The organism is Nonomuraea purpurea (genome assembly GCF_042650645.1).
GTDB classification, from domain to species: Bacteria; Actinomycetota; Actinomycetes; order Streptosporangiales; family Streptosporangiaceae; genus Nonomuraea; species Nonomuraea purpurea.
On the sequence record NZ_JBHSBI010000004.1, the window covers coordinates 1 to 56086 of the forward strand.

Below are 56086 nucleotides of genomic sequence, written 5' to 3' on the forward strand. Positions count from 1 at the left end.
TCGAAGGATTACGGAGTGGCCGTCTCTTGTCACATGGATCTCTCCCGCATCACAGCATGGGCTAGATCACCCGCACACCATCTCCCTGGACGTGAACCAGGGGATGCGATGGACTTCGAGATCCGGGAGGGCCGTGCCCCTCAAGGACGCAGAAAGCTGATCAGAGAGCGGGAGCACTACCTTACCCAGCCGTGCCACCGAAGATTGAGCGATCCCGCGCAGACGAATGCAGTAAACTTTTTGTCCCGACGATGAAGAGCGGCAACGTTTTCAGTCGGTCAATGTCTCGTGACTGGGTTATAGACAAGGTGACGGATGAAAGACATACGGGAGTTGTGGACGCGCGTAGAGCATTGGGTCGACAATCAACCGGCGCTGCCGCCACCCGAAGCAGTGTTCCGTCCTCCCGCCTGCGCCGCCCAGATAGAAGCAACCGAGCAGGCGCTGGATCATTCATTCTCGGAGTCGTTCCGGGCCTCACTGCTCGTGCATGACGGCCAACTCATCCCCAGGGTGGATCGTTGGTTCGATGACGGGATTGAGTGCTTACAGTGGCTGCCCAATCAGATGGTTCTGCTTCCCCTTCAGGACATCCTCACGTGCTGGCGAGACGAGCGGGCCTTCGAAGTCGAAAACGCATCCGACGTCGAAGGGATGGAGGAAGAAACTTCCGGCAGCGACCGCATCCGTGGCTTCCCGACGGTGACCCATGCTGGGCGACTGCCGATTGCTGAGCAAGAGGGGTCCACCTACATGTACCTCGACTTTGTGCCCGGTCCGGCCGGAGTCCTCGGCCAGGTGATCTTCAGCAAGAATGAGTGCGAATTTTTAGTGGCCGGCAACGACTTCGGGAACTTTCTGGCCAGGTATGTCGACTTACTCGAGCGGGATGTGCTGCGCTACGACGCTGATGCGCACCACAGCGTCATACCAGCAGATCCGCACGTTAGCTTTGAAGACTTGCTCGAGCTCTGAGGCTACGTCACGGCTTCACTTCCTGCTCTGCTGGGCGCACGGAGAAGCACTCAGGATCGGTTCTGCTCTGTGAACGGTGGAGCCCGCGGAGGCTGCAGCTGGATCCCCCACTCGACGCCCGGGTCATAGTGGTCACGGGTCCTATCTCCTTATTGACAACATCCTCTGCCTTGTCGAAGTCCCACTGCGTCTTTGCGGCCCATGGCTAGGGTTCTCAACCCAAGCAGCGGAAGACGCTCGGCCGGATGCCCCGAGCCGAGGCTCTCGCCACCGTATCTGATCACCGTGTTGCGACGACCCCTGGAATGCGCCCCCGGGGACAGGAAGGGGTTCAGCCCTTGCCGGCGGCGTTGACGATGCGGGTTGTGGAACGGTCGGGAAGGGCGGACAGTTCCCAGCATTCCGCCCCCAGGATCGCCGCCGCGGCGGCGCGGGCCCCCGCGTGCGGGTCGCCTGCCGTGTGTGCCAGCGCCCCCGGGTGCATGGGCGCGAGCAGGTCGATGTAGTCCTCGGGCCCGTGCGCCTCGGGCGGCCCTGTGACGATGAACACACCGGCGACGAAGCGGAGCGCGGCCAGCACTTCGGCCCGCTCGGCCGACGGGTTGAACGGCCGGCTCGGCCCCTTCCATGCGCGTACGCGTGGATCGTCCTCGACGCCCACGACCAGCGGCAGGCCGCGCGCGGCCACCTCGCCCAGGTAGCGCACGTGGCCGACGTGCAGGATGTCGAAGACGCCGGTCACGACCGCGGCCCCCGGCCGCTCGTACGGCTGCACCCAGACGGCCTCCAGGCTGCTCACGCGACCTCCTTGCACGGCCGGGCGAGTAGGCTGCTGTGCACGCTTCGCTCCCCCATGGGTCTAGACGACTCCGATCGCAGCGTACTCGGTCGCGGTCGGACCCCGCGCAGGCGACCTTGGGAAAGCTCATTCCTACCTTTTCGCGATAATCTCTGGACCCTCCCTCGTGCGTCTCATTACGCCACCGTCATTCGGGACCGAATTCAGGGGGAGGTCGCCGTGGCAGCGCCGCTTTTTGACCGAATCGATGGGGATGGTGATGCGCCCGGCTCCCATGATCTGGAGCTCCGGCTGCCGGGGGACCCCTGCGAGGTGTCCAGGGCCAGGGGTTTGGTGAGGACCGCGCTCGGCCGCGATCATCCGCTGTATGACGACGTGGTCCTGCTGACCAGCGAGCTGGCCACGAACGCGATCCTGCACTCCAGGTCGGGGGCGGGCGGCTCGTTCACGGTGACGGTCAGCAGCTCCGATCACCGGGTTCGGGTGTGCGTGGCGGACTCGGGCTCGGACGGGGCGCCGTGCGTGGCCCGTGCCGGGGCTCAGTCCACCAGCGGGCGCGGCCTGCCGCTGATCGAGGCGCTCAGCCACCGCTGGGGGTTCGTCCGCGAGGACGGCGCGACGACGGTCTGGTTCGAGCTCCTGCACGCCCGCGTCCCGGCCGGAGCGGCCGTTTAGAAGAGGGTCAGCGGCTCGTTCGGCATCGGCTCGGGGAGCGGGTCGAGTTCCGGCACGCGGGCCCTGACCTCGTCGTGGAAACGCCGGGCGAGCGTGAGCGCGTCGGCGTTGTCGGGCGTGTGGATGAAGACGGTCGGCGTACGGCCTTCGCGCAGCCACCCGGCGACCGTGTCGAGCCACGGCTGCCAGCCCTCGACGGTGCGCTCGGTGGCGTCGCGGCCGAGGTAGCGCAGGATCGGGCGGCCGGTCAGGGCGCGGGAGCGGCGCGGCAGCCGGGGTTTCTTGGTCCAGGCGTCGCGCTCGGCGTCGCTGGTCGGCGGCGACTGGAACAGGGTGACGGTGTCGAAGGGCACCCATTCGGCGTCGAAGGCGGCCAGGGCGCGTTCGAGGAGGCGTTGCGAACGTTCGTCGGAGAAGAAGGCGCGGTGGCGGACCTCGACGGCGTACTTCCAGGTGCGCGGCAGCCGCTGCAGGAAGCCCCCGAGCACGCCGAGGTCGGACGGACCGAACGAGGCCGGGAGCTGCACCCAGAGGGCGTGCGTGCGCGGGCCGAGAGGCTCGATGGCCTCCAGGAAGGCGCGCAGGGGTTCGTCGGCGCCCTTGAGCCGGTGCTCGTGGGTGATCGTCTTGGGGAGTTTGACGATGAAGCGGAAGTCGGGGTCGGTCTGGGCGGCCCAGGTCTCGACCGTGCTCCTGGACGGGGTGGCGTAGAAGGTGGTGTTGCCCTCGACGGCGTTGCACCACGTGGCGTAGGCGCGCAGGCGTTCGGCGGGCGGCAGCGGGTGGGGCAGCAGGCGGCCTTGCCATGACGCGAGTGACCACATCGCGCATCCCACGTGAAGCCGCATGGAAGTGACGGTAGCGGAGTTCCGGACGGTCGCCGAACTTGTCATACGAGTTATGAATTCGTACGATGACTGACAACTTCCCGAAAAGATCGCCGAAGGACCCCATGGCTGCCGACAAGATCCGTCACGTCACACTCTCCTCCGTCACCCTTCCGCTCGACGTCCCCATCAGCGACGCCAAGGTCCTGACCGGCCGGCAGAAGCCCATGACCGAGATCGCCTTCCTGTTCGCCGAGATCGCGACCGAGGACGGCCACCACGGCACCGGCTTCAGCTACTCCAAGCGCGCGGGCGGCCCGGCCCAGTACGCCCACGCCAAGGAGGTCGGGGAGAACCTGATCGGCCAGGACCCCTCCGACATCGGCAAGGTCTACGACACCCTGCTGTGGGCGGGCGCCTCGGTGGGCCGCTCGGGCGTGGCCACGCAGGCGCTGGCCGCGATCGACGTCGCACTGTGGGACCTCAAGGCCAGGCGCGCGGGCCTCCCCCTGGCCAAGTTGCTGGGCGCCTACCGCGACTCGGTCAGGACGTACAACACCTCCGGCGGCTTCCTGCACGCCCCGATCGAGGAGGTCAAGGAGCGGGCCACGCGCTCACTCCAGGACGGCATCGGCGGCATCAAGATCAAGGTGGGCCAGCCCGACACCAAGGAGGACCTGCGCCGCCTGGCCGCCGTACGCGAGCACCTCGGCGACGACGTCCCCCTCATGGTGGACGCCAACCAGCAGTGGGACCGCGCGACGGCCCTGCGGTTCGGACGGGCGGTCGAGGAGTACGGCCTGGTCTGGATCGAGGAGCCGCTCGACGCCTACGACGCCGAAGGCCACGCCCAGCTCGCCGCCGCGCTCGACACCCCCATCGCCACCGGCGAGATGCTCTCCAGCGTGGCCGAGCACGTCCGCCTCATCGAGGCCCGCGCCGCCGACATCATCCAGCCGGACGCGCCGCGCGTCGGCGGCATCACCCCGTTCCTGCGGCTGGCCACGCTCGCCGACCACGCGGGCCTGCAGCTCGCCCCGCACTTCGCCATGGAGATCCACCTCCACCTGGCCACGGCCTACCCGCGCGAGCCCTGGGTCGAGCACTTCGAGTGGCTGAACCCGCTGTTCAACGAGCGCCTTGAGACCCGCGACGGCCGCATGCTCGTCCCCGACCGCCCCGGGCTCGGCTTCACCCTCAGCGACCAGTGCCGCGCCTGGACGGTCGACAGCGTCGAGTTCGGCAAGCCATGATCGTCTCGGCCCGGTTCGGGCACTACGCCGTGCCGCTGTCCGCCCCCGTGAGCGACGCCAAGGTCGCCACGGGCCGCCAGCGGCCCCTGTCGCACATCGACGTGCTGACCTGCGAGGTCACCACGGACGACGGCCTTGCGGGGCTGGGCTTCTCCTACACGACCCGCGCCGGCTGCCGCGCGCAGTTCGCGCACGCCAAGGAGGTCGCCTCGGGGCTCCTGGGCCAGGACCCCTCCGACATCGGCAGGATCTACGACAAGCTGCTGTGGGCGGGCGCGTCCGTGGGCCGCTCGGGCGTGGCCACGCAGGCGCTGGCCGCGATCGACGTCGCACTGTGGGACCTCAAGGCCAGGCGCGCGGGTCTGCCCCTGGCCAAGTTGCTGGGCGCCTACCGCGACTCGGTCAGGACGTACAACACCTCCGGGGGTTATCTCCAGGCGCCGATCGAGGAGGTCAAGGAGCGGGCCACGCGCTCACTCCAGGACGGCATCGGCGGCATCAAGATCAAGGTGGGCCAGCCCGACACCAAGGAGGACCTGCGCCGCCTCACGGCCGTCCGCGAACATCTGGGCGACGACGTCCCCGTCATGGTGGACGCCAACCAGCAGTGGGACAGGACGACCGCGCTGCGCTTCGGACGGGCGGTGGAAGAGCTGGGCCTGGTCTGGATCGAGGAGCCCCTGGACGCCCACGACGCGGAAGGGCATGCCCGGCTCGCCGCCGCGCTCGACACCCCCATCGCCACCGGCGAGATGCTGACCAGTGTGGCCGAACACGTCCGCCTCATCGAGGCCCGCGCCGCGGACTTCGTCCAGCCCGACGTGCCGAGGGTCGGCGGCATCACGCCCTACCTCAAGGTCGCGGCGCTGGCCGACCACGCGGGCCTGCAGGTCGCTCCGCACTTCGTGATGGAGATCCACGTGCACCTGGCCGCCGCCTACCCGCGCGAGTCCTGGGTCGAGCACATCGAATGGCTCTCGCCGCTGTTCGACGAGCGGCTCACGATCCAGGACGGGCGCATGCTCGTCCCCGACCGCCCGGGGCTCGGGCTCAGCCTGGCCGAGCACGCCAAGGACTGGCGACTCGACGAGTTCGAGTCCGCCGACGGATAGGTTGTCACCCGTGCCACTCGACCGCGACAAAGGCCGCGGGCTCGCCCATGAGCTCGTCGAACGGCTGAAGGCGCGCATCCTCGCCGGAGAGATCGCGCCGGGCCAGAAACTGCCGACCGAGTCCTCGCTGGTGGAGGAGTTCGGCGTGAGCCGCACCGTGGTCCGCGAGGCCATCTCGCGGCTGCAGGCGGCGGGCCTGGTCGAGACCTTCCAGGGGCGCGGCTCGTTCGTGCTGGACCTGCCCGCCTCCACGGCCTTCTCCGTGGAGGCGGCGCAGGTCCGCACCCACCGCGACGTCCTCGACATGATCGACTTCAGGATCGGCGTCGAGTCGGAGGCGGCGGGGCTGGCCGCGCAGCGCCGCACCGATCTGCAGCTCAAGGCGATCGAGCGGGCCCTGGTCGACCTCGGCGGCTCCGGCGAGCACCCGGGCACCGCCGTGGAGGCCGACTTCCAGTTCCACCTCAAGGTCGCGCTGGCCTCGGGCAACCGGTTCTACTCCGACCTGCTCGCCTCGTTCGGCCCGATGATGATCATGTTGCCGCGCACGCGACTGGAGCACGCGTACACGGTCTCCGACGCCACCCACCTGACGCGGGTGACGCTGGAGCACGAGAACGTCTACCGCGCCGTCGCCGACCAGGACGCGGCGGCCGCGCGGGCGGCGATGCGGCTGCACCTGTCCAACTCGCGCGCCCGCCTGCAGGCCCCGTGACTACCAGCGCGCGGTGTTCGGGGTGAAGCCCGGCACGACCGTGCGCATGTAGGCGGTGTCCTCGCGGCCCCGCTGCCCGCACCGGAGGTACTGCTCGTGCAGGGCGTCGAGCGCGTCCTCGTCCAGCTCGACCCCGAGCCCGGGGGCGGTCGGCACGGCCACGCCGCCGTCGCGGAACTCCAGCGCCCCCGGCCTGATGACCTCCTCGCTCTTCCACGGGTAGTGCGTGTCGCAGGCGTAGGTGAGGTTCGGGGTCGCGGCGGCCAGGTGGGTCATGGCCGCCAGGCTGATGCCGAGGTGGGAGTTGGAGTGCATCGACAGGCCCATGCCGAACGTCTCGCAGATGCCGCCGAGCAGCGCCGAGCGCCGCAGCCCGCCCCACAGGTGGTGGTCGGAGAGCACGACCTGGACGGCGTCGGCGGCGACGGCGGGCTTGAGGTGGTCGAAGGAGATGACGCACATGTTGGTGGCCAGGGGCAGGTCGGTGTGCCGGGCGACCTCGGCCATGCCGTCGATGCCGGGCGTGGGGTCCTCCAGGTACTCAAGGACGCCCGCGAGCCGGTCGGCCACGTCGATCGAGGTCTGGACGGTCCAGGCGCCGTTGGGGTCGATGCGCAGGGCGTGCCCGGGGAAGGCCGAGGCCAGCGCCTCGACGGTCTCGATCTCGTGTCCCGGCTCGAAGACGCCGCCCTTGAGCTTGATGGCGGTGAAGCCGTACTCCTCGACCATCCGCCGGGCCTGGGCGACCATCTGCTCGGGGGTGACGCCCTCGCCCCAGGAGTCCTCGTCGTGGCCGGGGTGGCCGGCCCACTTGTAGAACAGGTACGCCGAGTACGGCACCCGCTCGCGTACGGCGCCGCCGAGCAGGTCGCTGACGGGCCGGCCGGCCGCCTTGCCCTGCAGGTCGAGCAGGGCCACCTCGAACGGCGCCGCCACGGTGTCGACCGCGCTGGAGACCTCCAGCATGCCGCCGAAGCTCGCGCCCGCGCCGCCGGTGGAGGCGCCGAGCGCGCTCTCGACGACGCGGCGCAGCCCGTTGAGGTCGAAGGCGTCCGTGCCGGGGAGGGCGGCGGCGACGGCTTCGAGCCGGTCGAGGTGCGCCTGGTCGGCGTAGGTCTCCCCCAGTCCCACCAGCCCGGCGTCGGTGTGCACCTGGACGATCGCGCGCAGCACGTACGGCTGGTGCACGCCGACGACGTTGAGCAGCGGCGGGTCGCGGAAGGCGACGGGGGTGACGGTGACCCGGCTGACGCGGCCAGCACTCATTGACCCGCCTTCACGGTAAGGACGGGCACGCTGGCCTCCATGAGGATGCGCTGGGCCTCGCTGCCGAGGATGAACTTGCCCACCAGCGAGCGGTGCCGCAGCCCGATGACGATCAGGCTGCCGCCGGTCTGCTTGACGAGCTCCTCGAAGGTCTCGGCCAGGTCGTCGTCGTGCAGCGGCTGGCGCAGTTCGGCGTCCACGCCGGCGGCGCGGGCGCGGTCGAGCAGCGCCGTGCCCGCCGCGTCGTCGATCTTGTGCTCGTCGACGGGGGCGCCCCGGCGGGGCGAGTTCACGATGATCACGCGTTCGCCGCGCAGCGCGCCCTCGCGCAGGCCCGCGTCCACCGCGGCCTCGCCCTCCGGGGTGGGCAGGTATCCGACGAGGATCGTCATGAGGTCCTCTCCTCAACTGGGGTCTCGGCTCGGTTGCGGCGAGCCAGGGCCTTGCGGATCAGCGGCAGCAGGGCGACGAGCACGACGAGCGCGAACACCGTCCCCGAGATGGGGCGGGTCAGGAACCCGGTCGGGTCCCCGCCGAAGATGAGCAGCGCCTGCCGCGTCGAACTCTCGATCATCGAGCCGAGCACGAACGCCAGCACCAGCGGCCCAGGCTCGAAGCCGAACTTCTTCATGAGGTAGCCGAGCAGGCCGAAGACGATCACCAGGAAGACGTCGTAGACCTGGTTGTTGACCGTGTACGCGCCGAGCAGCGTGATGAGCACGGTAATCGGGGCCAGCACCGCGGGCCGCACGCGCAGGATCCTCACGAAGAGGCCGACCATCGGGATGCTCATGATGAGCAGCAGGATGTTGCCGATGTACATCGAGTTGACGACGCCCCAGAACACGTCGGGGTGCTCGGTGACGAGTTGCGGGCCGGGCTGGATGCCCTGGATGAGCAGCGCGCCGAACATGAGGGCCATCGTGGCGTTGGCCGGGATGCCGAGGGTGAGCAGCGGGATGAACGACGAGGTCGCGGCGGCGTTGTTGGCGGTCTCCGGCGCGGCCACGCCCTCGATGGCGCCCTTGCCGAACCGCTCGGGATGCCTGGCGCGCCGCTTCTCCAGCGCGTAGGCCGCCAGCGACGAAAGCACCGCGCCACCGCCGGGCAGCACACCCAGGATGAACCCGACGAGCGAGCCGCGCCCGATCGCGCCCTTGGCCTGGTTGAGCTCCGCGGCCGTGGGCCAGACGTTGCCGACCTTGGCGGGGGCGGAGACCTTGTTGTGCCGCTCCTCCAGGTTGTAGAGGATCTCGCTGAGGCCGAACAGGCCCATGGCGATCGGGATGAAGTCGATGCCCTCGGCCAGGTTGAGGCTGCCGAAGGTGAAGCGTTCCGCGCCGGTGAAGGTGTCGCGGCCCACGGTCGCGATGAGCAGGCCCACGCAGGCCGCCACGATCGCCTTGAGCTTGTTGCCGTTGCCCACCGAGGAGATCAGCAGGACGCCGAGCACGCCCAGCGCCGCGTACTCCGGCGGGCCGAAGTCGAGCGCGAAGCCTGCGACGATCGGGGCCACCAGCGTCAGGCCGAGGATCGAGACGGTGCCGCCGATGAACGACCCGATGGCCGCGATGCCGAGGGCGGTGCCCGCCTTCCCCTGCCGGGCCAGGGCGAAGCCGTCGAAGACGGTCACCACCGAGGACGCCTCGCCGGGCAGGCGGAGCAGGACCGAGGTGATGGTGCCGCCGTACTGGGCGCCGTAGAAGATGCCCGCCAGCATGATGATCGCCGGGATCGGCCCGATGCCGTACGTGATCGGCAGCAGGATGGCGATGGTCGCGCCGGGGCCGAGCCCGGGGAGCACGCCGATGAGCATGCCGATGACGACGCCGATGAAGCAGTAGAGCAGGTTGGCCGGCTCCAGGACGACGTTGAAGCCGTCGATGATCGGGGAGATGTCCATGTGGCTTTCTCAGATGAGTCGCGGGAGCGGGATCTGCAGCAGCAGGACGAACAGCACGTAGAACGCGGCCACCGTGGCGATGCTGATCACGATGGACGAGCGCCACGACTCGCGGCCCAGCCAGCGCAGCCAGACGAACACCAGCAGCAGCGACGGGATCTCGAAGCCGATCAGCGGCAGCAGCACCGCCAGCAGCACGAGGGTCACGAGGCCGACCGCGGTGAGCAGGCTGGCTTTGGAGAACCGCTCGGTGTCCTCCAGCTTGCGTCCGGTGACGACGAGCACCGCCGACAGCACGACGATGACGACGCTGATGACGAACGGCCACAGGCCGGGGCCTGGCTGGGTGAGGCGCCCGAGCCCGAGCGCGTAGGACCCGATCGCCCCGGCCACGCCGACGGCCAGCGCCGTCAGGGCCGCCGCGATCTGGGAGACGGGGCCCGCGTGCGGCGGCCGGGTCTCGTCGAGCTCGGCCTGGAGCCGGTCGGCGTCGATGACGTCCGCGGCGGGCTCCGGCGAGTCGGACATGGACATGCTCACTCCTTGGGGGACGGGGGCGGAGGTCAGCCGGCCAGGCTGATCCCGAACTTGTCGAGCTGCCCCTTGTAGTCGGTGGCGTCACCCTGCAGCGAGGTGAGCACCTCCTGGGGCGTGACCTCCATCGGCGTGAGCGAGTTGTCCTCGTTGAACTTCTTGTACTCCGGCGTGGCGAAGGTCTTCTTGGCGGCCTCCAGCAGGCGGGCCTTGACGTCCTCCGGCGTGCCCTTGGGCGCGGTCAGGAAGCGGTACTGGGTCACCAGCACGTCGAAGCCCTGCTCCTTGGCCGTCGGCACGTCGGACAGGAAGGGGACCCGCTTTTCCGAGAAGACCGCGAGCGGGACGAGCTTGCCCGCCTTGATGTTCTCGATCGCCTCGCCGATCTGCATGGTCGAGACGTCCACCTGGTTGCCCAGCAGGGCGGTCAGGGCGGGGGCGCCGCCGTCGAACGGCACGGCGGTGGCCTCGATCCCGGCGGTCTTGAAGGTCAGCGCGGAGGCGAGCTGGGCGCCGGTGCCGACGCCGGTGGTGCCGTAGCGGATCGCCTTGCCCGCCTTGCCCATGTCCTTGATGTTCTTGTAGCCGGAGGCGGTGCTGGTGGCCATGACGTAGTCGTCACGCGAGACGCCGGTGATGACGTCGAACGAGTCGATCTTCGTGGCTTCGGCCTCCGACACCGTGAGGGGGGTGATGGTGAACAGGGAGGCGTTCTGCAGGGCGATCTTGTAGCCGTCGGGCTTGGCGGCCTGGAGCTCCTTGGCGTTGAGCGCGCCGTTGGCGCCCGGCTTGTTGAGCACCGGCGCGGAGACGCCGAGCTCCTTGCTCATGCCCTGCGCCAGGGCGCGGGTGATGAGGTCGGTCGAGCCGCCGGCGGAGGCGCCGACGCTGAACTCGATGTTGCCCGTCGGATATTTCCCCTCGCCACCGCCGGAAGAGGTCGTCTTGACACCACCGCACGCGGTCAGCGCGATCGCGGCGGTGGCGCCGAGGACACCCGCGAGGATGCGGCGGGGGGTTGTCCGAGATGTCGGCATGGACTTCTCCTTCATGCGGGCGGTGGGCCCCGCGTGGTCTCGTCAGGAGCGGTGACAGGGGTTGCGACAAGGTTTCCGCAAAGTTTCCGCTCGTAGTCTCCGGAGACTAGGGACCAGCTTCGATGCCTGTCCAGGCTCAATTCGGTATCAAGTGATACTCTTCCCGCATCATGCTAACACTCGATCAGATCAGGGCATTTGTGGCCGTCGCCGAGGAGCTGCACTTCGGCCGGGCCGCTGATCGACTGCGCATGACGCAACCCCCGCTCAGCCGCCACATCCAGAAGCTGGAGCGCACGATCGGCGTCACGCTCCTCGAACGCGACAACCGGCGGGTGGTCCTCACCGACGCCGGGCGCGGCTTCCTGGAGGACGCGCGCCACATGCTCACGCTCGTCGACACCGCGGGCGACCGGGCGCGCCGCATCGCCAACGGCGCCACCGGCACGGTGCGGCTCGGCTTCACGGCGGTCTCGGCCATCAGCATGCTGGGGGCGCTGCTGCGGCGCCTGGCCGAGGAACTGCCGGAGATCGACGTCATCCTGCACGAGCGGGTGACCGCGGGACAGGTGGACGGCATCCTGCGCGGCGAGCTCGACCTGGGCCTGGCTCGCCCGCCGTTCGACATCGCCACCCTCGACTCGCGGGTGGTCTTCCGCGAGCCGCTGTGCGCCGTGGTGCCCGACGGCCACCCCCTGGCCGCCCTCGACCGGCCGCTGGCGCCCTACGACTTCAACGGCCTGCCGGTGATCAGCTACAGCCCGGTCCAGTCGCGCTACTTCCACGAGCTCACCGTGCGCTTCCTCACCAACGCCCAGGCCAGGATCGAACAGCAGGTGCACCAGATCCTCACCGCCGTGCTCCTGGTCGCGGCCGGCCGGGGCGTGGCGCTGGCGCCGGCCAGCGCGCGCTCGCTGGGCATCGGCGGCGTCACCTTCTGCGACCTCGTACGCGGCGGCGGCGACCCGCTCGACGGCGGCGACGTGGCCGAGCCGGTGGAGCTTCACGTCATCTGGGACCGCACCTCGACCAACCCGGCGCTGGGGCGCGTGCTGGACCTGCTGCCCGGCATCGAAAGCTGATGATGCCGACAAGGTATCGCCGGATTCAGAATCGCACTTGGACAGGAATCACCGCTCCTTCTTAGCCTGGCGGCAAGACCCGACGGCCACCGCAGGCCTCGCCGTGAAGCAAAGGACCGCCCGCATGCCACATTTCTCACCGCAGGAGCTCGCCGCCCAGCTCAAGAGCGGTCTGCTGTCCTTCCCCATCACCCACTTCACCGACGACCTGCAGTTCGACGAGGCGGGCTACCGCGACCACCTGTCCTGGCTGAGCGGCTACCCGGTGGCGGGGCTGTTCGCCGCGGGCGGCACGGGTGAGGGCTTCTCGCTGACGGCCGAGGAGATCGACCGAGTGGTCAGGACGGCGGTCGACCAGGTCGCCGGCAAGGTGCCGGTCGTGGCGCCCGCGACCGGCGGCACCGCCACCGCGGTCGCGCAGGCCAAGGCGGCCGAGGCGGCCGGGGCCGACGGCCTGCTGCTGATGCCCCCCTACCTCACCGAAGCCGGCCAGCAGGGTCTGGTCGAGCACGTCTCGGCCGTCTGCGGCGCCACGAACCTGGGCGTCATCGTCTACAGCCGCGCCAACGCGATCCTCAACGACCGCTCGGTCGAGGCCCTGGCCGCGCGGAACGAGACGCTCATCGGGTTCAAGGACGGCGTCGGCAACATCGAGAACCTCACCCGCATCTACGCCTCCGTCGGCGACCGCCTGACCTACATCGGCGGCCTGCCCACGGCAGAGACCTTCGCGCTGCCGCTGCTCCAGCTCGGCATGAGCACGTACTCCTCGGCGATCTTCAACTTCGTGCCGCAGTTCGCGCTCGACTTCTACGCCGACGTGCGCACCCAGGACCGCGAGGCCGTCTACCGCCGCATCAAGGAGTTCGTGCTCCCCTACCTGGACATCAGGGACCGCCAGAAGGGGTACGCGGTCTCGATCGTCAAGGCGGGTGTGGCCGCGGTCGGCCGCCCGGCGGGGCCCGTGCGGCCACCGCTGCAGAATCTGACAGAAGACGAGCTCGCCGAGCTGACCGCGCTCATCAACAAGATCAACTAAGCCCATGTCCCCCACCATCCAGAGCGTCGAGGTCGTCCCCGTGGCCGGGTACGACAGCATGCTGCTCAACCTCAGCGGCGCCCATGGGCCGTTCTTCACCCGCAACGTCGTCATCGCCACCGACTCCGACGGCCGCACAGGACTGGGCGAGGTGCCCGGCGGCGAGGCCATCCGCCGCACGATCGAGGAGGCGGGGGCGCTGCTGGCCGGGCAGCCCGTGGCCCGCTTCCGCAGCCTGCTGCGCACGGTCGCGGCGCGCTTCGCCGACCGCGACGCCGGCGGGCGCGGCGCGCAGACGTTCGACCTGCGCACCACCGTGCACGCGGTCACCGGCCTGGAGTCGGCCCTGCTGGACCTGCACGGCCGGTATCTCGGCGTGCCCGTCGCGGAACTGCTCGGCGAGGGCAGGCAGCGCGACCGGGTGCCGATGCTGGGCTACCTGTTCTACGTCGGCGACCCGGGCAGGACCGACCTGCCCTACCGCGTCGACGACGCCGGCGAGGACCGCTGGTCGCACCTGCGCCGCAAGGAGGCGCTGACACCCGAGGCCGTCGTCGCGCTGGCCGAGGCGGCCCAGGAGCGCTACGGCTTCACCGACTTCAAGCTCAAGGGCGGCGTGCTGGCCGGGGAGGAGGAGATCGAGGCGGTCAGGGCGCTGGCCGCCAGGTTCCCCGAGGCCAGGATCACCCTCGACCCCAACGGCGGCTGGCTGCTGGCCGACGCCGTCCGGCTCTGCCGCGGCCTGGGCGGCGTCCTGGCCTACGCCGAGGACCCGTGCGGGGCCGAGGGCCGCTTCTCGGGCCGGGAGACGATGGCCGAGTTCAGGATGGCCACCGGCCTGCCCACCGCCACGAACATGATCGCCACCGACTGGCGCGAGATGGCGCACGCCGTGCGCGCCCACGCGGTGGACATCCCGCTCGCCGACCCGCACTTCTGGACCATGGCCGGCTCGGTGCGCGTCGCCCAGCTCTGCCACGACTTCGGGCTGACGTGGGGGTCGCACTCCAACAACCACTTCGACATCTCGCTGGCGATGTTCACGCACGTCGGGGCCGCCGCCCCGGGCGAGATCACCGCGCTGGACACCCACTGGATCTGGCAGGACGGCCAGGCGCTCACCACCCGGCCGTTCCCGATCGTCGACGGCGCCATCGAGGTGCCGGCCACGCCGGGGCTGGGCGTGGAGCTCGACCGCGCCGCGCTGAACAAGGCCCACGAGCTCTACCTCAGGCACGGCCTCGGCGCCCGCGACGACGCCGTCGCCATGCGGTACCTGGTCAAGGACTGGGCCTTCGACCCCAAGCGGCCCTGTCTCGTGCGCTGAGGTCAGACGTCGAGCCGGCACAGGCCCTCGGCGAGGGCCTTGGTCGTCAGCCGGGTACGGCTGTCGCAGCCGAGCTTGGCGAAGATGTGCTCCAGGTGGGTGGTCACCGTGCGGACGCTGAGCACCAGGGATGCGGCGATCTGGGGGTTGGAGTCGCCGGCGGCCACCCGCGTGAGCACGTCGACCTCGCGTCCTGTGAGGTCGTAGGGCAGCGGGCACGGCCGCTCGGCGGCCACGGCCCCCTGGAGCTTGCCCTGGAAGCCGACGCCGGCCCTGAGCAGGCGCACCTCGTGCCAGCGCCCGGCACGGTCGGGCCAGCGCCCGTGGCGGCTCAGCTCCCGCGAGTCGATGAACGCGCGGGCGTAGCCGGCCATCGCCGGGTCGTCCCACAGCGTGGCCGACCGCTCGTGGCCCGGGACCTCGCGGCGGGTGCCCAACCGGTCGAAGGCCACCGCGCGAAAGCCCGGCGGCAGCCCCACCGGGTCGATCACGCACCTGCTCAGGTCGGTGACGTGCGCGAGCATCGGGCTGACCGCGGCGACCAGCGCCTCGGTGAGCAGCGGGAAGCTCCCTTTGGACGCCAGGTGGAGCAGGCCCGTGTAGCGGCCCTCGATCAGGAACAGCGGCGCCGTCAGCCCGGCCCGCCAGCCGTAGGGGGCCAGGTGGCGGCGGAAGTAGCGTTCGGTGTCGGGCTCGGGCATCGTCACCGGCGCCCTGGTGGCCATGGCCCGGCGGTAGGCCGCCAGCCCGGCGTACTCCTCGGCCGCGTCGCCGTCGATGCGGCTGTGGCCGTCGGAGACCACGCTGTGGTGGCGGCCGGTGGCGGGGTCGAAGGCGACGAACTCGTAGGCGTCGAGGGTGATCACGCGGCGCAGCGCCGCCATCGCGCCGTGCGCGCCCCCGCCGGTCGCCACCTGGTAGCCGACGTCGGCGAACGCCCGAACCTGGCAGACGTCCAGGGTGATCTCGGCCACGGTTCTTTATATCATTTGCCACTCCTTGGGGGTCTGTTGAAGATAATTTTCATGGCTTGCCGGATGTTATGATCGGCGGCATGCAGCGCGCTTTCGTCACGACGACGCCGGACCACGTCCCGGCGCGCTGATTCCATGCATCCCGGGCGGACGCCCGGGAGCTGGTCGTTCGCCCTTTCCCGCAAAGGACGATCATGAACGACCACCGCAGGCTCGGCCGCGAGCTGGGCATCTTCGACACCGACCCGCTGATCGGCTCAGGACTGCCCTACCTGCTGCCCGCCGGCGCGGCCGTGCGCAAGGCCGTCGAGGACTACGTGCACGAGCTCGAACGCCGGAGCGGCTACCAGCACGTCAACTCGCCCGTGCTGGGCAAACGCGAGCTCTACGAACGATCCGGCCACTGGGCCCACTACTCCGAGGACATGTTCCCGCCCATGACCGTGGGCGGCGAGGAGTTCGTGCTGCGGCCAAGCCTGTGCCCGCACCACGCGCTCGTCTACCGCGCCCGTCAGCGCAGTCACCGTGAGCTGCCGCTGCGCATCGCCGAGCTGGGCGGCCAGTACCGCTCGGAGCTGTCCGGGGTGCTCGGCGGGCTGACCAGGGTGCGCTCGATCCAGCTCAACGACGGGCACGTGTTCTGCCCGCCCGAGAGCGCCGCCGCCGAGGTGTCGGCCGCGCTCGACCTGATCGAGGCCGCGCACGCCCAGCTCGGCATCGAGGCCGCGCGCTACCGGCTGTCGCTGCGCGGCGACGGCGACAAGTTCGTGGACGATCCGCGCATGTGGGAGCGCTCGGAGTCGATCCTGCGGGAGGTGCTCCAGGAGCGCGGCAGGGCCTACGACGAGGAACGCGGCGAGGGCGCCTTCTACGGGCCCAAGATCGACATCCAGATCGCCGACCCGGCGGGCCGCGAGGCCACCCTGTCGACCGTCCAGGTGGACCTCTACCAGCCCGCGCGCTTCGAGCTGAGCTACGTCGGCGGCCACCGTCCCGTCATGGTGCACCGCAGCGTCGTCGGCGGGCTGGAGCGGCTCATGGCGCACCTGATCGAGGTGCACGGGGGCGCGTTCCCCGCCTGGATGGCGCCCGTGCAGGCCGTGGTGCTGCCGCTGTCGGACGCCGAACTGCCGGCCGCCGAGTCCCTGCTGCGGCGCTGCCTGGCCGCCGGGCTGCGGGCCGAGCTGGCGCCCGCCGACCGGGGCAGCCTCGGGGCCAGGATCAGGGCGCACCGGCTGGTGCCGTACCAGCTCGTGGTGGGGCCGCGCGAGGCGGCCGGCGGGCGGGCCTCGGTACGGCTGCGCGACGGCTCCCAGGCGGGCGAGGTGCCGATCGAACGGTTGGCGGCTGATTCGCGACCTTTGTTCTGACAATCAGGTAACGGAGGCTTCCCACAGTACGTAAACGGCTCGTAAAGTCCCTGCAACGCAGTGTCGGGGGAGGACGTCTTGACCGAGCTGAGCGATCGCGAGTCCGAGCTGGTTTCCGCACACGAGCAGGAACGCCCGGCGCGGCAGCTCGGCGGGGTCCTGCGGCTCGGCGTGTGGACGGCCGGCGGCCTGTTGTCCGCCTATTCGCTGGTGGTGGTGTTCTGGCCGATCGAGGCGCTGGAGCATCGGATGACGTTCCTGGCGGTGGCGCTGCCGCTGGTGTTCCTGTGCTACCGCTCGGGGATGTCGTCGCTGTTGCGGCGGCTGTTCCGGCGTCCCGGCGAGCCGGACGGCGTGGACGGCGTGGACGGCGTGGACAAGGCGGCGGCGCGCGGGGTGGAGTGGCCGAGTGTGGCGGACTGGCTGCTGGCCGCCGCCGCGCTGGCCGTGCTGGTCTATCCGCTGGCCGGCATCGACGCCTTCCGCGAGCGGGGGTCCGGGGCGGCGCTGACGGATCTGGACGTCGTGGCCGGGCTGGTGCTGACGGTGCTGCTGCTGGAGGCGGTACGGCGGACCGTCGGGTGGGCGCTCACCATCATTTGCCTCGTTTTCCTGATTTATGCCTACTTCGGGGCCTATCTGCCGATTGATTGGACTATCGGGCATCGCGGCTTCGACCTCGGGCAGATCGTGTCGCAGCTCTACACGGGCACCGAGGGATTCTTCGGGGTGCCGATGCAGGTGGCCGCGAGCTACATCGTCCTTTTCACGATTTATGGTGCGGTGCTGGATTTTTCGGGTGCGAGCAGGTTCTTCATCGACCTGAGCTTCGCCGCCTTCCGCAGGTCCCGCGCCGCCCCCGGCCGCACGGTCACCATGGCCGGCTTCCTGCTGGGCACCGTGTCGGGCTCCGGCGTGGCCACCACGGTCAGCCTGGGCAGCGTCGCCTGGCCGGTGCTGCGGCGGGCCGGCTACCCGAAGGAGCCCGCCGGCGGCATCCTGGCGGCCGGCGGCATCGGCGCCATCCTGTCGCCGCCCACGCTCGGCGCGGCGGCCTTCATCATCGCCGAGTACTTACGGGTCAGCTACCTCGAAGTGCTCCTGTACGCGACGATCCCCACGATCCTGTACTACCTGGGCATCTTCCTGGCCATCGAGATCGACTCGCGCCGCTTCGGCACCCACGCCGTGCAGGTGGACGCGCCCAAGGCCGGCAGGCTGCTGCTGCGCTTCGGCTACCACTTCAGCTCGCTCATCCTCATCATCGTGCTGATGGCACTCGACCGGTCGGCGTTCCAGGCCGTGGTGATCGCCACCGTCATCGCGTTCGCGCTGTCGTTCCTCGACCCCGAGCACCGGATGGGCCCAAGGCGCGTCGCTCAGGCGCTGGCCAAGGGCACCCTCGAGGTGCTGCCGGTGACCGCGGTGTGCGCGGCGGCGGGCATCATCGTCGGCGTCATCACGCAGACCGGGCTCGGGCTGAACCTGAGCGCGATCATCGTGGACCTGGCCGCGGGCAACCTCATCCTGACCACGCTCCTGTCCGCCGTCGCGGTCATGCTGCTGGGGCTGGCCGTGCCGGTGACCGCGAGCTTCATCATCGCCGCCGTGATCATCGGCCCGGCGCTGACCGCGCTGGGGGCCTCGCAGGCCGAGGCGTACATGTTCGTCTTCTACTACGCGGTGTTGTCGGAGGTGAGCCCGCCCACGGCGTTGTCGGCGGTCGCGGCGGCCGCCATCACCGGCGGCAACTCCTACCGGACCATGATGATGACCTGGCGCTACACGCTGCCGGCCTTCCTGGTGCCGTTCGCGTTCGTGCTGACGCCCAACGGTCAGGCGCTGCTCGGACAGGGGCCGATCGGCACCGTGCTGCTGATGACCGTCGTCTCGGCGGTCGCCGTGGCGGCGCTGGCCCTGGCCACGGGCGGGCTGAGCGGATGGCCCGAGCGGCTGCTCGCGGCGGTGGCCGCGGTGCTGCTGCTGTTCCTCGAACCCGTCCCCATCGTCGCCGGGCTGGCCGTACTGGCCGTGGCCTCCGCCGTGCACCTCGTCAGAAGCAGGAGAAGGGACCCAGCGTGAAGCGGATCTTCGCAATAGTCGCCGCAGCCGTCCTGGCGGCAGGCTGCGGCAGTGGCGGCGCGGGCGGCGGCTCGGGCAACCGGCTGTCGATCGCCACCGGCGGGACGACGGGCGTCTACTACGTCTACGGCGGCGGCCTGGCCAAACAACTGTCGGCCTCCATCCCCAACACCCAGGCCACCGCCTCGGTCACCTCGGCCTCGGTCGAGAACATCAAGCTCCTGGCCGGCGGCAAGGCCGACATCGGCTTCTCCCAGGCCGACACGGCGGCCGACGCGGTCAACGGCAAGGACACCTTCACCGCCAAACAGCCGATCAAGGCCATCGCCCGCATCTACGACAACTACTCGCACGTCGTGGTCGCGCCCGGCGTCAACGCCTCCAAGCTGGCCGACTTCAAGGGCAAGCGCGTCTCGCTCGGCCCGGCCAACTCCGGCACCCAGGTCGTGGCCAGGCGCATGCTGCAGGCCGCGGGCGTGAACCCCGACGCCGACATCACCAAGCAGCAACTGTCGATCAACGAGGCGGTGCAGGCCGCCAAGGACGGCACCATCGACGCCTTCTTCTGGGTCGGCGGCCTGCCCACGGCGGGCATCACCGACCTGGCCACGAGCAAGCCCGACATGAAGATGCTCGACACCTCCGACGTGCTGCCGACGATGCAGTCCACCTACGGGCAGCAGTACGTCGGGCTCGACATCGACCTGGCCGCCGACTACAAGCTGAAGGGCACGATCAAGACCGTCGGCATCGCGAACGTGCTGCTGGTGCCCGACAAGATGAGCGACCAGCTCGCCTACGACATCACCAAGACGCTGTTCGAGAAGAAGGCCGAGCTGACGGCCGTGCACCCCGAGGCCAAGAAGCTCGAGGTGAAGCTGGGGCAGCAGGTGGCCCCTGTGGCGCTCCACCCGGGCGCCGCCCGCTATTACCAGGAAAAAGGCTGATAAAGCCGCTTTTGGCGCTCGCGCTGGTGGCGGCGCTCGGCACCGGCGGCGGCGCCGGGCGCCCCACTGTGAACGGCCTGCCGATCACGGACGGCTTCCTGATCGCCTACGTGCACTCCATCTACCGCGCGCCGTCGGCTGAGGTGTTCACCGTGGAGGGACGCCGTTTCACCATGCGGGCGGTCGTCTCGGCCGGCGAGGGCGTCCTCGACTACTACGCGCTCGACGGCAGCCGTTCCCGCCTGCCCGGCGGCGGGTGGCTGCTGCGCCTGGCCGAGCCCGCCACGTACACGGAGCTGTCCCTGCTGACCACCTCGATCGGCCGCAGGACGCTGATGTCGGGCGGCCGCTGCCTGCCGCTCTTCCCGCCCGCGGGGGCGGCGCAGGTGCGGGTCGCGGTCGAGGCGCGGCTCGCCGGCCGGGGCGAGCCCTGCCGTCCGCCCTACAACCAGTCCTTCTTCTTGAACACCGAGTACAGCGCCACGGACGTCACCGCCACCAGGACCGTGGAGAGCCAGAAGCCCCACGCCTGGCCCTCGCCCGGGTAGGGCACGTTCTGGCCGTAGAAGCCGGTGATCATGGTGGGCACGGCGATGATCGCGGCCCAGCTCGTGACCCGCTTCATGATCTCGTTCAGCCGGAAACCCTGCTGGGCCAGGCGGGTCTCGCGGACGTTGGCGAGCATGTCGCGGATCGACTCCACCCACTCCGTCACCCGCAGCACGTGGTCGTAGACGTCCTCGTAGTAGGGCGCCATCACGCGGTCGGCGACGAGGTCCTGGTCGCGGCGGAGCAGGGTGCCGAGGACCTCGCGCATCGGCATCGTGATCTTGCGGAGCTTGGTGGTGTTCTTGCGCAGCTCGTACATCTCGCGCTGCAACTGCCTGCCGTCGCGTACCTGATCCTCGAACAGCGACTCCTCCATCGCCTCCGCCCGCGCGTCGAGGTCCTGGACCAGGTCGAACTGGCTGTCGACGACGTAGTCGAGCAGCCCGTGCAGCAGGAACGTCACCCCGTGCCCGGCCAGCCGGGAGGCGCCGTCCCAGCGCCTGGTCACCTCGCGGATGTCGAAGTGGTCGCTCTGCCGGACCGTGACCAGCGCGTTCTTGGTGACGAAGATGTTCACCTCGACGGGGTCGAGCCGGCCCTCGTCGAAATGCACGCCGTAGACCGTGATGAACAGGTGGTTGTCGTAGACATCCACCTTCGGCCGCTGATGGTCGTTCAGGACGTCCTCGACGGCCAGCTCGTGCAGACCCAGCTCCTCGCCGATCACGCCCAGGTCGCCGGGCGTCGGCGAACACAGGTCGAACCAGACCGTGTTCTCGGGATCTCCCACATAATCGGAGACGTCCTCGATCGGGAAACCTTCCTTCTCGAGGACGCCGTTCCTGTACAGACGCGTGTGCACCTAGCCGAGTCTGGCAAATCGTCGCGCGTTCCGCACGGCCGCTCCCCCTGGATCGTTGTTGAAGTAGACGTAGGCGTCCTCCCAGCCCGCCTCCCGCACCCGGCGCACCCACGTCCGCAGCGCCGTCTCCCCGTACGCCCAGGCGGCCGGGCCTTCGTGCATGCGCACATAACCCCATTCGGCGGTACGCCAGAACGGGCTCTGCGGCCTGCCGCGGCGGTCGGCCCAGCACAGGGCGGCCCCGTGGGCGGTCAGGATCTCGCGGACCTCGTCGATCCACCAGGATTCGTGCCTCGGCTCGACCGCCACCCGCACGTGGGCGGGGAAGCAGCGCAGGCACCTGTCGAGCCTGTCGGGGGCGACCTTCAGATTGGGCGGGAGCTGCAGCAGGATCGGGCCCAGCTTGTCCTTCAGCGCCGAGGCCGCGCCCATGAGGCGGGCCACCGGCTCCTCCGGGTCGGTCAGGCGCTTGATGTGGGTGAGGAACCTGCTGGCCTTCACCGCCATCACGAACCCGTCCGGCGTGCGGTCGCGCCAGTTGGCGAACGTCTCCGGGGTGGGCAGCCGGTAGAAGGCGTTGTTGCTCTCGACGGTCGGGAACTCCCGCGCGTACACCTCCAGCCACAGCCGCTGCGGCACGTTGCGCGGATACAGGACCCCGCGCCAGTCCTTGTACTGCCACCCCGAGGTGCCGACCAGCCAAGCCATACTTAACGCCTACCCGGTCAGCCGCCGTGCAGTACTGTCATCAGCCGAGGAGGACCGTTACATCGATGGGCGCAAATCACGCGCATGACACCACCGTCCCGAGTTCGCGACGCACGGTCGTGGCGAGCCTGGCCGTGCTGGTGCCGCTGGCGATCGCCACGCTGGCGGGCCTGCTGTGGCTCTGGCCCGACGGGCGGCAGGACACCGGCACGCCGCAGACCGGCGTCGAGCGGCTCACCGGCACGGTCAAGAGCGTCACGCTCAAACGCTGCCCCGCCGCCACCGAGGGCACGCCCCAGCCCGACCCCGCCACCTGCGGGAACGCCGCCGTCACCGTCTATGAAGGGCCCGACCAGGGCAAGGACGTCGAGCTGCGGCTGCCGAGCGGCCCAGGGGCGCAACACTTCGCGGCCGGCGACGACGTGATCCTCCTGCGCCACTCCGACGGCACCTACCAGATCTCCGACCACGACCGGGCCACACCGCTGTGGCTGTTCGGGGCGGCGTTCGCGCTGGCGGTGATCGCCTTCGGCCGCTGGCGCGGGCTCACCGCCCTGGTGGGGCTGGCGGTCACGTTCGTGCTGCTGCTGACCTTCGTCATCCCCGGCATCCTGCAGGGCCGTCCGCCCATGCTGGTGGCTATCGTCGGGGCGGCGGCGATCATGCTGGCGGTCCTCTACCTCACGCACGGCTTCTCCGTGCCCACGTCCATGGCGGTCCTGGGCACCCTGGGCAGCCTGGCGCTCACGGGGGTGCTGTCGTACGGGGCGCTGGGGTTCGCCCAGCTCAACGGCATCACCGACGACAGCGCGCTGATGCTGGACATGAGCCTCAAGATCGACACCCAGGGGCTGCTCCTGGCCAGCATCATCATCGGCGCGCTGGGGGTGCTCGACGACGTCACGGTCACCCAGGCCGTCACGGTGGCCGAACTCGCCCACGCCAACCCCTCCTACGGGTTCACCCGGCTCTATCGGGCGGCCAGCCGGATCGGGCGCGCGCACATCGCCTCGGTCATCAACACGATCATCCTGGCCTACGCGGGGGCGTCGCTGCCGCTGCTCCTGCTGTTCAGCATCGGGGAGCAGCCGCTGGGCGACGTGCTGACCACGCCGGTCATCGCCCAGGAGATCGTCCGCAGCATCGTCGGGACGCTCGGGCTCATCGCAGCGGTGCCCATCACGACGGCGCTGGCGGCACTGACAGCCTCCCGCCACCACCCGGAACCCGCCGATCCCCCTTCGGACCGGCCGTCCCGCCGCCGCGCCTCCCGCGCCCCCGAACCCACCGCCCACGAGGACTTCTTCTCCCGCCCTCACGACGACCACGACGACGACTTCTTCTCCCGTCCCGCGGAACGCGACGACTTCTTCACCCCATCCCAGCAGGACACCCGGCCCGAGCAGCCTGCAGGGAGCGGCGGGTTCTTCACGCCGCATGCCCAGTCGCCGCAGACGGGGCACGAGGGGGAACGGGCGCCCGGTGGGCGGTCGGCCCGGCACCGGCGTCGCGGCCAGCCCGAAGACCAGCCACGCTGACGGCCTGACACGCCGACGGTCAGCTCACCTCGGCGCTGCCGTCCACCCGCAGCTTCCGCCGGGCGCGTTCGTAGAACGTGGTGCCCACGCGCACCACGTTCGCCGCCCCCGGCCAGGCCGAGACCGTGACGCGGTCGCCCGGGCACAGGTGCGCGACCACGGCCCCGTCGACCTCCACCGCCAGCCGCCCGCTGCTGGGCAGCACCTCCAGCGCCACCTCGTCGTCGGCGGGCAGCACCAGCGCCCGGTTGAAGCTGGAGTGGGCGGCGGCGGGCACCACGAGAACGGCCTCCACGCGGGGCGAGACGAGCGGCCCTCCGGCGGAGAAACTGTAGGCGGTGGACCCGGTGGAGGTCGCCACGATCACCGCATCGGCGGCGTATCTGATGAAATCGCTGCCCGCCGGGGTGATGGCTATGGCCGCCAGCCCCTCCCCCGGGATCCGGACGAGCGCGATGTCGTTGAACGCGGTCACCGGCTTACCCCCGACCACGCTCTTGACCGCCATCCTCGGCTCGATCGTGTAACGATGATCGTCGATGGCCGACAGCGTATCGGGCAACTCGTCCACGTCGATCTCGGCGAGAAAGCCAAGCTTGCCCAGGTTCACCCCCAGGATGGGCGTCGCCCGCCCGGCGAGCAGTCGCATGGTCCGCAACATCGTGCCGTCGCCGCCGAGGCCGACGAGCAGGTCGGCCCGCTCCACGAGCGCGGTGGCGTCCACCGGCACGGCGGTGCAGTCGATCCTGCCGACCTCCTCCGGGAGCCCGAGCACGGTGGCGCCCTTCTCACCGGCCCAGCGCAGGATGGTGTCTATCGCCTTCTTGGAGTCGCGCCGCGGATGCAACACCAGCCCGACCGTCCCGACCATGCCCATGCGGCCACCATACGACGCCCAGGTCAGAGCACCTTTCCCCGGGTCATCCGCTGACTCGCGCCCGCACCCCCGGTCCGCCCATCCCTGCTCGGCCGTCTGGGCTCGCTGACCGCGTCCGGTTCTTGGACATTCAACGGGAAGGCGGTGGGGGTGGTTACTCGGCGACCGACTCCGGTGCGGCCGGGTCGTCGGAGGCGGCGGCCAGGTCCCTGGTGTCGGCGCCGCTGCAGAAGTAGCCGCCGGCCGCGTCGACCAGGACGGCGCCGATGCTGTCGTCGGCGTGGACGCGGGCGCAGAAGTCCTCGATGAGGCCCGCCATCTCCAGCGTGATGGCGTTCTTGCGCCGGGGGTTGTTGAGGGTCAGCCTGGCGACGCCGTCGTGGACGGTGGTGATGGCCGGTGGTTCGCCCGTCATGCCGCAACTCCTCGGTCGTCGGGATCTCCTGCGGACCGTACTACGAGGAGCCCTCGCCCGGTTCGGCGACGGCCCGCGGGGAGCCCTTGACGGCCATGGCGGCCAGTTCCCTGACCCGGTCTGCGGGCACGGGGACCCCCGGCGTCTCCACGAACCAGCGGAGCGTCTCGTCGAGGTCGTCCATCCCCTCGGGCCGCTGCTGCGGGAAGTACGGATGCACGTAGACCGGGGTGTCGGGTTCGCTGCGCCAGCTCTCCGCGAGCGTGCCGATGTCGGCCGCGTCGAAGCCGATGGCATCCAGCAGCCGCGCCACCTGGGCCTTGGCGGCTTCGTCGTCGCCGGCGATGGGCAGGGCGCTGCGGTCGGGGGCGCCGGCGGGCCTGGCGAGGGTCGACAGGCGGTGGAAGTCGATGTTGTTGAACGCCTTGACCACGCGGGAGTCGGCCAGGTGCCGCTGCACCAGCACGCTCGAGGTCACCGCCCCCGTGTCCAGGTCGGCGATGCGGCCGTCGCGATCCGGATAGTAGTTCATCGTGTCGATGACGGTCTTGCCTGCCAGGGCCGCCGCGGGGAGCCGGTCGTAGGCGTGCAGGGGAATGGTGGCCACCACCAGGTCGCCCGCCTGCGCGGCTTGCGCGGGTGTGGCCGCCCGCGCGTGTTCGCCGAGGTCGGCGACGAGGTCGGCGAGGGTTTCGGGGCCGCGCGAGTTGCTCAGCACGACGTCCAGGCCGGCGGCGACGGCGAGGCGGGCAAGCGTGCCGCCGATCATGCCGCTGCCGATGAGTCCAAGTGTCTGGGTCACGGTGTCTCCGTTACAGAGTTTCGGTTGTGAAACTGAGTGTCAGATTAACGACTTAGGTTCATAGCTGCAAGCTGGGATCGAACGCGGGATAGGATCGCCGGGTGAGCGACGCAGGACGTACGAGAGACATCGCACGGGCCGCCGTCCGGGCCGAGCTGGCCCAGGTGGCCTTCGACCTGTTCCGCTGCGAGGGCTTCGACAAGGTCACCCTCAACGACCTGGCCGCGGCGGCCGGGGTGTCGCGCAGCACGTTCCTGCGCTACTTCGGCAGCAAGGAGGAGGCCGTCCTCGGCGCGTTCGACACCCGAATGGGGCTGGTCGCCGACGCCCTGCGCGGCCGCCCCGCCGACGAGGACGACTGGACGGCGCTGCGCCGCGCCCTCGACACCGTCATCGAGCTCTACCACCGCGACCCGGCGGGCGCCCTCGCGATGACCCGCCTCATCATGGACACCCCCGCCCTGTGCGCGCGCAACCTGGAAAAGCAGCACAACTGGCGCCCCGCCCTGGTCCAGGCCCTGGCCGAGCGCGCCGGCTCCGCGCGACCCGCGCCTTTGGCGCTGCCGGTCCGCGTGGCCGCCGCCCTCGACTGCCTGAACATCGCCGTCGACCACTGGGCCGCCTCCGACGGCAGCCTCGACCTGGTCGGCCTCATCGACGAAGCCTTCGCCGCGCTCGCCCTGCGCTGAGCGCGCCGCCTTCAGGACGGACGGCGACGGATTCGGCGCATGGGCCGGCCGCCGACCCAGGGGCGTGGATCAGCGCCATGAGGTCGTCGGGGCTGTCATACCACGGGCCCAGATAGTCCCGCCTCGATCGTGCCGAGCCTGATCCCGATGGAGGTCAGCCCGAAGTAGGTGACGAAGATGATGGTCGGCAGGGGGATGTTCTTGAACACTTCTGTTTGACGTGCTCCTCGCCCTGAAGAGGCGAGGGTTCCCGTGCTGCTTACGTAGCAGTTCATGCCGCGAAGCAGCACGAACTGTGGAACAGGATGCTTGACGCTTCACCGACCCGCCCACCGGCAGGTCTCCACGTCCTGTCACCGCCCGCCCGGCGGCCTCGTTGTACCGATGAATCCAGGAAGTGATCTCATGGCCAGCTTGGTTGTCGCTTGCCAGATCGATCACGGAAACCTTACCGTACGTGGTCGAGACGTCGCAAGCAGTTCCGGTCACTGCAGCTCGCGCCCTCGACAGCGTGCTGAGTGCGTACTTGGCGCAGCGCAGACTCATCTTGATCACAGAAGCTCCTCCGTTTCGAGCATCCCTGCGGGGATGCGGCCGCATCCCTCGGCCACAATCGGCCGCGCCACCACAAATTCGCCACAAAGACGCCACACGGGGCCCGCTCAAGCGCCCGCATGCTCGCCCTCGACGGGCCGCCGGACGGCGCGGCACTGGTCGGGGCGAGCATGCCGGGTCGACCGGTTCTACTCCACCTCCACGGCTGCCTCGGCGAACTGGGCCGAGTACAGGCGGGCGTAGGCGCCGCCCGCCTCCAGCAGCGACTCGTGCGTGCCCTGCTCGACGATCCGCCCGTCCTCCATGACCAGGATCAGGCTGGCGTCGCGGATCGTGGACAGCCGGTGGGCGATGACGAAGCTGGTACGGCCCTCGCGCAGCGTGCTCATCGCCCGCTGGATGAGCACCTCGGTCCGGGTGTCGACCGAGCTGGTCGCCTCGTCGAGGATCAGGATCGCCGGCTCCGACAGGAACGCCCGCGCGATCGTGATGAGCTGCTTCTCGCCCGCGCTGACCGTCGCGCCCTCCTCGTCGATCACCGTGTCGTAGCCGTCGGGCAGCGTGTGCGCGATGCGGTCCACGTGGGCGGCCTCCGCGGCGGCCTCGATCCGCTCGCGAGTGGCGCCTTCGGCCCCGTACCCGATGTTCTCCGCCATCGTGCCGCCGAACAGCCAGGTGTCCTGCAGCACCATGCCGATGTTGGCGCGCAGCTCCTCCCTGGACATCTCGGCGATGTCGACGCCGTCGAGGGTGATGCGGCCGCCGGTCACCTCGTAGAAGCGCATGATGAGGTTGACCAGCGTCGTCTTGCCCGCTCCCGTGGGACCGACGATGGCGACGGTCTGGCCGGGCTCCACGGTCAGCGACAGGTTCTCGATCAGCGGCCGGTCCTGTGTGTAGCGGAAGGACACGTTCTCGAACGCCACCCGGCCCCTGACCTGGGCGGGCCGCGCGGGCTTGGCGGGCTCCGCCGACTGTTCCCGCTCGTCCAGCAGCTCGAAGACCCGTTCGGCCGAGGCGACGCCCGACTGCACCAGGTTCGCCATGCCGGCCACCTGGGTGAGTGGCTGGCTGAACTGCCGCGAGTACTGGATGAAGGCCTGCACGTCGCCGAGCGAGATCGAGCCGGAGGCCACCTTGAGCCCTCCCACCACGGCGACCAGCACGTAGTTGATGTTGCCGATGAACATCATGGCCGGCTGGATGGCCCCGGAGATGAACTGGGCGCGGAAGCTGGAGGCGAACAGGGCCTGGTTGTGCTCGTCGAAGGTCTCTGCGGCCTCCTTCTGCCGGCCGAACATCTTGACCAGGGTGGCGCCGCCGTACATCTCCTCGATGTGGCCGTTGAGCTTGCCCGTCGCGGACCACTGTTGGATGAACTGCGGCTGCGAGCGCTTGCCGATGACCACGGTGACGTACACCGACACCGGCACGGTGACCAGCGCGATGAGCGCCAGGATCGGCGAGATCCAGAACATCATCACCAGCACCCCCACGACCGTCAGCACCGCCGAGATGAGCTGGCTCATCGTCTGCTGCAGCGTCTGGGCGATGTTGTCGGTGTCGTTGGTGGCGCGGCTGAGGATCTCGCCGCGCGGCTGGCCGTCGAAGTAGCTCAGCGGCAGCCGCGCCAGCTTGGCCTCGATCTGCTCACGCAGCCGGGCCGCCGCCCGCTGCACGACGACCGTGGTCAGCCGGAACTGCACGATCCCCAGCAGCGCCGCCACCAGGTAGAGCGCCAGCACCCAGGCGAGCACCTGGGCCAGCGCGGTGAAGTCGATGCCGTGGCCGGGCACCACGTTCATCGCGGCCACCATGTCGGCGAACGTGGACTGGCCGTCGGCGCGCAGCCCCGCCACGGCCTGCTCCTTGGTGATCCCCGGGGGCAGTTGGGCCCCGATGATGCCGGAGAAGATGAGGTCCGTGGCGTGACCGAGGATCTTGGGTCCGATCACGGTCAGCGCGACGCTGAGCGTGCCGAGGGTGAGGATGACGATCAGCAGCGTGCGCTCGGGGCGCAGCAGCCGCAGCAGGCGGTTGAGCGAACCTCCGAAGTCAAGGGCCTTCTCCGCGGGCCCGGACATCATGCCGGGGCCGAGACCGGACTGCGGCCGACGCGGTGGCGCCTGCGTAGTCATGCCGCCTCCTGTTCGGTGAGCTGGGACAGCACGATCTCCCGGTAGGTCGGGCAGCCGGTCATCAGCTCGGCGTGATCGCCGCTGCCGACCACGCGGCCGTCGTCGAGCACGAGGATGAGGTCGGCGTCGCGGATCGTGTTCACGCGCTGGGCCACGATGACGATCGTGGCGTCGGCGATCTCCTCATCCAGCGCGGCCCGCAGGCGGGCGTCGGTGGCGTAGTCGAGGGCGGAGAAGGAGTCGTCGAACAGGTAGATCTCGGGCCGGTGCACCAGCGTCCTGGCGATGGCCAGGCGCTGACGCTGGCCGCCGGAGACGTTCGTGCCGCCCTGGGAGATCGGCTCGTCCAGGCCGCCGGGCATCGCCTCGACGAACTCGCGGGCCTGGGCCACCTCCAGGGCTCGCCACAGCTCCTCGTCGGTCGCGTCCGGCCTGCCGTAGCGCAGGTTGGAGGCGACGGTGCCGGAGAAGAGGTAGGGCGACTGCGGGACCAGGCCGACGGCCCGGGACAGCACGGCCGGGTCGAGGTCGCGCACGTTCACGCCGTCGACCAGCACCTGGCCGTCGGTCGCGTCGAACAGGCGCGGGATGAGGTTGAGCAGCGTCGTCTTGCCGCTGCCCGTGCTGCCGATGATCGCGGTCGTATGGCCGGGGCGCGCCGTGAAGCTCACCTCGCACAGCACCGGCTCCTCGGCCCCCGGGTAGCGGAAGTCCACGGACCGCAACTCCAGCTCGCCGAGGTGGGTCTGCGGGGTGACGGGCTCGGCCGGCGGGTGGACGGTCGGCTCGGTGTCGAGGACCTCCTCGATGCGCTCGGCGCAGACTTCCGCCCGCGGGATCATGAAGAACATGAACATCGCCATCATCACCGACATGAGGATCTGCATGAGGTAGGCGATGACCGCGGTCAGCGCGCCCACCTGCATGGCGCCCTCGGCGATGCGGTGGCCGCCGAACCACACGACGGCGACGCTGGAGACGTTCACGACCAGCATGACCGTGGGGAACATCAGCGCCATCAGCCGCCCGACCCGCAGCGACACGTCGGTGAGCTGGTCGTTGGCGACGCCGAAGCGCTCGCGCTCGTGCCGGTCGCGGACGAAGGCCCTGATGACCCGGATGCCGGTGATCTGCTCGCGCAGCACCTGGTTGATCCGGTCGATACGCTCCTGCATCGTGCGGAAGAGCGGGCGCATCCGCATCACGATCAGGCCCACGATGACCACCATCAGGGGCAGGACGACGAGCAGCAGCGACGACAGCGTCATGTCCTCGCGCAGCGCCAGCACGATGCCGCCGACGCACATGATCGGCGCCGCCACCATCAACGTGAACGTCATCAGCACGAGCAACTGGACCTGCTGCACGTCGTTGGTGGTGCGGGTGATCAGGGACGGCAGGCCGAACCTGTTGATCTCCTGGGCGGAGAAGTCCTGCACCCGGTGGAAGATGGCGGCCCGGAGATCTCTGCCCAGGCCCATCGAGATCTTGGCGCCGTAGTAGACGGCCACGACCGAGCAGGTGATCTGGATGAGCGTCACACCGAGCATCACCAGCCCGATGCGCACGATATATCCGGTGTCGCCTTTGACGACGCCGTTGTCGATGATGTCGGCGTTCAGTGTGGGGAGATAGAGCGTGGCCAGGGTCGATACGAGCTGAAAGAGGACGACAAGCGTGATCTCTTTCCCGTACGGCCTGAGCTGGCCCCGCAGAAAACGGAGCAGCATTACGAGGGGCTTTCTGTCGAAGGGGTGGGAGCGGGCCGCAGGAGCAGCCCGTCGAGCAGGACGGAGACGATCTCCTCGTCGTCCATGTCGCCGAATTCGCCGACATGGCCGAGGCCGTGGTGCACGCTCACCGCGATCAGCATCAGCAGCAACTGCGCCGCGGCCTCGGGTGAGCGGCGCAGCCGGTCGCGGTCGGGCTCCATCAGGGCGGCCAGCGCGGACTCTATCCGCTGCCGGTCCTCCATCATCCGCTCGCGGAACTCGGCGTCGTCGTCCATCAGCTCTCGGGGGGCGGTGACGAGGTTGACGTTCTGGCTCATGCCCGTCCGCAGCGTGGTGACCGCTTCGGTCAGGCGTGCGCGCAGCTCGACCCGCGTGCCGATGGACGCCAGCGCGTCCACGGCCGGCTGCGGGTCGAACGCGCTCATCAGCGTCGCCCGCAGCAGCGAGGCCTTGTCGGGGAACACCCCGAAGATCGTGCCCTCGGCCACGCCGGCAGCCTCGGCGATCTGCCGGGTGCTCACGGCGGTGCCGTACTCACGCAGCAACGGGAGCGTGGCGGCGATCAGTGCGGCGCGGCGGTCTTCCGGCGCCATTGCCGGCACTCTCCGCCTTCTCGTCATGCGAGAGCTCGTCATGCGAGAAAGCATAATGAGCGAGTACTCACTCGCTCAAATCGTTATATGTCCGCCCCACCTGCAGGCCGTGTAGCGCCCCCGTGCGGCCTCAATGGACCTTGTCCGCATCGCGGACCGGCGTGGCCGCGGGGCTCATGCGGAACGCGACGATCAACGTCAGGACGACGACCACGGTCATGGCCAGGAAGGCATCGGAGTAGGCGGCGCCTTCGTGGCCGCCATACAGGGGGTTGACGGCGTCGCCGCCGCTTCGCTGCCGTGCCGTCACCAGCACGCCGACCAGGGCCGGGCCCGTGCCGGCGCCGAGGAACTGAGCGCCTTGGAGGATCCCGATGCCGACGCCGACCTGGTCGGGCGGCAGCGCGCCGGCCGCGGCGCTGATGATCGGGGTCAGGACGAAGATGAAGCCGACGCTGAGCCCGAACATCCCGACCCCGGCGGGGATCACCGACGCACCTCCTGCGAAGGTCGACAGGAACAGCGTGAACGCCCCCATGCCCGCCAGGCCCGTCAGCACCAGGGGCCGGGTTCCGAGGCGGTCGGCGAGGCGGCCGATCAGCGGCGAGACGACGGCGACGGCGACCCCGGCCGGGATCATGACCAGGGCCCCCTCCCCCGGTCCGAGGCCGTTGACGTCGATGACCAGCAGTGGGACGAATACCAGGCCGGCCAGGTTGACGATCATGGCCAGGAACGCGACGACGACCGCGGTCCTGTAGACCCGGTTGGTGAACAGCGCGGGCGGGACGAACGGCTGCGCGACGCGTACGGTGCGCCACCCGAAGAGCGCGATGGCCACGACCGCCACGACGAGGCTGGCCCAGGACGAGGGCGCGGCCAGGCCGGCGACCTGTGCCTGGGTGATGCCGAACAGGACCAGTCCGGCGCCGAGGCCCAGGAGGATGCCGCCGGGAAGGTCGAACCGCCTCGCACCCGCCGGGGCGTCGCCCGGCAGAACGCGCAACGCCGCGGGAAGTAGCGCCAACGCAACCACGATCATGATCCAGAACAGCGCTGGCCAGCCGAGGAACTGGCCGATCCCGCCACCGATAGCCGGTCCGGCGGCGGTACCGATCCCCCCGGCCGAGGAGATGACGCCGATCCCCATTCCCCGCTTGTCCTGCGGCGTCAACCGGGTGACGGCGATGATCGAGAGCACGGGGATCGCGGCCGCGCCCACCCCCATCACGATCCGCCCGAGCACGAGCACGAGCAGGTCCGGGGCGAGCGCGCAGACCAGGCTCCCGGCTGCGTAGGTCACCAGGGCGAAGCCGAACAGCCGCCGCAGGCTCACCCGGTCGGAGATGCGGCCGTAGAAGGGGATGCCGACCGAGAACATCAGCAGGAAGCCGGTGACGATCCAGGCGAGCTCCGCCTCGGAGGCTCCGAACTCCGTTCCGATCGCCGGGAGCACGAGGTTGACCATGTCGCTGGCGATGACCGTGGCGAGCATCGCCGGCATGAGCACGGCCAGCAGGGCGAGCGCTGAGCCGCTTCGTCCGGCTGTGGTTGGGGTCATTCGAGGCATCCTCCGCGCGGCATTTACTGCCACCGTCGTAGTTACAGTTAGGGCAAGAAAATGGCGGAGGGCCGTGCCTCCGCCATGACGCGCCGCCGCCGGCTCACGCACCCGCCGGAGCGGGCGGACGATCCGGCAGCGCGAGTTCACGCTCCCTTTCCAGCACCTGCCGGAGCAGGTGGGCGATGGTCGTGCGGCCGAGCCGTTCTTCCATGGCCCGCTCCGCGTCACGGAACTCCACTTCGAGCAGGCCCTGGATATGGCGCCCCACCTCGCACTCGGCGCTGGGCGGGTGGGCGTGCCGCGACAGGATCGGCCCCGCCTCGACGGCGCTGTAGGCGTCGTGGAGGGTGATCTCGCGCGGGGCTCGGGCGAGGGACCAGCCGCCGTTGCGCCCCTCGGTGGACCACACGAGGCCGGCGTCCCGCAGGCTGCCGAGGATGCGCCGCACGAGAACCGGATTGCTCTCCAGGCTGTCCGCGATCTCCGCGGAGGTCAGCGACTTCTCACCCCAGCGCGCCAGCATCGTGAGCGCGTGAATCGCGACCGCGCTCCTGCTGCTGAGACCCACCACGACTCCCTTCGAAACTGCAATGAGGCTAGTTGCAGTTTGGACGCCCGTCAATCCCGGCTAAGGTGTGATCACGCCCTCGGTGAAAGCGAGCGGTGGGACGACCCACCAGGCCGCGACCGAGCCCGCGCCGTGCCGATGACCGCCGGCGCCCATCTCCCGCACGCCCACCTGGGCGGAGCCATGCCCGATACGGGGAGCGATCGATGAAGCGTTACATCCTGACCGGCACGCCAGGAGCCGGGAAGACGGCGATCCTGCGCCAACTGGAGTGCGACGGCTACACCGTCGTCGAGGAGGCGGCGACGGACGTCATCGCCCTGCGGCAGGCGCGGGGCGAGGCCGAACCGTGGACGAAGCCGTCCTTCGTGGAGGCGATCACCGCTTTGCAGCGCCGGCGCCAGGAACAGGCCGCGGCCCTTCCCGGCGAGGTGCAGGTCTACGACCGATCGCCCGTCTGCACCTACGCCCTGGCCAGGTATCTCGGCCATCCCGTCCCCCCGGCCCTGTCCCGCGAACTGGACCGCATCCAGGAGCGCCGGATCTACGACAACAGGGTGCTGTTCGTGCGGAGCCTCGGGTTCGTCACGCCGACCGACGCGCGGTTGATCACCTTCGCGGAGTCGCTGCGCTTCGAGCAGGTCCACCGGGACGCCTACGCCTCACTCGGCTACGAGTGCGTGCCGATCGCCCCGGGCCCGCTGCCGGATCGGGTGGCGGCGGTCAGAAGGCACCTCGACACGACGCCCTAACTGCGGACGCGGCCAAGCGGTGAGCAAGGGCTTGACAGAGGCGGCCAGCGATTAGATCTTCTCAATCATCAGATGTATCGCCCCGCAAGCACCCCCACCGGAGGCGCAATGTCGGAAAATCCCTCCTCTCGGCGTACATTCCTCGGAGGTATCGCCATAGGAGGCGCCGCCGCCGCGCTCACTCCCGCATCGCCGGCCGCCGCGTCCGCCACCGAGCTGTTCGAGCGGACCGGCCTGCTGCCCCTGCGCGACGAGATGCGCCACGACGGCCAGTGGGCTGCCTTCCTCCGTGACCAGGACCTGGTGTGGGAACGCCTGCCCCGCCAGTGGCACGAGGGCCCGTTCCTCGGCAACGGCCTGCTGGCCTCCACCGTCTACGTCCCGGAAGGCCAGAACGGGATCCGTTTCGACGTCCAGCACAGCGAGGTCCAGGACCACCGGCCGAACATCGACGCCAAGTACGGCCTGTGCCGCCTGCCCATCGGCTACCTGACGCTCCAGCCGAAGGGCACGATCACCGCCGTCGACTGGCGCCTGGACCTGTGGAACGCCGAACTCAAGGGCACCGTCACCACGGACCTCGGCACCATCTCCTTCAGCGCCTTCGTGCACGCCGAACGGGAGGTCATGCTGATCCGCGTCAAGCCGGACGCCGCCGAGCGGGAGACGACCTGGACGTTCACCGCTCTGCCCTCGATCAGCCCCCGCCAGATCACCAACCCCGACCCCGCCTACCAGCCGAACCCGCCCAGCACACTCAAGCAGGACGGCGACGTCCGCCTCTGCGTCCAGCCTCTGCTGGTCGGCGGCCACTACGTCACGGCCTACCAGGATGTGACCCGCGGCGACGAACGCTGCATGTACCTCACCGTGGCCCACTCCCATCCGGAGGAGAGCGCCGAGGCGCCGGCCGTGAAGACGATCAGGAGCGCGCTGGGCCGCCCGCCGAACCTGCTGGCGAAGACGCACCGCGACTGGTGGCACGGTTTCTACCCCAAGAGCTTCCTGTCGCTGCCGGACCGGCGGCTGCAGAGCTTCTACTGGATCCAGCTCTACAAGATCGCCTCAGCCACCCGCGAGCACGCCCCTGTCATGGCGACCACCGGGCCGTGGCTGCAGCCCACCGGCTGGCCGAACATCTGGTGGAACCTCAACGTCCAGCTCGAATACTGGATGATCAACGGCTCCAACCACCTCGAACTCGACGCGCTCACCCGCACCCTGGACGAGAACCGGCAGGTGCTCATCGACCACGTGCCCGAGCCGTACCGGTCCGACTCGGCGGGCGTCTCGCGCAGCTCCGACATGTACGCCCGCGGCGCCCGGCTCGGCATCCCCGGCCAGGGCCAGCCCGAGATCGGCAACCTCACCTGGGCGCTGCACAACGTGTGGCTGTCCTACCGGCACAGCATGGACACCGACGTGCTGCGCGACGTGCTGTTCCCGCTGCTGCGCCGGTCGATCAACTACTACCTGCACTTCCTGGCCCCCGGCGCGGACGGCCGGCTGCACCTGCCGACCACCTTCTCCCCCGAGTACGGCGGCGCGCCCGACTGCACCTTCGATCTCGCGCTCATCAGGTGGGGCTGCGGGACGCTGCTGGAGGCGGCGGACACGCTGAAGATCGACGACCCGCTCAGGTCCCGCTGGCGGGAGGTCCTGGACACGCTCGTCGACTACCCGGTGGACGAGAACGGCTACATGATCGGCGCCGGGGTGCCCTTCGCCAAGTCGCACCGGCACTATTCGCACCTGCTGCAGATCTACCCCCTCTACGAGATCACCTGGGAGCAGCCGGACAAACGCGACCTCATCGAGAAGTCGCTGAAACACTGGATCGGCTTCACCGGCGCGCTGCAGGGCTACAGCTTCACCGGCGCCGCCTCGATCGCCGCCCAGCAGGGCAAGGGCGAGGACAGCCTGCACTACCTGCACGAGCTCATGAGCCAGGGCTTCATCAGGGCCAACACCATGTATCGGGAGGGCGGCGGGCCCGTCATCGAGACGCCGCTGTCGGCCGCGCAGTCGATGCACGACATGCTGGTGCAGAGCTGGGGCGGGCTGATCCGCCTCTTCCCCGCCGTACCCGGCGCCTGGGCCGACGTCACCGTGCACAACTTCCGCACCGAAGGCGCGTTCCTCCTCTCGGCGGTACGGCGGCAGGGCGCGACCCGGTGGGTCCGGATCCGCAGCCTGGCGGGCCGGCCGTGCCGGCTCAGGCACGGCATCGCGGGCGGGCGGCACACCGTGCTGGGCGCGCGCTGGAAGGACCTCGGCGACGGCGTCATCGAGCTGGACCTGCGCAAGGACCAGGAGGCGCTGGTGTTCGCCCACGGCGAGCGCGACTTCACCATCGCCCCCGTGAAGATCACCGAACCGGGCGAGCCCTGGGGTCTGCCGCCGACCCCGCCACCGGGGCCCACCACACCCGCCGACAACGACGGCGCTTCGGCCGACCTCTCCCTGGAAGGACCTGCCCGATGACCGGAATCAGCCGCCGGGTGTTCGTCGCCGGCGCCGGAGCCTCCGCCGTGGTCGCGACCTCTCCCGCCGCGTGGGCCCACGCCACGCCGGGCGGCAAGGACGACGTGCACGCCGACGTGCTGCGGGACGCCGCCATGGTGTGGAAACGGCTGCCCAGCGGCTGGCAGAACGGGCCTTTCCTGGGCAACGGCCTGCTCGGCGTGCACGTCTACAACAAGGGCGGCGAGGGGAACGTCCTGCGCTTCATGCTGAACCACTCGCTCGTGCAGGACCAGCGCGGGCAGTGGGAGGCGGCCATCGGGTACTCGCGCCTGCCCATCGGCTACCTGACGCTGACCTTCGCGGGGGCGGTCACGGGGGTGGACTGGCGGCTGGACCTGGAGCGGGCCGAGCTGACCGGGACCGTGACGACCACGCGGGGCGGCGTCGAGTTCAGCGCGCTCGTGCTCAACCACCGCAGCGTGCTGCTGGTGTCGACGAAGCCGACCCCGGGAGAGGAGGCGGTGGCCTGGGGCTTCACGCCGCTGGCCTCCCACACGACCAGGACGATCCGGCGCCCGCCCGACTACACCGGCAACCCCGACCCGGTGGTCGCCGACGGGCACGTCGAGCAGCCCATGCACGCCGGAGGCGGGTACACCACCGCCTGGCGCGAGGTCAGGAACGGCGGCGAGCGGGTGCTCGCGGCGACCATCGCCTACGACTATCCGGACTCGACGGGCGTTGAGGAGGCGCTGCGGACCCTGCGCCAGATCCTCGACGGCAACCCGGAGGCGCAGGTCCTGGTCCACCGGAGCTGGTGGCGCCGGTTCTACCGGCGCAGCCTGGTGTCGGTCCCCGACAAGCTGCTGCAGCGCTTCTACTGGATCCAGCTCTACAAGATGGCCTCGGCCACCAGGGACGGCGCGCCGGTGGTGACGGAGTGGGGGCCGTGGTTCCCCGAGGCGGGCAACAGCTGGACGAACATCTGGTGGAACCTCAACGTCCAGGTGGCTTATCCGCTGGTCAACGGCTCGAACCATCCGGAGCTGGACGCCGTGACGACGACGTTCCGGAAATATCACGACAATCTTGAGCTCAACGTCAATCCGGCCTACCGCGACGGCAAGTCCTACGCGCTGTGTCACCCGGGCGACCGCATGCTCCGGCCCGGCCCACGGTATGTCGGCGTGCCCGGCGTGAGCCCGAACGACCACACCGGCAACCTCACCTGGGGCATGCACAACGTCTGGCTCGCCTACCGCCACAGCATGGACGAGCGCGTGCTGCGCGAGGTGCTGTTCCCGATACTCACCGGGGCGATCACCTACTACGAGCGCTTCCTCGTCGAAGGCCAGGACGGCCGCCTGCACCTGCCCGAGACCCGCTCGCCCGAGTACGCCAACGCCTCCGACGCCACCTACGACCTCTCGCTCATCCGCTGGGGTTGCCGCACCCTCCTCGACAGCGCCGCGCGGCTGCGCATCGACGACCCGCACAAGGCCAGGTGGAAGGAGATCCTCGCGCGACTGGTGCCGTACCACAGGAACGAGCAAGGGGTGATGATCGGCGAGAACGTGCCGCTGGCGGGCTCGCACCGGCACTACTCGCACCTGCTCTGGATGTACCCGCTGCAGGAGTCGCTCGAGCGGCGCAGCTTCGAGCACTGGACGAGCATGCGCGAGCTGTGGCACGGCTACAGCTTCGCGGCGGCCTCCTCGATGGAGACCCTGTTCGGCAACCCCGAGGAGGCCCTGTCCTACCTGCGCTTCTTCATCGACGGCAACGTCGTGGACAACTGCGCCATCACCCCCAACACCATGTACAGAGAGGGCTCCAACTTCGCGATCGAAAGCCCGCTTGCCGCCGCCCAGTCGATGCTCGACATGCTGGTCCAGAGCCACGGCGGCGTGGTCAAGGTGTTCCCCGCCGTCTCGGCCACCTGGGCCGACGTCTCGATCGAGCGGCTGCGCACGCAGGGGGCGTTCCTGGTGGACGCCTCGCGGAGCGGGGGGCGTACCGACTGGGTCAGGGTGCGGGCGGAGGCGGCGGGAGAGCCGCTGCGGCTCCGGCACGGCATCGAGGGGCCCTTCGAGGTCCGCGACGAGCGGGGCAGGCCCCTGCCCTTCCGGGGGACGGACACGATCGAGATCCCCCTGCGCAAAGACCAGACGGCCGTCATAACCCGGCGCGGCGCACACCCGTCGGGGCCGCGCGACGTCCCGGCCAACGGGAGCGCCCCCGCGTGGGGGCTGCCATAGCGTGTTCACTCGACCACGGGGGGGGCTGGTGACGACGGCGCCATGGAGGCCCTGTCCTGACACGGGCCATCACCCGAAAGGAGGATGCCGCGCGCACGATCGGGCGATGCCGGGCGCGCAGGTGCCCGAACAGACTCGCAGGCATGACAGCGATCGAGGTCACGGACCTCCGAAAGAGCTATGGCCCGACGCGGGCGGTGGACGGGGTGTCGTTCACGGTCGCGAAGGGCGAGACGTTCGGCGTCGTCGGCCACAACGGCGCCGGAAAGACCACCACGGTCGAATGCCTGGTCGGGCTGCGCAGGCCCGACTCCGGATCGGTGCGGGTGTTCGGGGAGGACCCCGTGCGCCGCCGCCGCGTCCTCGCCCAGCGGATCGGCGTGCAGTTGCAGGAGAGCGAGCTGCCTGACCGGCTGCGGGTCGGCGAGGCCATGCGGCTGTTCGCGGCGTTCTACGAGCGTCCGGACGACTGGCGGGCGGTGATGGACCGCTGGGGTCTGGCGTCCATCGCGCGCAAGGCGTACGGGGACCTGTCCGGCGGGCAGAAGCAGCGGCTCAAGCTGGGCATGGCCATGCTCGGCAGGCCCGAGCTGGTCGTGCTGGACGAGCTGACCACCGGTCTCGACCCGGTCGCGCGCCGCGAGACCTGGACGCTCATCGGCGACCTCAAGGCGTCCGGGACCACGGTCGTGCTGGTCAGCCACTACATGGACGAGGCCGAGGAGTTGTGCGACCGGGTCGCCGTGTTCAGCCGCGGCACCGTGGCCGCCCTCGCCGGCCCGCGCGAGCTGGTCGACATCACCGGCACGAGCAGCCTGGAGCAGGCGTACTTCGCGCTGATCGGGGAGGCGCGATGAAGGCGTTCACGCAGTTGTCGCTGGCCGAGCTCAAGCTGCTGGCCCGCGATCCCGGCAGCCTGTTCTTCATGGTCGCCTTCCCGATGATGCTGCTCGTGCTGAACAGCGGCAGCCGGCACCTGGAACGCTTCGTGCCCGGCTATCTGGCGATGATCCTGGCCACGGGCGGCCTGGCGGCGCTGCCCGGGATCTTGGCGACGTACCGGGAACGCAAGGTGCTGCGCCGTCTGGCCACCACCCCGGTCTCCCCGTTCGTCCTGCTCGCCGGCCAGATCGTGGCGCAGCTCGCGATGGCGCTGGCCGGCACCGTGATCGTGGTCGGCGTCGGGGTGCTGGGGTTCGGCGTGGACCTGCCCGCGCACCCGCTCCGGCTGGCATTGGCCTTCACCCTGTGCGCGCTGATGTGCTACGCCATCGGCTTCGTCATCGCGGCGCTCGCCCCACGCGGCCGGGTCGCGGATCTGATGGGATTGCTCGTCATGTTCCCGATGATCTTCCTCGCCGGGGCCGCGTTCCCCCGTGAGGGGCTGCCGGAGGCGATCCGGCGCATCGGCGACTACCTGCCGCTCACCCAGGGCGTCATCGCGCTGCGGGAAAGCTGGTTCGGCACCCCGTCGGCAGCGCCCCTGCTGATTCTCTCGGTGATAATCGTCCTCGGGACCGCGGCGGCGGTCGCGCTGTTCCGCTGGGAGTGAGGAGCCGATGACCGAGGCGGGCTGGATCAGGACCTTCCACCTGATGTTCTACGCCTGCCTGGCGATGACGGCCACGACCTCGGTCTTGACCGGTGGAGCCGATCCCGTCCGGCTCGGGGTCAGCGCGCTGATGGCCGGCTGGTACACCTTCTTCGTCGTGCGCCGGCCCGCGCTCTTCGAGCGGCTCAACCCCATGGGCTGGCACCTGCTGGTGCTGATCGCGTTGCTGTGTGTGCTGGTCAGCCTGGACTCGGTCTACCAGATGATGTTGTTCGGCATGGTCGCCCTGCCGTACGTGCTGCTGCCCGAGCGGTGGGGCTACGCGGGCGCGGTACTGCTCGTCCTTGTGATCACAGGCGCGACGGGAGCGTTCGCCAGGATCCTGCAGGATCCGTCGGTGTTCGGTTACGTGGCGGGCAACATCGCGATGGTGCTCCTCATGGGGGCGTTCACGCACCGGCTGGTCAAGGAGGGCGAGCAGAGCCGCGTGGTGGGCGTCCTGGAGGAACGCGCCCGGCTGGCCAGGGAGATCCACGACACGCTCGCCCAGGGCTTCAGCGGCATCGTCGCCCAGCTCGAGGCCGCCGAGCACCGCATCGACGACCCGCATGCCGTGCGTGAGCGGATCGCGCTGGCCAAGCGGCTGGCCCGTGACAGCCTCAACGAGGCCAGGCGCTCGGTCGAGGCCCTGCGGCCCGAGCCGCTGGAACGCGCGGCCCTGCCCGAGGCGCTCGCCGCCGTCGCGGAGCGCTGGAGCGCCGCCACCGGCGTGCCCGTCACCGTCTCCGTGGACGGGGTGCCCCGCAGGCTGGCGGCCGAGGCCGAGACGACCGTGCTACGGGCGGCCCAGGAGGCACTGGCCAACGTAGCCAGGCACGCGAAGGCGGACAAGGCGGCGCTGACGCTGTCGTACATGGAGGACGAGGTAACGCTCGACGTCCTCGACGACGGGACGGGCTTCCAGCCTGCCGCCACCGGCGGCGGCTACGGGCTGATCGCGATGCGCGAGCGGGCGTCGCGGTCCGGAGGTACGGTGACCGTGGAATCGGCACCGGGGGAAGGGACGGCGTTGTGCCTGAGCATCCCCTGCGCCTGATGATCGTCGACGATCACCCGGTGGTGCGCAACGGGCTGCGCGGCATGTTCGACGGGTTGCCCGACATCGTGGTCGTGGCGGAGGCGGCCGACGGGCACGAGGCGCTCACCCAGGCCCGCTCCGCCCGTCCTGACGTGGTGCTGATGGACCTGCGCATGCCGGGGCTCGACGGGGTGGGCGCCATCGAGCGGCTGCGCGCCGGGCATCCGGAGGTCCGGGTCATCGTGCTCACCACGTACGACGGCGACGCCGACGTCTCGCGGGCCCTGGCGGCGGGCGTGGCGGGCTATCTGCTCAAGGACGCGCCGCGCGAAGAGTTGCACGCCGCCGTGCGCATGGCGGCGGCGGGTGGGCGGATCTTCGCCTCCAAGATCACCTCACAGCTCGTCGAACGTCTGGGGCCCGCGCCCAAAGCCGCTCCCACCCCGCGCGAGCTGGAGGTGCTCAGGCTCATCGCGCGCGGGGCAGCGAACAAGGAGGTGGCGCGGGCCCTGCTGATCAGCGAGACCACTGTCAAGACGCACCTCAAGCACGTCTTCGCCAAGCTGGGCGTGGACAACCGGGCGGCGGCCGTGGTCGTCGCGATGGAGCGGCGGCTCATCTGAGCCCACCATCAGCAGTGCGTGCATGTAGGTGATGTGACGGTTTCTCACCCGATAGGGCTACGTAACGGATCGAAACGACTACATACTGTGTGTGCGCGGTATCAGTGGAACGGCCGAATCGGCCGGTGATGAGGTGCGGCGGATCGGCCGTTCCTCATGTCCTTTGCCGTGTGACCCTTCGAAAGGGACTGCATGCACAGCAGAGTCGTCGCGGTTTTCCCAGGCAGCGTAGCCATTCCACCAGGCGGGGTGCTGGCCGGCGTGGGCCGCCGGCACCCCGGGATCAGGGCCGTTCTGGCCGACATCGACGCGGTCTCCGCCGGACTCGGCGTCTCCCCCGTCGGCTCCTACCTGCTGGCGCCGGGCATGACACGCCCGCACGGTCCGGAAGGCCACTACCTGGCCCTGATGGGCGTGTCGCTGGCCGTCTTCCACGGCCTGCTGCGGGAGGGGGTGCAGCCGTATGCCCTGGTGGGCCAGGGCATCGGAGAGTTATGGGCGCTGGTGTCGTCCGGCGCTCTGAGCGTGCGCGACGGCGCGCGCATCGCCTGCGCGCGCAGCCGGGCGCTGACCAAGCTGAGCTGGAACGGGGCCATGATGCCCGTCAACGTGGGCGCGGTACGAGCGCAGCGCCTGGTCGAACTCCTCGACCATCCCGACCTGGTCGTGGGCCGCGTCGACACCCCGCAGCAGTGCGTGCTGTCAGGGCCGAGGAACGTCATGCCGCTGGCGGCGCGGCTGGCCGGGCAACTGGGCTGGACGGGCACGATGGCGGAGGTCCTGCACCCCGCCCACAATCCCGCGCTCGCGCCCGCGGCCGTCGAACTGGTCAACTCCCTGGACGGGATCGCGGCGTCGGTGGCGCGCTGGCCGGTCTTCTCCCCGACGTTGCGCCGCCTGGTCACCCGGGACGACGACCCGGTCGCGATGACCGCCGACGCCATGGTGGTCGCCGTCCACTTCCACGAGGCCATCACCGCCCTGGCCGGCCGGGACGCGGACGTCTTCCTGGAGTGCGGGGCGCGCGAGGACGTGGCCGGGCTGGTCCGGGCGAACGTCCCGTCCGCGACGGTGCTCTGCCCCGTGGCCGCGGGCGAATGGCAGCCGGTCGGGAACCTCGGCAGGACGGCCGGGCAGGGTGAGACCGACGACCCGGGCCTGCACGATCTCGGCCAGGTGATGCGGCTGCAGCTCACCCCCGCGCCCGCGCCGCCGGCCGTCCCCGCGCTCGAACTGCCGCCCCAGACGCTGCTGCTGTGCGGCAGATCCGACGCCGAGGCGCTGCGCGCGCTGGTCAGCGGCCGTGCCGACGTGCACGTCGGCTGTGTCGACACCCTCGACTGGACGTGGTTACCCCTCACCCCTGAGCACTTACGGGTGCTGGCCAGGCCGGGCCAGGACGCCGAGTTCGTGCACGAGGCGATGTTCGCCGCGGCCGTCCGCTTCCCTCATCTGCGCAGCATCGCGGCGCTGGTCATGGACGCGGTGCGCGACGAGGTGCCCGACCCGGTGGCGGGCCTGTTCACCGGCGCGATCCGGCCGCTGGCCGCCGAACTGGACGACTGCGCCTGCGTCGGCGTCGCCGTCGGCGGTCTCGACCTGGTCGAGGCGCTCGGCGTGCTGGCGGCCGAGCTCAACGCCGCGCCGCCGCTGCTGAGCGCCTTCTACCAGGGGCCGAGGCGGCTGCTGTACGAACTGCGCCGGGCCCGTCCCACCCCCGGTACGCTCCCCCTCGACGGCGATTCGGTGGTCGTGGCCACCGGCGGCGGACGCGGCGTCACGGCAAGTATCCTGCTCGCCCTCGCCCAGCAGGCCCGCCCGCGGATCCACGTCCTCGGCCGCACGCCGCTGCCTCCCGAGGAGGTGACCGACCTGCCAGGCCGCGCCCACTACGTCCGCGCCCACCTGGACGAGCACGCCAGCGTCAAAGATGCCGAGGCCGCCTACGACCTGCTGGAACGCGGCCTGCAGGTCCGTGCCACCCTCGCCCGGCTCGAACGGTACTGCGGGGCCGGCCGGGTGCACTACCGGCGCTGCGACATCACCGACGCCGCCCAACTCGGCAACGCGCTGGCCGGCGTCGAACGCGTCGACCTGCTGCTGCACGCCGCCACGGAACTCCGTCCCGCCTCGCCGCTGGCGACGGATCTGGAGGCGTTCCGGCTGGTCCGTGACGTGAAGGTACGCGGCTACCGCAACCTGAAAGCGGTCCTCGTCGACCGGCCGCCGCGCATCTGGTGCAACTTCGCCTCGATGGGCATGCTCGCCACCCTTCCCGGCGACGGCGACTACCAGGCCGCCAACGACTACCTCACCTGCGCCGGCCGCCACGCCGCCGAGTCAGGCGCCCAGGAGTTCGCCATCCTGTGGTCGGCCTGCTCCCAGAAAACCCTCGATCGGGAGTGGAACGCCTCTATCACGCCCGACGAGGGCGTACGGCAGTTCCTGCACGCGCTCACCCACTACCGCGACCACCCCGTCGTGGTCTTCCTGCGCGCCTCAGAACGCCAGGCCCTGGCCGCCCTCCCCCACAGCGGCGGCCCCCTGCGCGGGCTCCAGCTCACCCCGGACGGCACGGGAGGAACGGGAGTGCGCTGGTTGTCGTTCGCCAACCCACCGCTGAATTGCCGGGGGCGGTCATGACCGCATGGCGTGGCTTCCGTCACCTGGTGGACGCGCCGTTCGCCGCCGCGGACAGGCCCGCAAGGACCTGTCCCTCCGAGACGCTGTCACCCTCCTCGACCAAGATCGGAACGGGTGGGTGGCGTGCTCGAACACTGGGCCGAACTGGCTGATCATCGGGTGCTGGCCGTGGACCCGGAGTCGCTGGCGACACCCAACGGCGCAGAGCCATGGCCCTGGATCCCCGGGGTCACGGCGCTCGGCGCAAGCCCGGATCTGCGCCGGCAGCCCTCGATCATGGAGTCACGGTCATGACGCGGCGGGTGCCCGCTGACCAGACCATGAGAGCCTGGCCAGCGGGTCATTCACCGGGCCTGCGTGCTATCAGTCGTCGCCCTCCTCCTCGTCCCCCTCGAAGATCTCTTCGGCGATCTCGCCGGCCACGTACCCTCCGACCAGGCCGGCGGCGCCGGCTGCGGCGACCGCGCCCCAGCCGGGGCCGCTGCGCTGCTGGTCGTGGTGGCCCGGGTGGCCGTGGTGGTCGCCGTATTGCCCGGGGTGGCCGTGGTGGTCGCCGTAATGTCCGGGGTGGCCGTGCTGGTCGCCGTAGTGGCCCGGGCCGCCGTAGCCGTAGGGCTGGGGTTGGCCGAAGCCGCCGTGACCGTACTGGGTGAGCCCGGTCAGCCAGCGGTCGATCTCGCTCGGCCAGTCGGTACGCATCGCGTCGTCGTGGCTGATCGTGAAGCGCCCGATGGCGTCGCCGGAGTAGCGGCTGGCCCGCTTGTCGGCCTCGATGATCACTTCGAGCCCGTGCGGGCTGGCGACGAAGGTCAGCTCGACCTCTCCCACGAGTCCGTGGTGGTGGGAGGGCGGGTAGAACTCGATCTCCTGGTAGAACGGCAGGTCCTGGTGGACCCCGTACAGGTGGCCGGTCTCCAGATCGGCGGACTTGAAGTGGAAGCCGAGCTGCAGGAACGCCTGCAGGATGCGCAACTGCGAGGCAAGCGGCTCGATGGCGACCATGTCCAGGTCGCCCTTGTCGACCGCCTTGGCGATGGCCAGCTCGGTGCGCACGCCCAGGGCCATGCCGGTCAGGTGCTGGCCGCCGATCTCGCTGATCGGCGTCTCCCAGGGCACGGGGATCTGGAAGGGGATGGAACGTTCCTCACCTGCCCGCAGCGTGAACGGCCCGGAGACCTGCGCCCGCGAGAACTCTCCGACCCCGGCGCCCTCACCGCCGCCGTGCTCGATCTCCACCCGGGCCACCAGGCCGAGGGTGATGTGCTCGATGTCGGCGTCGTAGTCGCCGCCCTTGAGTCGTACGTCGCCGGTCAGCATGCTGCCCGGCTGGGTCCGAGGGGTGGCCAGGACGGTGTCCACCGAGGGGGCGCCCACACCGAACGCGCCCAGCATCCGTTTGAAGACCACGGCTTCAGTTCTCCCTGTCGAGTCGTGTAAGTGGCTGGTTCGCCGCCCGCTAAACGATCAACAAGGGCGCCCAGGTTCCGGCAGCAAGCAAAAACCCACCTGGCGGCCAGCTTTCCCGGAACCGCACCCCCCGAAGATCACCCGAAACCGGATCTTCCACCCGATAACCACCCCGACGACGATCACATCCGAACGCCGAGTGCGAAGAAAGTACTAGCTCGGGCCGGCAGCGCCGCCTGCTGAGCCGGACCCGACGACGGCGGGCGGCTTCCGGCGGCCAAGGCCAAGGGCGAATCTGGTGGGTCCCCAGCGCCGCACGACCTCGTAGGTGGTCAGGCTCAGCGCGAACGACACGACCATGATCAGCACGTACGGCACGGTCCCGGCGTCGGCGTGCTCCAGGACGTAGAAGCCTGCGGCGACCAGGAACGTCTGGTGCAGGACGTACATGGGGAAGGCCGCCTCGTTGCAGTACGCCACCACCTTCGACCCGCCGTTGAGGTGCCGCCTGCCATACCCGAGCATGGCCAGCAACGCCGTCCAGCAGGCGAGGTCGCGCACGGCTGTGGCCGGCAGGCTCTCCTGGCCGCCGAGCAGAAGGACCCCCGCGGCCCCGCAGATGGCCGGCGCCAGAAACAGCGCGCGCCTCCGCTCGATCATGCCCATGATCGCGTCGTCGGTGGCGATGAGAAAGCCCAGCATGAAGTAGGCGGCGAAGACGAAGATGTTCTTCCCGCCCACCTCAGGCAGGTACGACAGCGCGGTCAGCAGCACGACCGGCAGCAGCGCGGGCAAGGGCCGCCGCAGCCAGCCCGGCGTGTACCCGCGCCTGGCCAGAGCCAGCATCGGCCGTACGAGGGCGGCGGAGATGAGGAAGAGGAACAGAATGAACCACAGATGCGCCGGCGAGATCCCGCCCTCGTACTCCGACCAGTCGGAGAAGTCGGTGAAGTACCGCCACAGGAAGTCAGCGTAGGAGCCCTCGTAGCCCCGGTGGAACCGCATGGCGTAGTACGCCTGCGGCGGCACGACGACCAGCACGCCGAACAGCAGCGGCACCAGCAGCCTGGACACCCGCTCGCTGACGTAGCGTCCCGCCGACCTGCGCTTGAGCGCGTAGAAGCTGGCCGAGCCGGCCAGCAGGAACAGTAACGGCATGAACCAGTAGGACAGCTGCACCAGCACGGTGGCGAACGCGTTCACCTCGCCCTTCACGTAGAACGAGGCGCCCTCGTCGAACACCCGCGCCGTGTGATACGGGAACAGGAACAGGATGCCCAGATTGCGTAACCAGTCGATGTAGTTCTTGCGCGCACCGCTTCGCCTGGACGTCGTCGCTGTTGTCGCCGTTGTCAAAGGTGCCTCCGATACCGAAAGGTGATCAAGCCACGTCGTACGATACCGAAAGTATTGAGTACTTTCGGTATCGTATGAGGCGTGAACGGCGACCAGCAGAGAAACCCGAACCGGCGCCTGCTGCGCGCGGAGGTGCGCCGCCGGCTACTGGCCGAGGCGAGGCGGGTGTTCGCCGAACACGGCTACGCCGACGCCCGCATCGAGGACATCGCGGTCGGCGCCGGCTTCACCAAGGGGGCCATCTACTCGAATTTCGGCGGCAAGCAGGAACTGTTCGGCGCCATCCTCAGCGACAGCGCCGAGACGGAAATGGCCGCCGTGCGGAACGAGATCCGCGACATCGACGACCTGCCTACGATGATCGGCCGGGTGGTGTCACTGGTCACCCGGCGGGTCGTGGAAGACGGCGGCCGCGGGCACCTCGGTCTGGAGTTCGCGGCCCGCGCGGCCCGCGACGAGGACACCAGGAGGATCCTTGCCCCGATGCGCCGCGACCAGCGCGAAGGGGCCGCCCGCTCGATCGCCGAAGTCGCCGAGCGTACCGGTGTGCGCCCCGTCGTCGATCTCGACCAGGCCGCGCTCATCCTGCACTGCCTGACCAACGGCCTGGTCAACGAGCATGTGGCGGATCCCGAGGCGGTCGACGCCGAGGCTGTCGAACGAGCGCTGACCACCGTACTGACCTGCCTGCTGCCACTCCCGCCGAGCAACGACCCAGCATGCTCCTGACCACAAAACGTGCTACTCCGTGGGAGACAAGTCCCTGAGGTTCCTCGAAGATCGTGCCGCCGCGGGGCCTCAGGGTTAACCCTCTGGTGATCGTCCGCCCCCGCGCCGAGGATGGTCACGACCGTCGATCGAGGGGGGTGACCACCATGACGCGCGGCTGGAGCTGGCAATAAGCGTTTCCTGTCCGCTGACAGGCTCCGGCGGCTCGCCGAGGCGGGCCGCCTCTTCATTCCCCGAAAGCCCCGCAGAGTGCTACAGACAGCTACGTTCCGCCAGGTCTTCTCCTCACGTGAGTACCGTGCGATCTGGTCGGCGACCGTTCTCTCGGACGTCGGCGACCAACTCGCCCGGGTCGCCGTGGCCGTGATCGCCTACGAGCGGACGTCGTCGGCCGCGATCACCGCCGTCACCTACGCGCTCACGTTCGTGCCCGCGCTGATCGGCGGCCCGCTGCTCGGCGGCCTGGCCGACCGCTTCCCGCGCCGGGAGGTCATGTTCGGCTGCGACCTGGCCAGGGCCGTGCTCGCCGCTCTGATGGCGCTGCCCTCGATGCCGTTCGGCGTGCTGTGCGCGCTGCTGTTCGCCGTTCACCTGCTGGAAGCCCCGGTCAGGGCCGCCTACAGCTCGGTGCTGCCGCAGGTGTTCGCCGACGACCGTTACGTGACCGGGTTGTCGGCGTTGCAGATGGCCTCCCAGCTCACCCGGGTGCTCGGGTTCACCGTCGGCGGGATCGCCGTCGCGTTCATCCAGCCCACGACGGCGCTGCTGGTGGACGCGGGCACGTTCGTCGTCGCCGCGCTGATCGTCCGCTGGGGGCTCGCGGCCAGGCCCGTCCCCGAACGCCCGCAGGGCGCGCCGGCGCGTTCCGTCCTGGCGACCGGGCGCCTGATCGCCGCCGACAGACGGCTCCGCCTGCTGGTGTGCGCGGCCTGGCTGGCCGGTTTCTACGTCGTGCCGCAGGCCCTGGCCGTCCCGTACGCGGACGGGCTCGGCGCGGGAAGCGCGGCGGCGGGCCTGCTGATGGCCGCGGCGCCGCTCGGAACCGTGGCCGGGGTGACGGTCTTCGGCCGGTTCTGCACGCCCGCCCTGCGGCTGACGCTGCTCGGCCCGCTGGCCGTGCTCACCAGCGTGCCCCTGGTGTTGGCCGCCTTCCAGCCCGGCCTGGTGGGCTCGATCGTCCTGTGGGTGCTGATCGGCCTCTTCTCGGCCTACCAGGTCACGGCGAACGGCGAGTTCGTCAGGGCGGTGCCCGATCACCTGCGTGGTCAGGCGGTCGGGCTGGCGGGTTCGGGGCTCATCGCGGCCCAGGGCATCGGGATCGCGCTGGGCGGCGTGCTCGCAGAACAGAGCGATCCGGCGACCGCCATCGCCGTCTTCGGAGTCGCCGGTGTCCTGGCCGGAGTGCCGATCGCGGTGGCTTGGCGTTCACGCTGACCCTTTTTACCTCTCTTTACGGCGGATTTCGCTCTCATTGGCACCCGGAGCGAAACCATCGAGGGGGAAACGACCGTTGGGTCACCGGACGAAGCTCGCAGTCGGCGTTCTCGCCGCACTGGCCAGTGCGGGATACCTCGGCCTGGCCGGGTGGACCGGCGGCGCTGCGCGGGACATGACCTGGGGGCTCTCCCAAATACCCGGCCATCTCTGGCTGAGCTGGGCGTACGTCGGCGTGGGACTGACGGTGTGGGCGCGGCGTCCACGGTCCGCCATCGGATGGCTGACCGTGGCCATCGGGTTCACCTGGCTGGCGCACGTCTTCGACTGGGTGGACCAGCCCGTGCCGGCCGCGCTCGCCGACCTGGCCCCGACCCTGCTGCTGGCGCTGTTCGCCTGTCTCGTCGTCGCCTTCCGCAGGCAGAGCACGGCGCTTTCCCTCACGATGGTGACCCTGGCGATCGGGTTAGCCGTCTGGGCGAGCCACGAACTCCTCACGGTGGGCGCGTTGACGTCCCTGCCGGGGTACGCGGCGCTGTTCCCCGCGGTCGCGGTGTGGCCGGTCGAGGTGCTCCTCTGGCTCGCCCGCACGCCCCGGTCGCCGGCCGCCGACCTGCGGTTCGAGCACGACATCGCAACGGCCAAGGCCGAGATCGTCGAGGCGATGGACGCGGTGCGGCGCAGCGCGGAGCGCGACCTGCACGACGGCGTGCAGCAGCGCCTGGTGAACCTGGGCGTTTCTCTGAGCCTGGCCCAGACGCAACTCGCCGCGTCACCCGAGGCGCGCGCCGCCCTGGACCGCGCGGTGAGGGACCTTGACGACGCGCTTCGCGAGCTGCGCGAGCTGGCCGCCGGCATCTATCCGGCGATCCTTGGCGATGCCGGGCTCGGTCCCGCGCTGGAGTCGATGGCCGATCGGTCCGCCGTCCCCGTCGAGCTGACCGGGGTGCCGGGGCGGCGGTTGCCGCCCCGGATCGAGGAGACCGCCTACTTCCTCGTCTCCGAGGCCGTCACCAACGCCGTCAAGCACGCCCGCGCCGAGCGGATCGCGGTCGAGCTGCGCGACACGGGCGACCGGCTGAGCCTGACCGTACGCGACGACGGCGTCGGCGGCGCCGACCCCTGCGGCGGCGGCCTGCGGGGGCTCTCTCACCGGGCCGCCGCCGTGGGCGGCGAGCTCCGCGTCGAAAGCCTGGCGGGCGCGGGCACCCGCGTGACGGCGCTGCTCCCCGCCCATTGAGGGCGCCGGCCGGAATCCGTCAGCCCGCGTTGTAGACGATCTCGACCCGGCGGTTGAGCGCCCGGTTCTTCTCGCTGGGCCGGTTGTCGATCAGGTTGGGCACCCGGGGCTTGTCCTCTCCGTACCCCGTGGCCTCGAACGTGACGGACTTGCCCGCGAGCAGTTCGGCCAGCACGGCGCGCACGGCCTCGGCGCGGCGCTTGGACAGGCGCAGGTTGTAGGCCTTCTCGCCCTGGTCGTCCGTGTGGCCGACGATCTTGATGACCCCGCCCGCCGACTCCTTCTCGATCTTCTCGGCCACGTCCGCCAGCCTGGCCTCGGCCTTCGCGGTGACGTCGGCCTTGTCCAGGGCGAACAGCACGTCGCTGGTCAGGGTGACGGTGACGGTCTTGTCCTCGCGGGTCTCGCTCTCCGAGGCGTCCAGCGACTCCACTGTCAGCCTGATCGTGTCCACGGGAAACCTGATGGTGTCCACGGGGAAGACACCCTCCGGGTCCGGAGCAGGCGTCGCCTGTGCCGGTTGGCCGACGGCGAGTGCCAGGGTCAGCACGGCCGCGAGACCGCGTCCCAGCTCAGGAAATCGGGACATCGCTCAAGATTCCGAATACCGGCAGCTCGATGTTGACCTTGGTCACGTCCGGCGGCGGCGCGGCGAAGGTGGCGTACAGGCTGTAGCTCTTGCCTGGCTCGATGGCCAGGCCGCCGCTGACGGCCGAGCACAGGCAGCGGTTGTTGCCGGTGCGGCCGGGCCGGTAGCGCTTGGCGTTGCCGGCGTCGATCAGGGAGATGCCGCCCACGGTGTTGTCGACCGGGGATTCGCCCATGTCATTGTTGATCCGCCAGCTCGCACCCTTCTCGTGGGTGATGGTGAAGTTCAGGGTGGTGACCTTGCCGCTCCGCTGGAGCTTGGTGATGGCCACGGTCATCGTGCTCCCGCGCACGTCGAACTGCTGGGAGGCGACCGGGCCAGGCGAGAGCTGCTGCGCAGACGTCTGAGCGGTCTCGGTGGGCTGCTGCGGAGCAGCCGGGGGCGCGGTCGTCGGGGTTTCCTGGGGGACGTCGGCGGTCGAAGCCTCCGCCTGAGCGCCCGTTTCGCTCTCGCCACCGCCGCCGCTGGGCAGGCCGGTCGCGCCGCAGGCCACGAGGGCGAGCGCGAGGGCCGGCGCCCCGGCCAGGGCGCTGAGCTTCTTTCTCATCAGGAAAATCCTCATTCGTTGCGGCACGCGGGATGATTCCATCGTTCCGGGCGACCGCAAGCACGGCCATGGGGTTATCCCTACTTCGGGCGACGCGCACGCCGGGGGGCGGTGTGGACCATAGAGTTGACCTTGTGTCAGGGCAGCTCATGGAAGGCCGGAAGTGCATGCGGGTGATGGTCGCCGACGACTCGCTGCTGTTCCGTGAAGGACTGGCCCGGCTGCTCACCGAACGCGGATTCGACGTCATCGGGCTGGCCTGCGACGCCGCGTGGCTGACGAGCCTGGTCCGGCGCGACCCTCCCGACGTGGTCGTGGTCGACATTCGCATGCCGCCCACCCACACCGCCGAGGGGATCGAGGTCGCGCGCGAGTTGCGTGCCGGGCATCCGGAGCTCGGCGTGCTCGTCCTGTCGCAGTACGTCGAGACGCACTACGCCGCCGAGTTGTTCGACGAGATGGGCGCCGCCTCCGGCGGAGGGGGCCGGGGTTACCTGCTCAAGGACCGCGTCAGCCGGCTGGACGACCTGGTGGCCGGCGTCCGCCGGGTCGGCGAGGGCGGGCTGGTGGTCGATCCCGCGCTGGTCGACGCCCTGATGCGGCGGCGGCGTACCCGCGACCCCGTCAAGGAGCTGACCGATCGGGAGCGGCAGGTCCTGGCCCTCATGGCCGAGGGCCGGACGAACACGGCCATCGCCAAGACGATGAACGTCACCGTCAAGACCGTCGAGGCCCACGTACGCAACATCTTCGACCGGCTCGACCTGGCTCTCACCGAGGACGACAACCGGCGGGTCCTCGCGGTCCTGGCGTTCCTTCGCCGCTGACACCGGAGGCGCAAAAGAGAACTCAATTGATATTTTGGGTACATCAGTGTTCCATTTCGCGGCATCGGCGTCCTCGGTCGCCCTGCTGAGCGGCGTGATCTCACGAACCCGATGGGAGAACCTGATGCGAACCCACCTCACCGCAGGCCCGCACGCGCTGAGGGCGCACGGTCGCCGGCTGGCCTCGGTGATCGTGATCGGCGGGGGCCAGTCCGGCCTGGCCATGGCGTACGCGCTGCGCGAGCACGGCTTCCGCCCCGTGATCCTGGAAGCCGGCAAGGAAGCGGTCGGGTCGTGGCCGCGCTACTACGACAGCCTGACCCTGTTCACTCCCGCGCGGATCAACTCCCTGCCCGGCCTGCCCTTCCCGGGGGATCCGCACCGCTATCCGGCCCGTGACGAGGTCGTCGACTACCTCCGGACCTACGCCGCCCGCCTGGACTGCGAGATCCGCACGCAAACGCGGGTGACGTCGGTCCTGGCGGCAGAAGAGGGGTTCGCCGTGGACACGCACGACGGGGCCCGCCATCTGGCGCCGTTCGTGGTCGCGGCCAGCGGCTCGTTCGACAAGCCGCACCGTCCCGACCTGCCCGGCCTGGCCGGCTACACCGGGACGGTGCTGCATTCCGCCGACTACCGCAACCCCGCGCCGTTCGCGGGACAGCGGGTCGTCGTCGTGGGCGCGGCGAACTCCGCCGTGCAGATCGCCGTCGAACTCGCCCGGCACGCCCGGGTCACGCTGGCCACCCGCACGCCTGCACTGGCCCGACGGCCCTGCTGAGCACGTCGACAGCGTCATCCTGGCCACCGGCTACCGCTGGGCGATGGACTACCTCCGGCCCATCGGCGCCCTGGACGCCGACGGCATTCCCCGGCACCGAGGCGGGCTGTCCACCACACACCCAGGACTGGCCGTCATGGGTGTGCAGGGGCAGTATTCGCTGTTGTCCGGCTCAATGCCGGGCACCGGGGCCGACGCCTACCACATCGCCCGTCAACTGCGCAGGCAGGCGGCCGCGCGACTGAGGTCGGCGGTCGTTTCGTGATCACTCGCTGGTGGAGGCGCCTTTGCGGCGGCCGACCACCAACACGGCCGCCCCGCCGGCGACCAGCACGGCGACGCCCGCCCAGAGCCATCCGGGCGTGCCGGAGCCGCCGCTCTGGCTGTCGGCGACGGGTGCCGCGGGCGCCTGGGTGGGCGGCTGCTCGGAGGGCGGAGCCGACGGAGGCGCGCTCGTCTCCGAGGGGGTCGCGCTCGGGCTGGGGGTGGGCTCGGCGGGCGGATCGGTCACGGTGAAGGTGATCTCGCCCTGGATGGGGTGGCCGTCGGACGAGACGACCCGCCAGGCGATCCGGTAGCGGCCCGGCTGCAGGGCGTCGACGGGACGGGTGGAGACCTTGGCGCCGTCGACGTCCGGCTTGTCGAGCGGGACCGGCTTGCCGTCCGGGCCGTCGAGCACGATGGTGGGCAGCCTCATGTTCGAGGTGAACTCCAGCTCGATCGTCTCCACCTGCTTCACCTTGGCGTTGTCGGCGGGCGAACTGGCCTTGAGACGATCGTGGGCCAGGGCGGCCGGCGAGGTCAGCAGCAGGACGAGGGCGGCGCCGGCGGTCGCGGCGAGGACACGGCGAACAGAGCGCGCGAGCGCGTTCATGGATGACTCCGAAGATTGTTGTCAGGGACGATGTCGTGACGCTGGGCCCGCGGGACACCTCAGGCGCGGGCCGAGGCAAGGACGGGCGGGCCACGGCGGGTCATGACCGGAGCCAACAGGGCCGCGACCAGGCAGGTCCGCTCCCGCCTGACGGGCACGACGCGGGGACGCCCGGCGGCATCGACCGGAGTCAGAACGGTGACCACGGCGGCGAACAGGGCCCGCAGCCCGGCCGTCCGCGCGGCGTTCAGGTGGAGCAGCATCGCCAGCGCCACCTCGCCGCGCGCCAGCCACCAGCTCGAACACATCGCCACGGCCAGATGGATGGCCGCCATGCCCGGCCCCGTGCCGTGTTCGTGCCCGTACGGCGGGCCGACGGCGGGGGCCGGGTCGGTGAAGAGCCGGTGCAGGACGTACTGCGCGGCCAGACACGCCGCCAGCAACTCCGGCCGGCCCCGCCGGCGACCGCCCAGCGCGTACGCGCCCGCCCCGATCGCGGCCACCGCCACCGGCAGCGCGCCCAGCCTGATCGGAGAACCGCCCACCAGCACGTGCAGGACGGCGGAGGCCAGAACGCAGGCGGCCGTGAACGCCGCCGCACGCAGCGCTCGGATGACGGGACCACCGGCACGCACCCCGCCATCGTGCCAGAACGCCCCGGCGCACACCACGGCGCGGACAGCAGCCGACATACGATCCCCGCTACGCACCGGGCCGCGTCACCTCACCGCCGAGCACGGACCCATCGAGGGCAGATCCTCCCACACGTACAGTCACGCCGTCCTGTGGCCGGAGATACGCAGCCCGCACTTGCGGGGTTCACCTGTGCGAAAGAATCCTGGCCGCGTCCTGAGCGTCGGGACGGCGTCACGCCCTGCGTGAAGTCAGGCCCGCCGGTCCGTCAGGCGCAGGGCGAGCTGGGTGCGATCGCGCAGGCCCAGCTTACGCAGCACGCTTGAGACGTGGTTCTTCACCGTCCCCTCGGTGATGTGCAGCCGGGCGGCGATCTCCCGGTTGGCGGCCCCGGCAGCCACCATCCGCGCCACTTCGAGCTCTCTGCCCGACAGCAGTTCCTGGCCGGAGAACGCGCCGCGCGCCGGCGTCTGGCGCAGGTTGGCGACAAGCCGGGCGGCGACCGGGCTGCTCAGCACGGTCTCGCCGCGACCGGCGCGCAGGATGGCCGCGACCAGTTCGTCGGGTGAGCAGTCCTTGAGCAGGTAGCCGACAGCGCCGCCGCGCAGCGCCCCGAAGATGTAGTCGTCCTCGTCGAACGTGCTGAGCACGATCGCCGCCACCCCCGGATGCTCGGCCGACAATCGGGTGATCAGCTCCACACCGTCCATCCGCGGCATCCTGGCGTCC

At 70.2% G+C, this 56086-nt stretch carries 54 protein-coding genes (1 of these 54 cut by a window edge); 29 read left to right on the plus strand and 25 right to left on the minus strand.

Annotated elements, in window-relative coordinates; all coding sequences use genetic code 11:
- Positions 1-315 precede the first annotated feature (315 nt).
- Positions 316-975, plus strand: a complete 660-nt coding sequence (locus ACFOY2_RS08865; RefSeq protein ID WP_379527462.1) for an SMI1/KNR4 family protein — start codon at positions 316-318, stop codon at positions 973-975.
- A 331-nt stretch (positions 976-1306) separates the two neighbouring features.
- Here ACFOY2_RS08865 and ACFOY2_RS08870 read toward each other — a convergent pair whose 3' ends face one another.
- Positions 1307-1774, minus strand: a complete 468-nt coding sequence (locus ACFOY2_RS08870; protein WP_379527463.1) for an adenylyltransferase/cytidyltransferase family protein — start codon at positions 1772-1774, stop codon at positions 1307-1309.
- A gap of 291 nt (positions 1775-2065) precedes the next feature.
- Here ACFOY2_RS08870 and ACFOY2_RS08875 point away from each other — a divergent pair, with 291 nt between their 5' ends.
- A complete protein-coding gene (locus ACFOY2_RS08875; protein ID WP_379527877.1) occupies positions 2066-2449 on the plus strand; it encodes an ATP-binding protein in 384 nt (127 codons plus the stop codon).
- On the opposite strand, the gene ACFOY2_RS08880 is transcribed toward ACFOY2_RS08875, so the two are convergent.
- Positions 2446-3297, minus strand: a complete 852-nt coding sequence (locus ACFOY2_RS08880; protein WP_379527464.1) for a DUF72 domain-containing protein — start codon at positions 3295-3297, stop codon at positions 2446-2448. The two genes, ACFOY2_RS08875 and ACFOY2_RS08880, sit on opposite strands and share 4 nt — an antisense overlap.
- A 104-nt stretch (positions 3298-3401) precedes the next feature.
- Here ACFOY2_RS08880 and ACFOY2_RS08885 point away from each other — a divergent pair, with 104 nt between their 5' ends.
- Genes ACFOY2_RS08885 through ACFOY2_RS08895 form a run of 3 tightly spaced genes read left to right on the plus strand, consistent with a single transcriptional unit; the run spans position 3402 to position 6356 of the window.
- The gene (locus ACFOY2_RS08885) at positions 3402-4529 is read left to right on the plus strand and encodes an L-talarate/galactarate dehydratase (protein ID WP_379527465.1); all 1128 of its coding nucleotides are present in this window, start codon (positions 3402-3404) and stop codon (positions 4527-4529) included.
- A complete protein-coding gene (locus tag ACFOY2_RS08890) occupies positions 4526-5641 on the plus strand; it encodes an L-talarate/galactarate dehydratase (protein WP_379527466.1) in 1116 nt (371 codons plus the stop codon). The genes ACFOY2_RS08885 and ACFOY2_RS08890 overlap by 4 nt, the downstream gene beginning before the upstream one ends.
- A 10-nt stretch (positions 5642-5651) precedes the next feature.
- Positions 5652-6356: a FadR/GntR family transcriptional regulator gene (locus ACFOY2_RS08895; RefSeq protein WP_379527467.1), complete on the plus strand. Its 705-nt coding sequence runs from the start codon at positions 5652-5654 to the stop codon at positions 6354-6356.
- Here the strand turns inward: ACFOY2_RS08895 and ACFOY2_RS08900 are convergent, their stop codons facing one another.
- Genes ACFOY2_RS08900 through ACFOY2_RS08920 form a run of 5 tightly spaced genes read right to left on the minus strand, consistent with a single transcriptional unit; the run spans position 6357 to position 11096 of the window.
- Positions 6357-7622: a glucarate dehydratase family protein gene (locus ACFOY2_RS08900; RefSeq protein ID WP_379527468.1), complete on the minus strand. Its 1266-nt coding sequence runs from the start codon at positions 7620-7622 to the stop codon at positions 6357-6359.
- Complete coding sequence (locus tag ACFOY2_RS08905; RefSeq protein WP_379527469.1) at positions 7619-8014, minus strand: universal stress protein; 396 nt, start codon at positions 8012-8014, stop codon at positions 7619-7621. Before ACFOY2_RS08905 ends, ACFOY2_RS08900 begins: the two co-directional genes overlap by 4 nt.
- The gene (locus ACFOY2_RS08910; protein WP_379527470.1) at positions 8011-9525 is read right to left on the minus strand and encodes a tripartite tricarboxylate transporter permease; all 1515 of its coding nucleotides are present in this window, start codon (positions 9523-9525) and stop codon (positions 8011-8013) included. Before ACFOY2_RS08910 ends, ACFOY2_RS08905 begins: the two co-directional genes overlap by 4 nt.
- A gap of 9 nt (positions 9526-9534) precedes the next feature.
- A complete protein-coding gene (locus tag ACFOY2_RS08915) occupies positions 9535-10059 on the minus strand; it encodes a tripartite tricarboxylate transporter TctB family protein (protein WP_379527471.1) in 525 nt (174 codons plus the stop codon).
- 29 nt (positions 10060-10088) lie between these two features.
- Positions 10089-11096 carry a Bug family tripartite tricarboxylate transporter substrate binding protein gene (locus ACFOY2_RS08920; protein WP_379527472.1) on the minus strand — a complete coding sequence of 336 codons (1008 nt, stop codon included), beginning with the start codon at positions 11094-11096 and terminating at the stop codon, positions 10089-10091.
- Between the two features lie 170 nt (positions 11097-11266).
- Between ACFOY2_RS08920 and ACFOY2_RS08925 the strand changes: the two genes are divergently transcribed.
- From ACFOY2_RS08925 to ACFOY2_RS08935, 3 genes are all read left to right on the plus strand, one after another.
- Positions 11267-12178 (plus strand): LysR substrate-binding domain-containing protein, encoded by a 912-nt coding sequence (locus ACFOY2_RS08925; RefSeq protein ID WP_379527473.1) that lies wholly within the window; start codon positions 11267-11269, stop codon positions 12176-12178.
- A 124-nt stretch (positions 12179-12302) separates the two neighbouring features.
- Positions 12303-13217: a 5-dehydro-4-deoxyglucarate dehydratase gene (gene kdgD, locus ACFOY2_RS08930; RefSeq protein ID WP_379527474.1), complete on the plus strand. Its 915-nt coding sequence runs from the start codon at positions 12303-12305 to the stop codon at positions 13215-13217.
- 4 nt (positions 13218-13221) lie between these two features.
- On the plus strand, positions 13222-14544 hold the full coding sequence (locus tag ACFOY2_RS08935; RefSeq protein ID WP_379527475.1) for an enolase C-terminal domain-like protein: 1323 nt from the start codon (positions 13222-13224) through the stop codon (positions 14542-14544).
- A gap of 2 nt (positions 14545-14546) precedes the next feature.
- On the opposite strand, the gene ACFOY2_RS08940 is transcribed toward ACFOY2_RS08935, so the two are convergent.
- On the minus strand, positions 14547-15518 hold the full coding sequence (locus tag ACFOY2_RS08940) for a helix-turn-helix transcriptional regulator (RefSeq protein WP_379527476.1): 972 nt from the start codon (positions 15516-15518) through the stop codon (positions 14547-14549).
- 194 nt (positions 15519-15712) lie between these two features.
- Here ACFOY2_RS08940 and thrS point away from each other — a divergent pair, with 194 nt between their 5' ends.
- From thrS to ACFOY2_RS08960, 4 genes are all read left to right on the plus strand, one after another.
- Positions 15713-16888: a threonine--tRNA ligase gene (thrS, locus tag ACFOY2_RS08945; RefSeq protein ID WP_379527477.1), complete on the plus strand. Its 1176-nt coding sequence runs from the start codon at positions 15713-15715 to the stop codon at positions 16886-16888.
- A 78-nt stretch (positions 16889-16966) separates the two neighbouring features.
- Positions 16967-18970, plus strand: a complete 2004-nt coding sequence (locus tag ACFOY2_RS08950) for a TRAP transporter permease (protein ID WP_379527478.1) — start codon at positions 16967-16969, stop codon at positions 18968-18970.
- The gene (locus ACFOY2_RS08955) at positions 18967-19917 is read left to right on the plus strand and encodes a TAXI family TRAP transporter solute-binding subunit (RefSeq protein WP_379527479.1); all 951 of its coding nucleotides are present in this window, start codon (positions 18967-18969) and stop codon (positions 19915-19917) included. Before ACFOY2_RS08950 ends, ACFOY2_RS08955 begins: the two co-directional genes overlap by 4 nt.
- A gap of 11 nt (positions 19918-19928) precedes the next feature.
- Positions 19929-20465 carry a DUF1850 domain-containing protein gene (locus ACFOY2_RS08960; RefSeq protein WP_379527480.1) on the plus strand — a complete coding sequence of 179 codons (537 nt, stop codon included), beginning with the start codon at positions 19929-19931 and terminating at the stop codon, positions 20463-20465.
- Here the strand turns inward: ACFOY2_RS08960 and ACFOY2_RS08965 are convergent.
- Together ACFOY2_RS08965 and ACFOY2_RS08970 are read right to left on the minus strand one after the other, a co-directional pair.
- Positions 20360-21328 (minus strand): magnesium transporter CorA family protein, encoded by a 969-nt coding sequence (locus ACFOY2_RS08965; protein WP_379527481.1) that lies wholly within the window; start codon positions 21326-21328, stop codon positions 20360-20362. The genes ACFOY2_RS08960 and ACFOY2_RS08965 overlap by 106 nt on opposite strands.
- Positions 21329-22036 (minus strand): DUF72 domain-containing protein, encoded by a 708-nt coding sequence (locus ACFOY2_RS08970; protein ID WP_379527482.1) that lies wholly within the window; start codon positions 22034-22036, stop codon positions 21329-21331.
- Positions 22037-22101: 65 nt separating this feature from the next.
- Between ACFOY2_RS08970 and ACFOY2_RS08975 the strand changes: the two genes are divergently transcribed.
- Positions 22102-23574: a YibE/F family protein gene (locus tag ACFOY2_RS08975; RefSeq protein ID WP_379527483.1), complete on the plus strand. Its 1473-nt coding sequence runs from the start codon at positions 22102-22104 to the stop codon at positions 23572-23574.
- A gap of 19 nt (positions 23575-23593) precedes the next feature.
- Here the strand turns inward: ACFOY2_RS08975 and ACFOY2_RS08980 are convergent, their stop codons facing one another.
- From ACFOY2_RS08980 to ACFOY2_RS08990, 3 genes are all read right to left on the minus strand, one after another.
- A complete protein-coding gene (locus ACFOY2_RS08980; protein WP_379527484.1) occupies positions 23594-24451 on the minus strand; it encodes an NAD(+)/NADH kinase in 858 nt (285 codons plus the stop codon).
- A gap of 154 nt (positions 24452-24605) precedes the next feature.
- Complete coding sequence (locus ACFOY2_RS08985) at positions 24606-24866, minus strand: enoyl-CoA hydratase/isomerase family protein (RefSeq protein WP_379527485.1); 261 nt, start codon at positions 24864-24866, stop codon at positions 24606-24608.
- Positions 24867-24906: 40 nt separating this feature from the next.
- A complete protein-coding gene (locus ACFOY2_RS08990) occupies positions 24907-25668 on the minus strand; it encodes an NADPH-dependent F420 reductase (RefSeq protein WP_379527486.1) in 762 nt (253 codons plus the stop codon).
- A gap of 101 nt (positions 25669-25769) precedes the next feature.
- Here ACFOY2_RS08990 and ACFOY2_RS08995 point away from each other — a divergent pair, with 101 nt between their 5' ends.
- A complete protein-coding gene (locus ACFOY2_RS08995) occupies positions 25770-26357 on the plus strand; it encodes a TetR family transcriptional regulator (RefSeq protein ID WP_379527487.1) in 588 nt (195 codons plus the stop codon).
- A gap of 743 nt (positions 26358-27100) precedes the next feature.
- On the opposite strand, the gene ACFOY2_RS09000 is transcribed toward ACFOY2_RS08995, so the two are convergent.
- From ACFOY2_RS09000 to ACFOY2_RS09020, 5 genes are all read right to left on the minus strand, one after another.
- Entirely contained in the window at positions 27101-29050 is a 1950-nt protein-coding gene (locus ACFOY2_RS09000) for an ABC transporter ATP-binding protein (protein ID WP_379527488.1), read from the minus strand.
- A complete protein-coding gene (locus ACFOY2_RS09005) occupies positions 29047-30780 on the minus strand; it encodes an ABC transporter ATP-binding protein (protein ID WP_379527489.1) in 1734 nt (577 codons plus the stop codon). Before ACFOY2_RS09005 ends, ACFOY2_RS09000 begins: the two co-directional genes overlap by 4 nt.
- On the minus strand, positions 30780-31376 hold the full coding sequence (locus ACFOY2_RS09010) for a TetR/AcrR family transcriptional regulator (protein ID WP_379527490.1): 597 nt from the start codon (positions 31374-31376) through the stop codon (positions 30780-30782). Before ACFOY2_RS09010 ends, ACFOY2_RS09005 begins: the two co-directional genes overlap by 1 nt.
- 130 nt (positions 31377-31506) lie before the next feature.
- The gene (locus ACFOY2_RS09015) at positions 31507-32937 is read right to left on the minus strand and encodes an MFS transporter (RefSeq protein ID WP_379527491.1); all 1431 of its coding nucleotides are present in this window, start codon (positions 32935-32937) and stop codon (positions 31507-31509) included.
- Between the two features lie 103 nt (positions 32938-33040).
- A complete protein-coding gene (locus ACFOY2_RS09020) occupies positions 33041-33508 on the minus strand; it encodes an Rrf2 family transcriptional regulator (RefSeq protein ID WP_379527492.1) in 468 nt (155 codons plus the stop codon).
- A 206-nt stretch (positions 33509-33714) separates the two neighbouring features.
- On the opposite strand from ACFOY2_RS09020, the gene ACFOY2_RS09025 reads away from it, so the two are divergent.
- The 9 genes from ACFOY2_RS09025 (at position 33715) to ACFOY2_RS09065 (ending at position 45174) form a co-directional block, all read left to right on the plus strand.
- A complete protein-coding gene (locus tag ACFOY2_RS09025; protein WP_379527493.1) occupies positions 33715-34260 on the plus strand; it encodes an AAA family ATPase in 546 nt (181 codons plus the stop codon).
- 108 nt (positions 34261-34368) lie between these two features.
- Positions 34369-36744, plus strand: a complete 2376-nt coding sequence (locus ACFOY2_RS09030; RefSeq protein WP_379527494.1) for a glycosyl hydrolase family 95 catalytic domain-containing protein — start codon at positions 34369-34371, stop codon at positions 36742-36744.
- Complete coding sequence (locus ACFOY2_RS09035) at positions 36741-38984, plus strand: glycosyl hydrolase family 95 catalytic domain-containing protein (RefSeq protein WP_379527495.1); 2244 nt, start codon at positions 36741-36743, stop codon at positions 38982-38984. The genes ACFOY2_RS09030 and ACFOY2_RS09035 overlap by 4 nt, the downstream gene beginning before the upstream one ends.
- Before the next feature lie 143 nt (positions 38985-39127).
- A complete protein-coding gene (locus ACFOY2_RS09040; RefSeq protein WP_379527496.1) occupies positions 39128-39841 on the plus strand; it encodes an ABC transporter ATP-binding protein in 714 nt (237 codons plus the stop codon).
- Positions 39838-40536 (plus strand): ABC transporter permease, encoded by a 699-nt coding sequence (locus tag ACFOY2_RS09045; RefSeq protein ID WP_379527497.1) that lies wholly within the window; start codon positions 39838-39840, stop codon positions 40534-40536. Before ACFOY2_RS09040 ends, ACFOY2_RS09045 begins: the two co-directional genes overlap by 4 nt.
- A 7-nt stretch (positions 40537-40543) precedes the next feature.
- Positions 40544-41632 (plus strand): sensor histidine kinase, encoded by a 1089-nt coding sequence (locus tag ACFOY2_RS09050; protein WP_379527498.1) that lies wholly within the window; start codon positions 40544-40546, stop codon positions 41630-41632.
- Positions 41608-42237: a response regulator gene (locus ACFOY2_RS09055; RefSeq protein WP_379527499.1), complete on the plus strand. Its 630-nt coding sequence runs from the start codon at positions 41608-41610 to the stop codon at positions 42235-42237. Before ACFOY2_RS09050 ends, ACFOY2_RS09055 begins: the two co-directional genes overlap by 25 nt.
- A 192-nt stretch (positions 42238-42429) precedes the next feature.
- The gene (locus ACFOY2_RS09060) at positions 42430-44880 is read left to right on the plus strand and encodes an acyltransferase domain-containing protein (RefSeq protein WP_379527500.1); all 2451 of its coding nucleotides are present in this window, start codon (positions 42430-42432) and stop codon (positions 44878-44880) included.
- A 123-nt stretch (positions 44881-45003) separates the two neighbouring features.
- Positions 45004-45174 carry a hypothetical protein gene (locus ACFOY2_RS09065; RefSeq protein ID WP_379527501.1) on the plus strand — a complete coding sequence of 57 codons (171 nt, stop codon included), beginning with the start codon at positions 45004-45006 and terminating at the stop codon, positions 45172-45174.
- 69 nt (positions 45175-45243) lie between these two features.
- Here ACFOY2_RS09065 and ACFOY2_RS09070 read toward each other — a convergent pair whose 3' ends face one another.
- Positions 45244-46287 (minus strand): sporulation protein, encoded by a 1044-nt coding sequence (locus ACFOY2_RS09070; RefSeq protein WP_379527502.1) that lies wholly within the window; start codon positions 46285-46287, stop codon positions 45244-45246.
- 213 nt (positions 46288-46500) lie between these two features.
- A complete protein-coding gene (locus tag ACFOY2_RS09075; RefSeq protein WP_379527503.1) occupies positions 46501-47643 on the minus strand; it encodes an acyltransferase family protein in 1143 nt (380 codons plus the stop codon).
- A gap of 81 nt (positions 47644-47724) precedes the next feature.
- Between ACFOY2_RS09075 and ACFOY2_RS09080 the strand changes: the two genes are divergently transcribed.
- From ACFOY2_RS09080 to ACFOY2_RS09090, 3 genes are all read left to right on the plus strand, one after another.
- A complete protein-coding gene (locus ACFOY2_RS09080) occupies positions 47725-48372 on the plus strand; it encodes a TetR/AcrR family transcriptional regulator (protein ID WP_379527504.1) in 648 nt (215 codons plus the stop codon).
- 249 nt (positions 48373-48621) lie between these two features.
- On the plus strand, positions 48622-49806 hold the full coding sequence (locus ACFOY2_RS09085; protein WP_379527505.1) for an MFS transporter: 1185 nt from the start codon (positions 48622-48624) through the stop codon (positions 49804-49806).
- Positions 49807-49882: 76 nt separating this feature from the next.
- Entirely contained in the window at positions 49883-51046 is a 1164-nt protein-coding gene (locus ACFOY2_RS09090) for a sensor histidine kinase (RefSeq protein ID WP_379527506.1), read from the plus strand.
- Between the two features lie 19 nt (positions 51047-51065).
- On the opposite strand, the gene ACFOY2_RS09095 is transcribed toward ACFOY2_RS09090, so the two are convergent.
- Together ACFOY2_RS09095 and ACFOY2_RS09100 are read right to left on the minus strand one after the other, a co-directional pair.
- The gene (locus ACFOY2_RS09095) at positions 51066-51635 is read right to left on the minus strand and encodes an OmpA family protein (RefSeq protein ID WP_379527507.1); all 570 of its coding nucleotides are present in this window, start codon (positions 51633-51635) and stop codon (positions 51066-51068) included.
- On the minus strand, positions 51619-52242 hold the full coding sequence (locus tag ACFOY2_RS09100) for a hypothetical protein (RefSeq protein ID WP_379527508.1): 624 nt from the start codon (positions 52240-52242) through the stop codon (positions 51619-51621). The genes ACFOY2_RS09095 and ACFOY2_RS09100 overlap by 17 nt, the downstream gene beginning before the upstream one ends.
- Before the next feature lie 134 nt (positions 52243-52376).
- Between ACFOY2_RS09100 and ACFOY2_RS09105 the strand changes: the two genes are divergently transcribed.
- The 3 genes from ACFOY2_RS09105 (at position 52377) to ACFOY2_RS09115 (ending at position 54115) form a co-directional block, all read left to right on the plus strand.
- A complete protein-coding gene (locus tag ACFOY2_RS09105) occupies positions 52377-53069 on the plus strand; it encodes a response regulator (protein ID WP_379527509.1) in 693 nt (230 codons plus the stop codon).
- Between the two features lie 124 nt (positions 53070-53193).
- Positions 53194-53850, plus strand: coding sequence for a flavin-containing monooxygenase (locus tag ACFOY2_RS09110; protein ID WP_379527510.1), 657 nt, complete (start codon positions 53194-53196; stop codon positions 53848-53850).
- A 43-nt stretch (positions 53851-53893) separates the two neighbouring features.
- On the plus strand, positions 53894-54115 hold the full coding sequence (locus ACFOY2_RS09115) for a hypothetical protein (RefSeq protein WP_379527511.1): 222 nt from the start codon (positions 53894-53896) through the stop codon (positions 54113-54115).
- Here ACFOY2_RS09115 and ACFOY2_RS09120 read toward each other — a convergent pair whose 3' ends face one another.
- The 3 genes from ACFOY2_RS09120 to ACFOY2_RS09130 all read right to left on the minus strand — a co-directional run.
- The gene (locus ACFOY2_RS09120) at positions 54116-54724 is read right to left on the minus strand and encodes a copper resistance protein CopC (RefSeq protein ID WP_379527512.1); all 609 of its coding nucleotides are present in this window, start codon (positions 54722-54724) and stop codon (positions 54116-54118) included.
- Between the two features lie 59 nt (positions 54725-54783).
- A complete protein-coding gene (locus ACFOY2_RS09125) occupies positions 54784-55416 on the minus strand; it encodes a hypothetical protein (RefSeq protein ID WP_379527513.1) in 633 nt (210 codons plus the stop codon).
- 192 nt (positions 55417-55608) lie between these two features.
- On the minus strand, positions 55609-56086 hold the 3' portion of the coding sequence (locus ACFOY2_RS09130) for a response regulator (RefSeq protein ID WP_379527514.1). The gene runs 164 nt beyond the window's last position; 478 of the gene's 642 nt are visible here — the last part of the coding sequence; its start codon lies beyond the right edge, outside the window; its stop codon occupies positions 55609-55611.

Bases quoted from the DNA above. Each gene is read 5' to 3' on its own strand.
- ACFOY2_RS08865 (WP_379527462.1), top strand. From the start codon at position 316: ATGAAAGACATACGGGAGTTGTGGACGCGCGTAGAGCATTGGGTCGAC.
- ACFOY2_RS08880 (WP_379527464.1), bottom strand. From the start codon at position 3,297: ATGCGGCTTCACGTGGGATGCGCGATGTGGTCACTCGCGTCATGGCAA.
- ACFOY2_RS08885 (WP_379527465.1), top strand. From the start codon at position 3,402: ATGGCTGCCGACAAGATCCGTCACGTCACACTCTCCTCCGTCACCCTT.
- ACFOY2_RS08890 (WP_379527466.1), top strand. From the start codon at position 4,526: ATGATCGTCTCGGCCCGGTTCGGGCACTACGCCGTGCCGCTGTCCGCC.
- ACFOY2_RS08900 (WP_379527468.1), bottom strand. From the start codon at position 7,622: ATGAGTGCTGGCCGCGTCAGCCGGGTCACCGTCACCCCCGTCGCCTTC.
- ACFOY2_RS08905 (WP_379527469.1), bottom strand. From the start codon at position 8,014: ATGACGATCCTCGTCGGATACCTGCCCACCCCGGAGGGCGAGGCCGCG.
- ACFOY2_RS08910 (WP_379527470.1), bottom strand. From the start codon at position 9,525: ATGGACATCTCCCCGATCATCGACGGCTTCAACGTCGTCCTGGAGCCG.
- ACFOY2_RS08915 (WP_379527471.1), bottom strand. From the start codon at position 10,059: ATGTCCATGTCCGACTCGCCGGAGCCCGCCGCGGACGTCATCGACGCC.
- ACFOY2_RS08920 (WP_379527472.1), bottom strand. From the start codon at position 11,096: ATGCCGACATCTCGGACAACCCCCCGCCGCATCCTCGCGGGTGTCCTC.
- ACFOY2_RS08925 (WP_379527473.1), top strand. From the start codon at position 11,267: ATGCTAACACTCGATCAGATCAGGGCATTTGTGGCCGTCGCCGAGGAG.
- kdgD (WP_379527474.1), top strand. From the start codon at position 12,303: ATGCCACATTTCTCACCGCAGGAGCTCGCCGCCCAGCTCAAGAGCGGT.
- ACFOY2_RS08935 (WP_379527475.1), top strand. From the start codon at position 13,222: ATGTCCCCCACCATCCAGAGCGTCGAGGTCGTCCCCGTGGCCGGGTAC.
- thrS (WP_379527477.1), top strand. From the start codon at position 15,713: ATGAACGACCACCGCAGGCTCGGCCGCGAGCTGGGCATCTTCGACACC.
- ACFOY2_RS08970 (WP_379527482.1), bottom strand. From the start codon at position 22,036: ATGGCTTGGCTGGTCGGCACCTCGGGGTGGCAGTACAAGGACTGGCGC.
- ACFOY2_RS08975 (WP_379527483.1), top strand. From the start codon at position 22,102: ATGGGCGCAAATCACGCGCATGACACCACCGTCCCGAGTTCGCGACGC.
- ACFOY2_RS08980 (WP_379527484.1), bottom strand. From the start codon at position 24,451: ATGGGCATGGTCGGGACGGTCGGGCTGGTGTTGCATCCGCGGCGCGAC.
- ACFOY2_RS08985 (WP_379527485.1), bottom strand. From the start codon at position 24,866: ATGACGGGCGAACCACCGGCCATCACCACCGTCCACGACGGCGTCGCC.
- ACFOY2_RS09000 (WP_379527488.1), bottom strand. From the start codon at position 29,050: ATGACTACGCAGGCGCCACCGCGTCGGCCGCAGTCCGGTCTCGGCCCC.
- ACFOY2_RS09005 (WP_379527489.1), bottom strand. From the start codon at position 30,780: ATGCTGCTCCGTTTTCTGCGGGGCCAGCTCAGGCCGTACGGGAAAGAG.
- ACFOY2_RS09010 (WP_379527490.1), bottom strand. From the start codon at position 31,376: ATGGCGCCGGAAGACCGCCGCGCCGCACTGATCGCCGCCACGCTCCCG.
- ACFOY2_RS09015 (WP_379527491.1), bottom strand. From the start codon at position 32,937: ATGACCCCAACCACAGCCGGACGAAGCGGCTCAGCGCTCGCCCTGCTG.
- ACFOY2_RS09025 (WP_379527493.1), top strand. From the start codon at position 33,715: ATGAAGCGTTACATCCTGACCGGCACGCCAGGAGCCGGGAAGACGGCG.
- ACFOY2_RS09030 (WP_379527494.1), top strand. From the start codon at position 34,369: ATGTCGGAAAATCCCTCCTCTCGGCGTACATTCCTCGGAGGTATCGCC.
- ACFOY2_RS09035 (WP_379527495.1), top strand. From the start codon at position 36,741: ATGACCGGAATCAGCCGCCGGGTGTTCGTCGCCGGCGCCGGAGCCTCC.
- ACFOY2_RS09040 (WP_379527496.1), top strand. From the start codon at position 39,128: ATGACAGCGATCGAGGTCACGGACCTCCGAAAGAGCTATGGCCCGACG.
- ACFOY2_RS09045 (WP_379527497.1), top strand. From the start codon at position 39,838: ATGAAGGCGTTCACGCAGTTGTCGCTGGCCGAGCTCAAGCTGCTGGCC.
- ACFOY2_RS09050 (WP_379527498.1), top strand. From the start codon at position 40,544: ATGACCGAGGCGGGCTGGATCAGGACCTTCCACCTGATGTTCTACGCC.
- ACFOY2_RS09060 (WP_379527500.1), top strand. From the start codon at position 42,430: ATGCACAGCAGAGTCGTCGCGGTTTTCCCAGGCAGCGTAGCCATTCCA.
- ACFOY2_RS09095 (WP_379527507.1), bottom strand. From the start codon at position 51,635: ATGTCCCGATTTCCTGAGCTGGGACGCGGTCTCGCGGCCGTGCTGACC.
- ACFOY2_RS09100 (WP_379527508.1), bottom strand. From the start codon at position 52,242: ATGAGAAAGAAGCTCAGCGCCCTGGCCGGGGCGCCGGCCCTCGCGCTC.
- ACFOY2_RS09110 (WP_379527510.1), top strand. From the start codon at position 53,194: ATGCGAACCCACCTCACCGCAGGCCCGCACGCGCTGAGGGCGCACGGT.
- ACFOY2_RS09115 (WP_379527511.1), top strand. From the start codon at position 53,894: ATGGACTACCTCCGGCCCATCGGCGCCCTGGACGCCGACGGCATTCCC.
- ACFOY2_RS09120 (WP_379527512.1), bottom strand. From the start codon at position 54,724: ATGAACGCGCTCGCGCGCTCTGTTCGCCGTGTCCTCGCCGCGACCGCC.
- ACFOY2_RS09125 (WP_379527513.1), bottom strand. From the start codon at position 55,416: ATGTCGGCTGCTGTCCGCGCCGTGGTGTGCGCCGGGGCGTTCTGGCAC.